The 57,048-nt window shown below is 70.9% G+C and carries 54 protein-coding genes (1 of these 54 only partly in view); 6 read left to right on the plus strand and 48 right to left on the minus strand.

The features are described 5' to 3' along the window. From rbfA to rimP, 5 genes are all read right to left on the minus strand, one after another. Positions 1 to 532: 30S ribosome-binding factor RbfA (gene rbfA / locus ACT3T5_RS00005; RefSeq protein ID WP_444593243.1), on the minus strand; the 532-nt coding region annotated here is incomplete at its 3' end. Positions 533 to 752: 220 nt separating this feature from the next. After that, a complete protein-coding gene (gene infB / locus ACT3T5_RS00010; protein WP_444576023.1) occupies positions 753 to 3,716 on the minus strand; it encodes a translation initiation factor IF-2 in 2,964 nt (987 codons plus the stop codon). Between the two features lie 95 nt (positions 3,717 to 3,811). Then, positions 3,812 to 4,117 carry a YlxR family protein gene (locus ACT3T5_RS00015; protein WP_444576024.1) on the minus strand — a complete coding sequence of 102 codons (306 nt, stop codon included), beginning with the start codon at positions 4,115 to 4,117 and terminating at the stop codon, positions 3,812 to 3,814. Between the two features lie 163 nt (positions 4,118 to 4,280). After that, a complete protein-coding gene (nusA, locus tag ACT3T5_RS00020; RefSeq protein ID WP_444593244.1) occupies positions 4,281 to 5,387 on the minus strand; it encodes a transcription termination factor NusA in 1,107 nt (368 codons plus the stop codon). A gap of 1 nt (position 5,388) precedes the next feature. Further along, entirely contained in the window at positions 5,389 to 5,976 is a 588-nt protein-coding gene (gene rimP, locus ACT3T5_RS00025; protein WP_444576027.1) for a ribosome maturation factor RimP, read from the minus strand. A gap of 132 nt (positions 5,977 to 6,108) precedes the next feature. Here rimP and ACT3T5_RS00030 point away from each other — a divergent pair, with 132 nt between their 5' ends. After that, positions 6,109 to 7,209: a DUF4439 domain-containing protein gene (locus ACT3T5_RS00030; RefSeq protein ID WP_444576029.1), complete on the plus strand. Its 1,101-nt coding sequence runs from the start codon at positions 6,109 to 6,111 to the stop codon at positions 7,207 to 7,209. A gap of 4 nt (positions 7,210 to 7,213) precedes the next feature. On the opposite strand, the gene ACT3T5_RS00035 is transcribed toward ACT3T5_RS00030, so the two are convergent. Continuing rightward, entirely contained in the window at positions 7,214 to 8,998 is a 1,785-nt protein-coding gene (locus tag ACT3T5_RS00035; protein WP_444576031.1) for a proline--tRNA ligase, read from the minus strand. A 99-nt stretch (positions 8,999 to 9,097) separates the two neighbouring features. Here ACT3T5_RS00035 and ACT3T5_RS00040 point away from each other — a divergent pair, with 99 nt between their 5' ends. Continuing rightward, positions 9,098 to 10,474, plus strand: coding sequence for a hypothetical protein (locus ACT3T5_RS00040; RefSeq protein WP_444576033.1), 1,377 nt, complete (start codon positions 9,098 to 9,100; stop codon positions 10,472 to 10,474). 29 nt (positions 10,475 to 10,503) lie between these two features. Here ACT3T5_RS00040 and ACT3T5_RS00045 read toward each other — a convergent pair whose 3' ends face one another. The 12 genes from ACT3T5_RS00045 to rpsB form a co-directional block, all read right to left on the minus strand. Further along, positions 10,504 to 11,346, minus strand: a complete 843-nt coding sequence (locus ACT3T5_RS00045; RefSeq protein ID WP_444593245.1) for a GNAT family N-acetyltransferase — start codon at positions 11,344 to 11,346, stop codon at positions 10,504 to 10,506. Between the two features lie 6 nt (positions 11,347 to 11,352). Continuing rightward, a complete protein-coding gene (ispG, locus tag ACT3T5_RS00050; RefSeq protein WP_444576036.1) occupies positions 11,353 to 12,516 on the minus strand; it encodes a flavodoxin-dependent (E)-4-hydroxy-3-methylbut-2-enyl-diphosphate synthase in 1,164 nt (387 codons plus the stop codon). A 117-nt stretch (positions 12,517 to 12,633) separates the two neighbouring features. After that, complete coding sequence (locus ACT3T5_RS00055) at positions 12,634 to 13,983, minus strand: M50 family metallopeptidase (protein ID WP_444576038.1); 1,350 nt, start codon at positions 13,981 to 13,983, stop codon at positions 12,634 to 12,636. Further along, a complete protein-coding gene (gene dxr, locus ACT3T5_RS00060) occupies positions 13,980 to 15,218 on the minus strand; it encodes a 1-deoxy-D-xylulose-5-phosphate reductoisomerase (protein WP_444576039.1) in 1,239 nt (412 codons plus the stop codon). The genes ACT3T5_RS00055 and dxr overlap by 4 nt, the downstream gene beginning before the upstream one ends. Continuing rightward, positions 15,215 to 15,763 (minus strand): DivIVA domain-containing protein, encoded by a 549-nt coding sequence (locus tag ACT3T5_RS00065; RefSeq protein ID WP_444576041.1) that lies wholly within the window; start codon positions 15,761 to 15,763, stop codon positions 15,215 to 15,217. Before ACT3T5_RS00065 ends, dxr begins: the two co-directional genes overlap by 4 nt. A 123-nt stretch (positions 15,764 to 15,886) precedes the next feature. Next, positions 15,887 to 16,270 (minus strand): DivIVA domain-containing protein, encoded by a 384-nt coding sequence (locus ACT3T5_RS00070; RefSeq protein ID WP_444593246.1) that lies wholly within the window; start codon positions 16,268 to 16,270, stop codon positions 15,887 to 15,889. A 10-nt stretch (positions 16,271 to 16,280) separates the two neighbouring features. Then, the gene (gene rlmN / locus ACT3T5_RS00075) at positions 16,281 to 17,561 is read right to left on the minus strand and encodes a 23S rRNA (adenine(2503)-C(2))-methyltransferase RlmN (protein ID WP_444593247.1); all 1,281 of its coding nucleotides are present in this window, start codon (positions 17,559 to 17,561) and stop codon (positions 16,281 to 16,283) included. Next, the gene (locus ACT3T5_RS00080; protein ID WP_444576046.1) at positions 17,558 to 18,307 is read right to left on the minus strand and encodes a phosphatidate cytidylyltransferase; all 750 of its coding nucleotides are present in this window, start codon (positions 18,305 to 18,307) and stop codon (positions 17,558 to 17,560) included. Before ACT3T5_RS00080 ends, rlmN begins: the two co-directional genes overlap by 4 nt. Before the next feature lie 132 nt (positions 18,308 to 18,439). After that, positions 18,440 to 19,006 (minus strand): ribosome recycling factor, encoded by a 567-nt coding sequence (frr, locus tag ACT3T5_RS00085; protein WP_444576048.1) that lies wholly within the window; start codon positions 19,004 to 19,006, stop codon positions 18,440 to 18,442. Between the two features lie 154 nt (positions 19,007 to 19,160). After that, the gene (gene pyrH, locus ACT3T5_RS00090; RefSeq protein ID WP_193116323.1) at positions 19,161 to 19,916 is read right to left on the minus strand and encodes a UMP kinase; all 756 of its coding nucleotides are present in this window, start codon (positions 19,914 to 19,916) and stop codon (positions 19,161 to 19,163) included. A 134-nt stretch (positions 19,917 to 20,050) separates the two neighbouring features. After that, positions 20,051 to 20,875 (minus strand): translation elongation factor Ts, encoded by an 825-nt coding sequence (gene tsf / locus ACT3T5_RS00095; protein WP_444576050.1) that lies wholly within the window; start codon positions 20,873 to 20,875, stop codon positions 20,051 to 20,053. A 105-nt stretch (positions 20,876 to 20,980) separates the two neighbouring features. Next, entirely contained in the window at positions 20,981 to 21,922 is a 942-nt protein-coding gene (gene rpsB, locus ACT3T5_RS00100; protein ID WP_444576052.1) for a 30S ribosomal protein S2, read from the minus strand. A 386-nt stretch (positions 21,923 to 22,308) separates the two neighbouring features. Here rpsB and ACT3T5_RS00105 point away from each other — a divergent pair, with 386 nt between their 5' ends. After that, entirely contained in the window at positions 22,309 to 23,019 is a 711-nt protein-coding gene (locus ACT3T5_RS00105; protein ID WP_444576054.1) for a murein hydrolase activator EnvC family protein, read from the plus strand. A gap of 4 nt (positions 23,020 to 23,023) precedes the next feature. On the opposite strand, the gene ACT3T5_RS00110 is transcribed toward ACT3T5_RS00105, so the two are convergent. The 24 genes from ACT3T5_RS00110 to ACT3T5_RS00225 form a co-directional block, all read right to left on the minus strand. Then, the gene (locus ACT3T5_RS00110; protein WP_444593248.1) at positions 23,024 to 24,106 is read right to left on the minus strand and encodes a tyrosine recombinase XerC; all 1,083 of its coding nucleotides are present in this window, start codon (positions 24,104 to 24,106) and stop codon (positions 23,024 to 23,026) included. Positions 24,107 to 24,143: 37 nt separating this feature from the next. After that, positions 24,144 to 25,349 carry a DNA-processing protein DprA gene (gene dprA, locus ACT3T5_RS00115; protein WP_444576057.1) on the minus strand — a complete coding sequence of 402 codons (1,206 nt, stop codon included), beginning with the start codon at positions 25,347 to 25,349 and terminating at the stop codon, positions 24,144 to 24,146. Then, the gene (locus ACT3T5_RS00120) at positions 25,346 to 26,890 is read right to left on the minus strand and encodes a YifB family Mg chelatase-like AAA ATPase (protein ID WP_444576059.1); all 1,545 of its coding nucleotides are present in this window, start codon (positions 26,888 to 26,890) and stop codon (positions 25,346 to 25,348) included. Before ACT3T5_RS00120 ends, dprA begins: the two co-directional genes overlap by 4 nt. A gap of 2 nt (positions 26,891 to 26,892) precedes the next feature. After that, on the minus strand, positions 26,893 to 27,243 hold the full coding sequence (locus ACT3T5_RS00125; RefSeq protein ID WP_444576060.1) for a YraN family protein: 351 nt from the start codon (positions 27,241 to 27,243) through the stop codon (positions 26,893 to 26,895). A gap of 472 nt (positions 27,244 to 27,715) precedes the next feature. After that, complete coding sequence (locus tag ACT3T5_RS00130) at positions 27,716 to 28,018, minus strand: DUF2469 domain-containing protein (RefSeq protein ID WP_076810501.1); 303 nt, start codon at positions 28,016 to 28,018, stop codon at positions 27,716 to 27,718. Beyond that, entirely contained in the window at positions 28,015 to 28,806 is a 792-nt protein-coding gene (locus ACT3T5_RS00135; RefSeq protein WP_444576062.1) for a ribonuclease HII, read from the minus strand. The genes ACT3T5_RS00130 and ACT3T5_RS00135 overlap by 4 nt, the downstream gene beginning before the upstream one ends. After that, positions 28,803 to 29,576: a signal peptidase I gene (lepB, locus tag ACT3T5_RS00140; protein ID WP_444576064.1), complete on the minus strand. Its 774-nt coding sequence runs from the start codon at positions 29,574 to 29,576 to the stop codon at positions 28,803 to 28,805. The genes ACT3T5_RS00135 and lepB (ACT3T5_RS00140) overlap by 4 nt, the downstream gene beginning before the upstream one ends. Positions 29,577 to 29,606: 30 nt before the next feature. After that, a complete protein-coding gene (gene lepB / locus ACT3T5_RS00145; protein ID WP_444576066.1) occupies positions 29,607 to 30,185 on the minus strand; it encodes a signal peptidase I in 579 nt (192 codons plus the stop codon). Positions 30,186 to 30,192: 7 nt separating this feature from the next. Beyond that, positions 30,193 to 30,543, minus strand: coding sequence for a 50S ribosomal protein L19 (gene rplS / locus ACT3T5_RS00150; protein WP_444576068.1), 351 nt, complete (start codon positions 30,541 to 30,543; stop codon positions 30,193 to 30,195). A gap of 315 nt (positions 30,544 to 30,858) precedes the next feature. Further along, on the minus strand, positions 30,859 to 31,608 hold the full coding sequence (gene trmD, locus ACT3T5_RS00155; RefSeq protein ID WP_444576070.1) for a tRNA (guanosine(37)-N1)-methyltransferase TrmD: 750 nt from the start codon (positions 31,606 to 31,608) through the stop codon (positions 30,859 to 30,861). Between the two features lie 7 nt (positions 31,609 to 31,615). After that, a complete protein-coding gene (gene rimM, locus ACT3T5_RS00160) occupies positions 31,616 to 32,221 on the minus strand; it encodes a ribosome maturation factor RimM (RefSeq protein ID WP_444576072.1) in 606 nt (201 codons plus the stop codon). Beyond that, entirely contained in the window at positions 32,218 to 33,129 is a 912-nt protein-coding gene (locus ACT3T5_RS00165) for a hypothetical protein (protein ID WP_444576074.1), read from the minus strand. Before ACT3T5_RS00165 ends, rimM begins: the two co-directional genes overlap by 4 nt. A gap of 82 nt (positions 33,130 to 33,211) precedes the next feature. Further along, positions 33,212 to 33,454: a KH domain-containing protein gene (locus tag ACT3T5_RS00170; RefSeq protein ID WP_193116336.1), complete on the minus strand. Its 243-nt coding sequence runs from the start codon at positions 33,452 to 33,454 to the stop codon at positions 33,212 to 33,214. Position 33,455: 1 nt separating this feature from the next. Further along, a complete protein-coding gene (gene rpsP, locus ACT3T5_RS00175; RefSeq protein WP_444576075.1) occupies positions 33,456 to 33,944 on the minus strand; it encodes a 30S ribosomal protein S16 in 489 nt (162 codons plus the stop codon). Positions 33,945 to 34,156: 212 nt separating this feature from the next. Next, positions 34,157 to 35,278 carry an amidohydrolase family protein gene (locus ACT3T5_RS00180; protein WP_444576077.1) on the minus strand — a complete coding sequence of 374 codons (1,122 nt, stop codon included), beginning with the start codon at positions 35,276 to 35,278 and terminating at the stop codon, positions 34,157 to 34,159. Positions 35,279 to 35,342: 64 nt separating this feature from the next. Continuing rightward, positions 35,343 to 36,944 carry a signal recognition particle protein gene (gene ffh, locus ACT3T5_RS00185; RefSeq protein WP_444576546.1) on the minus strand — a complete coding sequence of 534 codons (1,602 nt, stop codon included), beginning with the start codon at positions 36,942 to 36,944 and terminating at the stop codon, positions 35,343 to 35,345. A 172-nt stretch (positions 36,945 to 37,116) separates the two neighbouring features. Continuing rightward, a complete protein-coding gene (locus ACT3T5_RS00190) occupies positions 37,117 to 39,468 on the minus strand; it encodes an HD domain-containing protein (RefSeq protein ID WP_444593249.1) in 2,352 nt (783 codons plus the stop codon). After that, positions 39,452 to 39,790, minus strand: coding sequence for a P-II family nitrogen regulator (locus tag ACT3T5_RS00195; protein WP_444576080.1), 339 nt, complete (start codon positions 39,788 to 39,790; stop codon positions 39,452 to 39,454). The genes ACT3T5_RS00190 and ACT3T5_RS00195 overlap by 17 nt, the downstream gene beginning before the upstream one ends. Then, on the minus strand, positions 39,787 to 41,214 hold the full coding sequence (locus ACT3T5_RS00200) for an ammonium transporter (protein WP_444593250.1): 1,428 nt from the start codon (positions 41,212 to 41,214) through the stop codon (positions 39,787 to 39,789). The genes ACT3T5_RS00195 and ACT3T5_RS00200 overlap by 4 nt, the downstream gene beginning before the upstream one ends. A 277-nt stretch (positions 41,215 to 41,491) precedes the next feature. Next, the gene (ftsY, locus tag ACT3T5_RS00205; protein ID WP_444576547.1) at positions 41,492 to 42,853 is read right to left on the minus strand and encodes a signal recognition particle-docking protein FtsY; all 1,362 of its coding nucleotides are present in this window, start codon (positions 42,851 to 42,853) and stop codon (positions 41,492 to 41,494) included. 434 nt (positions 42,854 to 43,287) lie between these two features. Then, positions 43,288 to 43,449 (minus strand): hypothetical protein, encoded by a 162-nt coding sequence (locus ACT3T5_RS00210; RefSeq protein ID WP_444576083.1) that lies wholly within the window; start codon positions 43,447 to 43,449, stop codon positions 43,288 to 43,290. An 81-nt stretch (positions 43,450 to 43,530) separates the two neighbouring features. Further along, entirely contained in the window at positions 43,531 to 43,956 is a 426-nt protein-coding gene (ndk, locus tag ACT3T5_RS00215) for a nucleoside-diphosphate kinase (protein ID WP_444576084.1), read from the minus strand. Between the two features lie 35 nt (positions 43,957 to 43,991). Then, the gene (locus ACT3T5_RS00220) at positions 43,992 to 44,396 is read right to left on the minus strand and encodes a DUF4233 domain-containing protein (protein ID WP_444576086.1); all 405 of its coding nucleotides are present in this window, start codon (positions 44,394 to 44,396) and stop codon (positions 43,992 to 43,994) included. 2 nt (positions 44,397 to 44,398) lie between these two features. Beyond that, on the minus strand, positions 44,399 to 45,748 hold the full coding sequence (locus tag ACT3T5_RS00225) for a bifunctional folylpolyglutamate synthase/dihydrofolate synthase (protein ID WP_444576087.1): 1,350 nt from the start codon (positions 45,746 to 45,748) through the stop codon (positions 44,399 to 44,401). A 318-nt stretch (positions 45,749 to 46,066) separates the two neighbouring features. On the opposite strand from ACT3T5_RS00225, the gene ACT3T5_RS00230 reads away from it, so the two are divergent. Then, on the plus strand, positions 46,067 to 47,677 hold the full coding sequence (locus ACT3T5_RS00230; RefSeq protein ID WP_444593251.1) for a WXG100 family type VII secretion target: 1,611 nt from the start codon (positions 46,067 to 46,069) through the stop codon (positions 47,675 to 47,677). A 91-nt stretch (positions 47,678 to 47,768) separates the two neighbouring features. On the opposite strand, the gene ileS is transcribed toward ACT3T5_RS00230, so the two are convergent. Then, positions 47,769 to 51,065 carry an isoleucine--tRNA ligase gene (gene ileS / locus ACT3T5_RS00235; RefSeq protein ID WP_444593252.1) on the minus strand — a complete coding sequence of 1,099 codons (3,297 nt, stop codon included), beginning with the start codon at positions 51,063 to 51,065 and terminating at the stop codon, positions 47,769 to 47,771. 510 nt (positions 51,066 to 51,575) lie between these two features. Between ileS and ACT3T5_RS00240 the strand changes: the two genes are divergently transcribed. After that, entirely contained in the window at positions 51,576 to 51,920 is a 345-nt protein-coding gene (locus ACT3T5_RS00240) for a hypothetical protein (protein WP_444593253.1), read from the plus strand. Positions 51,921 to 52,038: 118 nt separating this feature from the next. Continuing rightward, on the plus strand, positions 52,039 to 52,311 hold the full coding sequence (locus ACT3T5_RS00245; RefSeq protein WP_444576094.1) for a 2Fe-2S iron-sulfur cluster-binding protein: 273 nt from the start codon (positions 52,039 to 52,041) through the stop codon (positions 52,309 to 52,311). A gap of 98 nt (positions 52,312 to 52,409) precedes the next feature. On the opposite strand, the gene ACT3T5_RS00250 is transcribed toward ACT3T5_RS00245, so the two are convergent. The 5 genes from ACT3T5_RS00250 to ACT3T5_RS00270 form a co-directional block, all read right to left on the minus strand. Further along, positions 52,410 to 52,646: a hypothetical protein gene (locus ACT3T5_RS00250; RefSeq protein ID WP_444593254.1), complete on the minus strand. Its 237-nt coding sequence runs from the start codon at positions 52,644 to 52,646 to the stop codon at positions 52,410 to 52,412. Between the two features lie 308 nt (positions 52,647 to 52,954). After that, the gene (locus tag ACT3T5_RS00255; RefSeq protein ID WP_444593255.1) at positions 52,955 to 54,868 is read right to left on the minus strand and encodes an ABC transporter ATP-binding protein; all 1,914 of its coding nucleotides are present in this window, start codon (positions 54,866 to 54,868) and stop codon (positions 52,955 to 52,957) included. Continuing rightward, positions 54,868 to 55,704 carry an SDR family oxidoreductase gene (locus tag ACT3T5_RS00260; protein WP_444593256.1) on the minus strand — a complete coding sequence of 279 codons (837 nt, stop codon included), beginning with the start codon at positions 55,702 to 55,704 and terminating at the stop codon, positions 54,868 to 54,870. The genes ACT3T5_RS00255 and ACT3T5_RS00260 overlap by 1 nt, the downstream gene beginning before the upstream one ends. Before the next feature lie 66 nt (positions 55,705 to 55,770). After that, entirely contained in the window at positions 55,771 to 56,682 is a 912-nt protein-coding gene (locus tag ACT3T5_RS00265) for a cation diffusion facilitator family transporter (protein ID WP_444593257.1), read from the minus strand. After that, positions 56,679 to 57,048, minus strand: the 3' portion of a protein-coding gene (locus tag ACT3T5_RS00270) for an ArsR/SmtB family transcription factor (protein WP_444576102.1). It continues 65 nt past the right edge of the window; only the last 370 of its 435 coding nucleotides appear in the window; its start codon lies off the right edge, out of view; it ends in the stop codon at positions 56,679 to 56,681. Before ACT3T5_RS00270 ends, ACT3T5_RS00265 begins: the two co-directional genes overlap by 4 nt.

Raw genomic sequence — 57,048 nt, forward strand, 5'->3', positions numbered from 1 at the left:
TGACGCCGGTCGACGGATCCTGCTCCGCTGCGCCGACGGCGTCGGCCCCGTCAGCGTCGTCGGAGTCGTCGGCGTCGGCGTCGGCGTCGTCGATGTCGTCGTCATCCTCGGCCTCACGGGGGACGCGGTAGGGATCGGCGTCGCCGGCATAGGCCGCGCCCTCCTTCGACTTCGCGAGCTCGGCGTCGCGCCCGCGGGCCTCGGACAGGAGGTCCTCGATGACACGGGCGTTCTCGGGGATCGCGTCGGCGATGAACTCGAGGGTCGGGGTCAGGCGCACGCCGGTCTGCCGGCCCACTTCACGACGCAGCATGCCGGTGGCGCTCGCGAGCGCGGCAGCGGTGCCTTCGCGCTCCTCGTCCGTGCCGAAGACGGTGTAGAAGAGCGTCGCGTGCTGGAGGTCTCCGCTGACACGCACATCGGTGATGGTCACGAAACCGAGGCGCGGGTCCTTGACCCGGGTGTCGAGCATGGTCGCCACGATCACCTTGATGCGGTCGGCGAGCTTGAGGGCGCGGGGGCTGTCGTTCATGATCGGTCATTCTCCTGATCGGGGTGAGGATCTGCGAGGGGTGAGGAGGGATGTCGGCAGCAGGATCGTCGCCGGGCAGGGTGTCTCTCGGCCCCGGAGGAGGCGTCCGTCCGGGAGCGCCCGGGAGGACAGGTGCAGGGGAGGAGAGTCGCGACGGACATGCGGCTCTCCTCCCCTGCGGATGCGGCGGGGCGCCGCGGGGCGCCCGGCCGGTATCGGATCAGCTGCGGGGCTTCTCCTGCATCTCGTACGTCGTGACGACGTCACCGATCTGCAGGTCGTTGAAGGATCCCAGGTTGATGCCGCATTCGTAGCCCTCGCGGACCTCGGTGACATCGTCCTTGTAGCGACGCAGCCCGGCGATCTCGAGGCTCTCCGTGATGACCACACCGTTACGCGTGATGCGCGCCTTGCCGCCTCGCTTGATGAGGCCGCCGCGGACGATCGAGCCGGCGATGTTGCCGAACTTGGAGGAGCGGAAGATCTCGCGGATCTCCGCCGAGCCCAGCTCGACCTCCTCGTACTCCGGCTTGAGCATGCCCTTGAGAGCCTGCTCGACCTCGTCGATGGCGTTGTAGATGACCGAGTAGTACTTGATCTCCACGCCCTCACGGTCGGCGTACTCCGCGTTGAGGCCCTCGGCCCGCACGTTGTAGCCGATGATGATGGCGTCCGACGCGACGGCGAGGTTGATGTTGTTCATCGTGATCGCACCGACACCGCGGTCGATGATCCGCAGATCGACGCCGTCCCCGACCTCGATCCCGAGCAGCGACTCCTCCAGCGCCTCGACGGCACCGGCGGCGTCACCCTTGAGGATGAGGTTGAGGGTCTCGACCTTGCCGTCGGCCATCGACTTGGTGATGTCCTCGAGGCTGATGCGCTTGCGGGCCTTGGACAGCGACGCGGCACGCTTGGCGGCCTCGCGCTTCTCGGCGATCTGGCGGGCGGTGCGCTCGTCCTGGGCGACCAGGAAGGAGTCACCGGCGCCGGGCACCGAGGTGAGACCGAGGACCTGCACCGGACGGGACGGACCCGCCTCGGTGACGTTGTCGCCGTTCTCGTCGAGCATGGCACGCACGCGGCCGTGGCCGGTGCCGCAGACGATCGCGTCGCCGACCCGCAGGGTTCCCTGCTGGACGAGGACCGTGGCGACCGGGCCGCGACCGCGGTCCAGGTTCGCCTCGATGGACACGCCACGGGCGTCCTTGTCGGCGTTCGCGGTCAGCTCGAGCGCGGCGTCCGCGGTGAGCAGGACGGCCTCGAGCAGCGCATCGATGTTCTGGTTCTCCCGAGCGGAGACGTCGACGAACATCGTCTCGCCGCCGTACTCCTCGGCCACCAGGTTGTACTCGGTGAGCTGCTGGCGGATCTTCTGCGGGTTCGAATCCGGCTTGTCGATCTTGTTGACCGCGACCACGATCGGCACGTTGGCCGCCTGGGCGTGGTTGAGCGCCTCGATGGTCTGCGGCATGACGCCGTCATCGGCGGCGACCACGAGGATCGCGATGTCGGTGACGTCGGCGCCACGGGCACGCATGGCGGTGAACGCCTCGTGGCCCGGGGTGTCGATGAAGGTCAGCGCGCGGTCGACGCCCTCGTGCTCCACCGGGACCTGGTAGGCACCGATGTGCTGGGTGATGCCGCCGGCCTCTCCTGCGCCGACGGTCGCCTTGCGGATCGTGTCGAGCAGGCGGGTCTTGCCGTGGTCGACGTGACCCATGACGGTGACGACGGGGGGACGCGGCACGCGGTCCTCGTCGTCCTCCTCGGCGAGCTCGGCATCGAGATCGATGTCGAACTGTCCGAGCAGCTCGCGCTCCTCGTCCTCCGGGGAGACGATCTCGATCTTGTAGCCCAGCTCCTCGCCGAGCAGATCGAAGGTGTCCTCGTTCAGCGACTGCGTGGCCGTAGCCATCTCACCCATCGCGAAGAGCACCGTGATCAGCGATGCGGGATTCACATCGATGCGGTCGGCGAAGTCGGAGAGCGATGCTCCCCGGCGAAGACGGATCGGGGTGTTGCCGTCGCCGCGCGGGATCGAGACGCCGCCCGGTGCGGGCGCCGACATCTGCTCGAATTCTGCGCGCTTCGCACGCTTCGACTTGCGCGAGCGAGCGGGCTTGCCGCCACGGCCGAAGGCACCCTGGGTGCTGCCACGACCACCGCGACCGCGGGGACCGCCGCCACCTGCGGGACCACCGGGGCCGCCGCCGGGACGAGCCCCGGGACCGCCGCCGGAACGTCCACCGCGACCACGGCTGTCGCCGCCGCCGGGACGGGCGTCGGCCAGACCACCGGAGGAGTGCTGACGCATGATCCCGGGAGTGGGCATCCCGGGACGGGGCGGACGGGGAGCCGCACCCTCACGGGCTGCGGGGCGACCGGCACCGGCCTGATCGCCGCTGCGACCCTGACCCTGGCCCTGGGGGCGGGAGCCGGGACGGGGCATGCCCTGCGAGCTCGCGAAGGGGTTGTTGCCGGGACGGGGGCCGCCCGGACGCGGGGCGCCCTCGCGCGGAGCGCCGTCACGCGCGGGACGGCCGCCGCCCTGGCCCGGCTTGCGGGAGCCGGGGCGGGGCATGCCCTGCGAGCTGGCGAAGGGGTTGTTGCCGGGACGAGCAGCGCCGGGACGGGGCGCGGGACGCTCTCCACCGGGCTTCGGGGCAGACGCCGGGCGTGCGGCACCGGGCTTCGGGGCGCTGCCCGTGGACGCGGCATCATCGCTGGCCGGCTTCGCGGCAGGCTCCGACGTCTCCGCGCTCGCGGACTGCGCGGAGGTCTCGGCAGCCGGCTCGGACTTCTCGGTGCTCTGGGACTTCTCCACCGGGGCGGAGGGGGCAGAGGCCGGTTCGGGGGTCGACGCCGCAGGCTGCTCCGGAGCGGCCGGGGCGGGCTTCGCACCGGGCTTGGGAGCGCTGCCGGGCTTGGGGGCGCCGGAGGGCTTGGATGCTGCACCGGGCTTGCGCTCTGCGCCACCTGCGGGGGCTGCGGAGCCGCTCTTCTCGGACGAGCTGTCCCCACCCTTGGCGGGGAGCTCCTCACGCAGCCGACGGGCGACGGGCGCCTCGATGGTCGAGGATGCGGAGCGAACGAATTCGCCCATGTCCTGCAGCTTCTGCAGAACGGCCTTGCTGGGATGTCCGAGCTCCTTGGCGAGCTCGTGGACGCGGACCTTAGCCACATTTCTCCTGTCTCGGTCCGGCCGACAAGAGGGCGCGGACCATTAATTCCTGAGGGTGCTCATTGGTGAGTACTCATCGGATATCCATGGTTCTTCTACCTGTTCCACGTTCGGGTGAAATCGGAGTTCTCGAGGTCCTGGGCGAGATGCCCGGTGTCGACGCCGCCCCGGAAGGACCGGGCGAAGCCGCCTCGCTTCACAGCGAGCTCGAGACATGATGCCTCGGGATGCAGCCACGCACCGCGACCCAGGGCCGATCCGGTGGGATCGACGCGGACTCGCGGGGTGGCGCCTCCGGGAGCGGACTCCCGGACCAGACGCACCAGTTGGTCGCGCGGGGCCACCTGATGGCAGCCGACGCACGTCCGTTCGGGACGATGGGGTGCAGAGTGGGCGACCACGCCTCCACCTCCGTTCCGAACGCTTCCGTCGACCCATGATCCAGACCGCGTGCAGTCTGCGTCATACCTCGACGAACAGCCTCCCCAGTGTAGCGGACCGGCCGGGGCGGGCGCTCACCCGGGAGGCGTGGACCACACCTCACTGCCTCAGCCCAGTCCCAGCTCAGTCCTCGGGAACTGCCTCTGCGGCAGCAGGTTCCCGATCCGCTTGGGCAGGCGCCTCATCCGTCGGGGCGGCGGTGTGGGCCACCGGGACGGATGCGCCCTCCTCCGATGCCTCCTCAGCGGCAGCGGGGTACGCGTTCGGATCGTCGTCCGGGCGGATGTCGATCTTCCACCCGGTGAGCTTGGCGGCCAGGCGCGCATTCTGCCCGTCCTTGCCGATGGCGAGCGAGAACTGCCCGGCGGGGACGACGGCGCGGACCGCACGGCCCACCTCGTCGATGACCGTGACGCTGGTGACCTTCGACGGCGAGAGCGCGTTGGCGACGAACGTGGCGGGGTCCTCGTGGAAGTCGACGATGTCGATCTTCTCGCCGGCCAGCTCGTTCATCACCGAGCGCACGCGTGCCCCCATGGGGCCGATGCAGGCGCCCTTGGCGTTGATCCCGGGCACGGTGGCGTGCACCGCCATCTTGGTGCGGTGACCGGCCTCGCGGGCGAGCCCGGTGATCTCGACGCTGCCGTCGGCCACCTCGGGGACCTCGAGCGCGAACAGCCGGCGCACCAGGTTCGGGTGGGAGCGCGACAGGGTGATCTGAGGACCCTTCGGTCCGCGTCGAGCCTCCGTGACATAGGCGCGCAGGCGCTTGCCATGGGAGTAGTCCTCCCCCGGCACCCGCTCGTGCGGGGGCAGCACGGCCTCGACCGTGCCGAGGTCCACCAGCACCATCCGCGGGTCGCGGCCCTGCTGGATGATCCCGGAGACGATGTCGTCGGCCCGTTCGGCGTACTCGCCGAGCACCGCTTCGTCCTCGAGGTCGCGGATGCGCTGGAAGATCACCTGTCGCGCCGTCGAGGCGGCGACCCGCCCGAAGTTCTCCGGGGTGTCGTCCCATTCCTCCAGGAGGGTCCCCTCCGAGTCGCGCTCGCGTGCCATCACGGCGACCTGGCCGGTGCGCTCGTCGATGATCACCTCGGAATCCCGCACCGGATGGTCGGTGTGCAGGTAGGCGGCGTGCAGAGCGGAACGGATCGCGTCCAGCAGGACGGGCAGGCGGATATCCCGCTCCCGTTCGAGGGCCCGCAGGGCACCCATGTCGATGTCCATCTCAGCTCTCCTTCGATGCGGTGGGGTCGGCGTCAGCGATCAGCTGCGCAAGATCAGCGGGCGGGTCGAACTCGACCTGCACCTGGGCGGAGGAGACGTCGGCGACGGGGAGCTCCAGCCGCTCGGAGGTTCCCTGGGGCATGCGGAGCGGGCGGCCGCGGTCGTCCCGGCCGGGCTCCTGACGCAGGATCAGGACGTCACCGGCGGTGACGGCGAGCAGCCGCGCCCGGTACAGCGTGCCGTCGGCGGTCAGGGAGAGGAGACGACCCCGCGAGCGTCGGAAGTGGCGCACCGCGGTGAGTTCACGGTCGACACCGGGGGTGGTGATCTCCAGGACCACCGGATCGGGGCCCAGCAGGGCGTCGTCGGCGTCGATCCGGTCGGAGAGCTCGCGAGAGGCCGTCGCGACGGTGTCCAGATCCGCGCTGCCCAGCTGGTCCTCGGGCAGATCCACGATCAGCCGCACCTCGGGCATCGAGCGTGGGCCCGTCACCACGATCTCCTCGAGCACGAGGTCATGGTTCTCCAGGACCTGGGATGCTGCCTCCCGCAGGGCGGTGTGGGCCGTCTGGCCGTCGAGGTCGCTCATCGCTCGCTCACCTCCTCCTGCATATAGGTACCTGTGCCCACCGGTGACGCATCACCCGGCGGGGTCGATCCCAGGATAGTGCGCGCGCGGCGCGGATGCCTCCCGGAAGGGCCTCGATGCGAGAATCCTCCTGTGCTCCTTCCCACCGACCCCCTTCCCGCAGCCCGACTCCCGTCGCGGCGCCGAGTGCTGGCGTCGGGCGCCCTGGGCGTCCTCGCCCTCGCCGGAGTGCCCGGATGCGGGCGGATCGCCCTGGGCGGCCCCGCGGACTACACACCTCCTCCGCCCGGGATCGATGATCTGTACCGGACCGATCTGCTCGCCGTCCTGGACCGCGCGATCGCCGGCACGCAGACCCTCGCGGACTCGGCCGACGGGTCGACGGGCACCGAGCTCGCCGACGTGCTGGCGATGCTCTCCGCCGCGCTGCCCGAGCAGCGCTCTGCCCTGCTGACCGGCGCCGAAGCCGAGCGGGAGGAGACCGCCGCATCCGATCCCGTCGCCTCCGACCCGGCCGCGTCCCCGATACCGACTCCCTCCGACACACCGACGGACGCCGCCGGGCTCGTCGCCGTCCTGGTCGAGCTGCGGGAGCTCACGGCCGACGCGGCCCGACAGGTCTCCGGATCCCTCGCCCGCCCCATCGCGGCGATCGCGGCGCATGCGGCATGGAGCGCGCGACGTCTCCACGACGCCGCCGCGGCGGGCGACGTGCCCGCGCTGCGCTCGTCCGAGGAGATCGTGCCCTCGCGCGAGGTGCCGGCGACGGACCCGCCGTCGGTGGGCGCCGAGGTGGACTATCACTCCACGATCGAGCAGGCGCAGCAGGAGGAGTGGTACGCCGGGTACCTCTACGAGGTGCTCGCGGCCCGGACCACGGACGACGGCGAACGCGACGCGGACCTCGCCCGCAGTGATCTCCATCGGGCACGAGCGGAGTCGCTGGCGGCGATCGCGGAGGAGGACGGCGCCCCGGTCGTGCCCCGCCAGGCCGTCTACGCACTGCCGGGCGGGACGCTCGATGACCGGATGGCCGCAGAGCTCCCGCGGATGCTCGCCGAGGGTCTGCTCGTCGATCATGTCGCGCTCGTCGGGGCCGCCCCGTTCGACCGCCGTCCGCTGTCGATCGTCGCCGCGATGCAGGAAGGGGAGCTGCTGGCTCCTCTCACGGTCGCGATGCAGCCCCTGCCGGGCCTCGAGATCGAGGATCCCGCGCCGAGCGACGGCGGCTGAGGACTCAGGCCCCGCGCACCGCCGAGACCAGGGCCTCGACGACCCCTTCGGGGGCGACCTCCTCGATGGACCCGCTCGCGCGGTCCCGGATCTCGACGACACCTGTCGCCAGGCCCTTGCCGACCACCACGGAGGTGGGAATGCCCAGCAGCTCGGCGTCCTTGAACTTCACGCCCGGGGAGACCTTGGGCCGATCGTCGTAGAGCACCTCGAGACCGCGGGCCTCGAGCTCGGTGCCGATCCGTTCGGCCTCCTCGAAGATCTCCGGGGTCTTGCCGGTGGCCATGATGTGCACGTCGGCCGGGGCGACCTGGCGGGGCCACACCAGGCCCTTGTCGTCGTGGTGGAGCTCGGCGATGGCGGCGACCGCGCGGGTCACGCCGATGCCGTAGGAGCCCATCGTCACCACGACCGCCTTGCCGTTGACGTCGAGCACCTTGAGGTCGAGCGCCTCGGCGTACTTGCGGCCCAGCTGGAAGATGTGTCCCATCTCCATGCCACGGGTCAGCCGCATCGGGCCCGAGCCGTCGGGCGCAGGATCCCCGTCCCGCACCTCGGCGGCCTCGATGGTGCCGTCGGCGGTGAAGTCGCGGCCGGCGACGAGGTCGTAGACGTGCTTGTCCTTCTCGCCGGCGCCGGCGACCCAGGAGGTGCCGGGTGCCACGCGGGGATCCACGAGGTAGCGGATCTCCGAGGCGGAATCCAGGCCCAGGCCCTCCGGGCCGATGTAGCCCTTCATGAGCACCGGGTGCGCGGCGAAGTCGGCATCGGTGAACGGTGCGGCGGTGGCGGGTGCGACCGCGGACTCGAGGCGCTTCTCGTCGACCTCGCGGTCGCCGGGCAACGCGATCACCAGCGGCTCGGTGCTGCCATCGGGGTAGGTGAGCAGGTAGACGAGGTGCTTGAGCATCTCGTAGCGGGTCCACTCCCCCGACTCCGCGACGGGGCCCTTGCCGGGGAAGGCCTCGTTGGAGAAGTCGGTGAGCGCGGCGATGGTGCTCGCGCCCGGGGTGTCCTCGACGTGCATCGCCGGCCGCGCGGCGATCGCGGCCTCGTCCAGCGCCGGCGGGGCGACGGTGGTGACCGCCTCGACGTTGGCCGCGTAGCCGCCGTCGGAGACCACGAAGGTGTCCTCGCCCACGGGCGTGGGGTGGAGGAACTCCTCGGAGCGGGAGCCGCCCATCGCGCCGGCGTCGGCGCGGCAGATCACCGTGGGCAGGCCGAGGCGATCGAAGGTGCGCTGGTAGGCGCCGCGCTGATTCTCGTAGCTGACGTCCAGGCCGGCATCGTCGATATCGAAGGAGTAGGCGTCCTTCATGATGAACTCGCGGGTGCGCAGCAGCCCCGCGCGGGGGCGCGCCTCGTCGCGGAACTTGGTCTGCACCTGGTAGAGCATCGCCGGGAGGTCCTTGTACGAGTTGTACAGGTCCTTCACCGTGAGGGTGAACATCTCCTCGTGGGTGGGCGCGAGCAGGTAGTCGTTCTCGCGGCGGTCCTTCAGGCGGAAGAGCTGGGGGCCGTACTCCTCCCAGCGTCCGGTGGCCTCGTACGGCTCGCGCGGCTGGAGCGCGGAGAACACGAGCTCCTGGCCGCCGATCGCGTCCTGCTCCTCGCGCACGATCGCCTCGACCTTGCGCAGCACCTTCAGCCCGAGCGGCAGCCAGGTGTAGACGCCCGGCGCGCTGCGGCGGATGTATCCGGCGCGCACGAGCAGCTTGTGGCTGGCGACCTCGGCGTCGGCCGGGTCCTCCCGCAGGGTGCGGACGAACGACGACGACAGACGGATCATGGGGCAGGCCTTTCACAGCAGGGACTGGGCGCTACCGCCACCGGCGGCGGACGCGGGGTCCATCGTACTGGCCGCGACGGGCCGACGTATCCTGGCAGGATGCACCCGCGAGCACGGGAGGACCCCGGATCCGCACCGACGTCGCGCCGGCAGGCCCTGCGCGCGGCCGGCACGGTCGGCGCCCTCGGCGTCCTGGGCGCCGGCGGGTACGTGGCCTCGCGATGGGCCGGTCCCGCCGCGGACCCGCGCACCGTCATCTCCCTGTACTCGCAGACCGTCGCCTATGACGCGGATCAGTCACGCGTGCTCGTGAGGACCCCCGAGTCCGTGTCCGAACTGCTCCCGGGAACCCGTCTGCACTCCGATCTCGCCGCGTCCTCCCCCGCTGTCCGGCGGGCGCACGAGTTCTGGGACGGGACCTCCTCGTGGAGATCACGGGTGGCCACGGCGCAGGAGGAGCACGAGGTGCACTCGGACCTCTCGGACCTCCCGGACCTCGCAGACCTCGCGGGATCCGCCCTCCGCGACCTGTGGGTGCTCGCGGACGACCTGCCCGCCCCGGTCGCCGGCTGGAGCACGAGCTGGCGGTACATCTGGCCGCGGGATGCCGCGTTCTGCGCGGTCGCCCTCGCCCGCGTAGGACACGTGGACCGCGCGATCGCCGTCCTGACCCACCTGCAGTCGATCCAGTCGGACGACGGCTGGTTCGAGGCACGCTACGCACCAGGGACCGACCGGGCACCGGACGACCGTGATCGCCAGTTCGATGGCACCGGCCTGGTGCTCTGGGCCCTTTCGGAGGTCGCGCAGACCGTGCCCGACGCTGATCGCCCCCAGCTGCTCGACGACCTCGCGCCGCTGATCGGCACCACTCGCGACGCGCTGCTGAGGGAGACCCATGACGGGGCCGAGATGCCGCCGGTCTCCCCCGACTACTGGGAGGTGCGCGAGCGCTCGGTGACGCTCGGCCTCATGACCAGCACCCTCGCAGGCCTGCGAGCGAGCGGTGAGCTGACCGGGGCGGACCGGGACCGGGCCGCCGCCCGCTCCTTCTCCTCGATGCTGACGGAGACCTTCGGCGCCCACGGCTTCCAGCGCTACCGGCGCCGCGGAGGATCGGACTCGGCACTCGCCGTCCTCGACGCGACTGGATGCCACGGTGTCGCGTCAGCGCAGCAGCTGCTGGCCCTGCGCCAGGAGCTCGCCCGTCCGGGCGGCGGCATCGCTCCGGGCGCGTCCTGGCGCGAGGACGGCGTGAGCTGGACCCCGTCGACCAGTCTGCTCGCCCTCGCCCTCGCCCGCGCCGGAGAGTCCGACGCCGCCCTCGAGATCCTCGGCTGGCTCGCCGCGCACCGCACCGACGCGGGCTCACTGCCCGAGAAGGTCCTCTTCGACGGCCGCCCGGCGGCGGTCGCCCCGCTCGCCTGGACCGCGGCGAACGTGCTGCTGACGCTCGATGCGCTGGCGTCGACCTGACCCCATCGGCGTCGGCGAGCGTGCTGCGCTCAGAACAGGATCGTGGTGAGCTCACCGATCTGGTGGAAGCCGGCGGCGGCGTAGGCGCGGCGAGCCGGCTCGTTGAAGTCGTTGACATACAGGGTGACCTGCGGGGCGTGGTCTCGGCGTACCTGTCGCACGAGGTCCGCCATGGCCGCACGGCCCACGCCGCGGCCGCGCTGATCCGGCCGCACCCACACGCCGTGGATCTGGGCGACCGGGCCGAACAGGGCCCCGACGTCGGCCTTGAACAGCACCTCGCCGTCCTCGATGATCACGTAGGTGCGGCGCAGATGGATCAGGTCCTGGATCCGGGTCCGGTACGAACGTCCGCCGTCGCCGAGCAGAGGATCGACACCGACCTCCTCGCGGAACATCGCCACGGCGGCCGGGAACACCGCTCGCTCCTCACCCGGCAGCGCGGCCCGCAGCCGGGAGTCACCAGGTGCGACCATCTCCTGGGCACTGAGCAGCGGCTGGCTCCACCGGTACTCGCGCACGTCAGGGCCCCAGCCCGGTGCGAGGTGCTGCCACATCGCCTCGACCGCGGCGCGATCACCGACCACAGAGCTGGCCCGACGGCTCCGAGCCGCGAGGAAGCGCCCGAACTCCCCCAGGGCGAGACCGGTCGCCGACATCGGAGACAGGTTCACGCCGTGCCACAGCAGGCCATCGGGCCGGGCCTCGTCCCCGGCCACCGAGAACTCCTGCCCCACGGAGGGGCTGCGTCCCACATCGCGCAGACGCGCACCCGCGAGGGCGTTGGTCGCCGGGTCCCTCAGGGCATGCGCGATCGCGACGTCCAGCCCAGCGGGGCGAACTGCTCGAACCCGCCCTCCGCGACGGAACACGCGCGATCAGCTCACAGAGACCGACGGGGCACCGGACGCTTCGGCGGCCTCGCCCTCCATCTCGGCGGCGATACGGTTCGCCTCGGCCAGCAGGGTCGGGACGATGTCCGACTCGGGCACGGTCTTGATGACCTTGCCCTTGACGAAGATCTGGCCCTTGCCGTTGCCGGAGGCGACACCGAGATCAGCCTCGCGGGCTTCGCCCGGACCGTTGACGACGCAACCCATGACGGCGACGCGCAGCGGCACCTCGAGGTGCTTGAGGCCCTCGGTGACCTCGTCGGCGAGCTTGTAGACGTCCACCTGGGCGCGACCGCACGAGGGGCACGAGACGATGTCGAGCTTGCGGTCCTTGAGGTTGAGCGACTGCAGGATCTGGATGCCGACCTTGACCTCCTCGACCGGCGGGGCCGACAGCGACACACGGATGGTGTCGCCGATCCCCTCGCCCAGCAGGATGCCGAAGGCGACGGAGGACTTGATGGTGCCCTGGAACGCCGGGCCCGCCTCGGTGACGCCGAGGTGCAGGGGCCAGTCGCCCTCCGCGGAGAGCTGGCGGTACGCCTCGACCATGATCACGGGATCGTTGTGCTTCACCGAGATGCCGAAGTCGTGGAAGTCGTGCTCCTCGAACAGCGACGCCTCCCACTTCGCGGACGCCACGAGAGCCTCCGGGGTGACCCGGTCGCCCTTCATCATCCGCTGGTCGATGCTGCCGGCGTTGACGCCGATGCGCAGCGCGGTGCCGTGGTCCTTGGCGGCCTTCGCGATGTCCTTGATCTGGTCGTCGAAGCGACGGATGTTGCCCGGGTTCACGCGGACCCCCGCACAGCCGGCCTCGATCGCCGCAAAGACGTACTTCGGCTGGAAGTGGATATCGGCGATCACCGGGATCGGTGACTTCGCCGCGATCGCCGCGAGGGCGTCGGCGTCCTCCTGCCGTGGACAGGCCACGCGGACGATGTCGCAGCCCGCGGCGGTCAGCTCCGCGATCTGCTGGAGGGTCGCGTTGATGTCGTGCGTCGGGGTGGTGGTCATCGACTGCACCGTGATGGGTGCGTCGCCGCCGACGTAGAGATCGCCGAGCTTGACCTTGCGGGTCGTCCGCCGCGGTGCGAGGACCGGTGGCGGCGTCTTGACGGAGGGGATGCCGAGGCTCACTGAAGTCACCCCTCCATTATGGACTCGTCCCGGGGCTCTGGAGGGTCAGGTGCGACACCTCCACCGCTCCTGCACGCCCGGCGTGGCGCGCCGCACATGATTGCGGGCCCCGGGTCCCTGTGGATGTCAGGGGAACAGAGTGATGGGTTTGACGATGTCGGCGTAGAGCAGGAGCACCGTCATGAGGATGAAGACGATCGCGACCGCGTTGGTCAGCGGCAGCAGCCGCGACATGTCCACCGGTCCGGGGTCGGGCCGTCCTCGCCAGCGGGCGATCTGCCGCCGGACGCCCTCGATCAGCGCCCCCAGCACGTGCCCGCCGTCCAGAGGCAGCAGCGGCACCAGGTTGAAGACGAACAGCGCCATGTTCAGCGACGCCAGCATCGAGACCAAGGTCGCGACCTTCTCCTTGAGCTCGAAGCCCGGCTGGTCCGCGGAGGCGACCTCTCCAGCCAGACGCGACACGCCGACGACGCCGAGCGGACCGTTGGGGTCCCGCTCCTCGCTGCCGAAGGCCGCCTGCGCCACGTCGTACAGCCGCAGCGGCAGCGTCACGATGATCCGCCCGGTCTGCGTGAACGCGGACCACGCCATCTCCGGCACGAGCGCCGGCGACTGCGGCACCAGGTCCGGGGTGCCCGAGACACCGAGGAAGCCGACCTGCTCGGTCTGCAGTTCGCCGCTGGAGTCGTAGACGGCCGCGCCATCCGCATCGAGCACGGGACGGGCGTCCACGATCGGAGTGGCCTCGAGCTCGAGGGTCTCGCCGTCCCGTTCGACGACGACGGGGACGGTGCGATCCCCGCTCGCCCGGATCGCCACCGTCACGTCGGACCAGGTGTCGATTTCGTGGCCGTCGATCTCCTGCAGCGTGTCCCCGGGGCGGATCCCCGCCGCGAGGGCAGGGGCCTCCTGCTCGCCCTCGCAGCCGGCGTCGGCGGGGGCCTCGGCCGGGAGGACGCACTTCGACACGGACTGCACCGTAGGAGTCACGGCAGGCAGTCCGATGCCGCTGACCATCACCGTCATCAGCACGATCGAGATCAGCAGATTCATGGTGGGCCCGCCCAGCATCACCACGAGCTTCTTCGGCACGGACAGCGCGACGAACGTCCGATGCGCGTCCTCCTGCCCGTACTGGGAGGACTCGAACTCCTTGGCGTCCTCGGACATCTGCGACATCTGCTGGAGGAACCCGGTGGAGTCCTCACGGATGGTGCCCGCCGGTTCCCCCTTGTGCGGCGGGAACATGCCGATCATGCGGATGTATCCGCCCAGCGGGATCGCCTTGAGCCCGTATTCGGTCTCGCCACGGGTGCGCGAGAGCACCGTCGGCCCGAAGCCGATCATGTACTGGGTGACACGGACGCCGAACAGCTTCGCCGGGAGGAGATGACCGACCTCGTGCAGGGCGATCGAGAGCGCGAGCCCGAGGCCGACGACGAGCACCCCGAGCACGAACAGCGCGATGCTCATCGCCCGGTCTCGGAGCTCATGGAGATCAGGGTGCGGGCGGTCTCCCGGGCCCAGGTCTCCACGGCGAGCACACCCTCGACGCCGTCGGTGAGCTCGGCACGGGGACGCCCCGGATGCTCGAGGACCGTGCGGATCATCTCGACGATGCCGAGGAAGCTGAGGTCGCCGGCGAAGAACGCCTCGACGGCCTCCTCGTTCGCGGCGTTGTACGCGGCCATCGCTCCCCCGCCTTCGCGGTGCGCCGCGCGGGCGATCGAGATCGCCGGGAAGGTCACCTCGTCGACCGGTTCGAAGGTCCAGGACTGGGCGGTGGAGAAGTCGAGCGCCGCGGCGAGACCGGGCAGCTTCTTGGGGTGGGCGAGCGCCCAGCCGATGGCATGGCGCATATCCGGCGGGCTCGCCTGCGCGATGGTGGAGCCGTCGACGAGGGTGGCCATGGAGTGCACGATCGACTGCGGATGGACGACCACGTCGACGCGGTCCTCGGGCAGATCGAACTGGAAGCAGGCCTCGATGACCTCGAGGGCCTTGTTGACCAGGGTCGCCGAGTTCGTGGTGATCACGCGGCCCATGGCCCAGGTGGGATGGGCGAGCGCCTGCTCCGGCGTGACGGCGCCGAGCTCGGCGCGGGCCAGGCCCCGGAAGGGCCCTCCGGAGGCGGTCACGACCAGGCGCTCGACCTGGTCCGGACGCACCCCGGCGAGGGCCTGGGCGATCGCGGTGTGCTCGGAATCGACCGGGAGGATCTGTCCCTGCGCGGCGGCGTCGGTGACCAGATGGCCGCCGACCACGAGGGACTCCTTGTTGGCCAGGGCCAGGCGGGCACCGCTGGCGAGAGCGGAGAGCGTGGGCAGCAGGCCGACGGATCCCGTGATCGCGTTGAGCACGACGTCCTGCTCCCCGAGGCTGCCGGCGAGATCGACGACCGCCTGCTGGCCGGCCTCGATCTGCGGTGCGGCGATGCCGGCCGCCCTGCAGGCGAGGGCCACGGCGCGCTCGACGGTCTCGGCACGCTCGGGATCGGCGACGACGAGGCGCTCGGGGTGATGCCGGGCCACCTGCTCGGCGACGATCTCCGGGCGCGATCCTCCCACGGCGAGGCCGTGCAGCCGGGCGACGTCCGGGTACCTGGCGAGGACCTCGAGGGTCTGGGCGCCGATCGAACCGGTCGCCCCCAACAGCACCAGCCGTCGCGCGGACGGGGCACCGGTCGTGATGCTCGGCGCCGTGATCACGGCACGGAGGCCATCACGTCCGCGACATGGTCGAGGTAGACGTCGACGACGGCCTCGCGGTAGCCCTCGGATCCCCGGCGACGACGGAAGGCGGCGCGACGCACGTCGTCGACGCTCATCGGCAGCCCGTCGGTGAAGTAGGAGACCAGCTGATCGCACAGGGCGTCGACGTCCGTCCGGTCGTAGGACGGCTCCCCCTGCTCGGCCGGGGCGAAGCGCTCGCCCGCAGGGCGCTCGAGACGCTCCTTGAGGGACTCCGCCCGCTCGGTGAGCTGGGCGACCCAGACGTCCTCGCCCTTCTCGGCGATGGAATCGTCACGGGACTGCAGGGCGAAGGCGTCGGAGAGGCGGTCCAGCGCCTCGTCGACGACGCGCATGTCATAGCCGCCGCGTTCGGTGCCGAAGCTCGCCGAGGTGATGTCGCCACCGCTGAACGCGGGGTCACGACCTTCATAGGCGGTGCGGGCGCGGGCGAGGAACTCGTCGACCTCCCGCATGTTGTATCCGACGCTGAAGCGAGAGACGCGCTCGAACGATGTGCTCACCAGTGGATCCTTCCTCGGTGCTGTCGGTGTCCCACTGTAGCGGCGTGGGAGGTGCGGTTCGGGGAGGTGCGGTTCGGGGAGGTGCGGTTCATGGGCCGCGGTTGCCCGGGTCGGGCAGGGCGCTCAGCGACCGCCGCCGAGCAGCCGGGCGAAGAACCCGCCTCGCTCGGCGGGGTGGCCCCCTCGGGGCCCGGACCGCGGTTCGGGATCCTGCTCGGTCTGCTGCGGCACTCCCCCACGGGACTGCCGGGAGTAGTCATGCTCCGGGTCGTACGCGATCCTGCCCTCGAGGAGCGGAATCGCCACCTCGTCGAGGAAATCGTCAACCTCCTCCATGTCATAACCGGCCTGGAACCGGACGGGCGCGAAGACGACCGCATGGACGTCCTCCGTGGGGACGGAGCCGTCGCCGCGCAGGATCGCCTGCTCCAGGCGGTCGATGAAGTCGTCGACGGCAGGCATCTCATAGGCCTCCGCGAACTTCCGAGAGGTGAAGCTGATCTTCATCGGTGGCCCCTCACTCGCCGGCGGCGACGGCCTCGACGCGCGCGATCCGCGCCTCGCGGTCCTCGCGGTGCGCGTCGGTCTCGATGACCTCGGCGGCGAGCTGCCCGCAGGCGCCATCGATGTCGCTGCCGCGCGTGTCGCGGATGGTCGCGGAGATGCCGTTGTCCCGCAGGGTCTGCACGAACTGCTTCTCCACGAACGGGTCCGAGGCGGTCCACTTCGAGCCCTTCACCGGGTTCAACGGGATCGGGTTGACGTGGATCCAGTGCGCACCGCCCTTGGCGATCAGCCGATCGGCGAGCAGCTGGGCGCGGTGCGCCTGGTCGTTGATGTCGCGGATCAGGGCGTATTCGATGCTCACCCGTCGGCCGGTGGTCTCGAAGTACTCGTAGGCTGCGTCGAGGATCTCATCGATGTCGAAGCGGGTGTTGATCGGGACCAGCTCGTTGCGCAGCTCGTCGTCTGGAGCGTGCAGCGACACCGCGAGGGTGAGCGGGATCTTCTCCTTGGTCAGCTTCCGCACCGCGGGGGCCAGGCCCACCGTGGAGACCGTGATGTGGCGCGCACCCATCCCGAAGCCCTCTGGCGTCGGGGTGTTCAGCCGGCGGCACACGGTCGCCACGGGACGGTAGTTCGCCAGCGGCTCCCCCATGCCCATGAAGACGATGTTCGAGACCCGCCCGGTGCCGCCGGGCAGTTCCCCGTCGGCCAGCATCTTGTTGGCGATGCGCACCTGCTCGAGGATCTCGGAGGTGGACAGGTTGCGGGTCAGACCCATCTGCCCGGTCGCGCAGAACGGGCAGTTCATGCCGCAGCCCGCCTCGGAGGAGATGCACAGGGTGACCCGGTCGCTGTAGCGCATCAGGACGGATTCGACCATCGAGCCGTCGAACAGCTTCCACAGGAACTTCTGGGTGGCGCCGTGATCGGCGGACTGCCGGGAGACCTCGGTCAGCAGCTGCGGGAAGAAGCGCTCGACGAGCGCATCCCGGCCGTCCTTGGGGAGATCCGTGAGGTCCTCGGGAGCGGTCGTGAAGTGCTCGAAGTAGTGCACGGAGAGCTGCTTCGCCCGGAAGCCCGGCAGGCCCATCTCCTTGACCGCCTCGATCCGCTCCTCCATCGTGAGGTCCGCGAGATGCGCCGGCGGCTTGCCCCGACGCGCGGGACGCAGCTGCAGCTGGCCCGGGGCGAGGGCGATCTTCTGTCCGGGGACCGCCTCTCGGGAGAGGTCGGGGAGGTCCGCGTTCTTGGTGGACGCGGCCTTGTCGTTTCGTTCGTCGGCGCTGTTCATGGCAGCAGGACCTCCAGCATGATGTAGGTGGTGGGGGCGGCGAGCAGGATGGAATCCACCCTGTCCAGCACGCCTCCGTGGCCAGGGAGCAGGTGCCCCATGTCCTTGATTCCGAGGTCGCGCTTCAGCAGCGACTCGGACAGATCCCCACAGGTGGAGACGACCACGAGCACGATGCCCAGGATCGCCGCCGCCCACCAGGGGACGTCGAGCGCGAGCACCCCGAAGGCGATCACCGAGGCGACACCCAGGATCAGCGAGCCGGCGAAGCCTTCCCAGCTCTTCTTGGGGCTGATGCCCGGCGCCATCGGATGAGACCCGAACAGCACCCCGGCCACGTAGCCGCCGATGTCGTTGCCCACCGGGCCGAGCACCGCCAGCATCACGAGCAGCGGGCCCTGCTCCATCCCGAAGAGGAGCAGGGTGAAACTGCCCAGGAATGCCACCCAGGACAGGGCGAACACTCCCCCGGCCACGTCGCGCAGTGCCGTGAGGCCCATCGATTCCGAGACCCGCCACAGGATGAGCACGCAGACCGCGACCGCGGTCGCGATCAGGAGTCCCAGCACGTCGAACACCACGGTCGAGACCGCCATCCCGATCACGCCGACGAGCAGCGGGACGGCCGGGATCCGCAGGCCGCCGTGCGCGAGCGCGCGGGTCAGCTCGAGCACGGCGAGCACGACGATGATCGCGACGAGCACCGGGAACGCCTGCGGGACCACGAACAGCGAGCAGAGCAGCACGCCGCCGAGCGCCGCACCGACGGCGATCGCGGCGGGCAGGTTCCGGCCCGGCCCCCGCCGTTTCGCGTGCTCGGGCGCGGGGCGAGATCCGAGTCTGTGTTCACTGAGGGGGCCGAGGTGTCGCGGGAGACCTCAGATGGTCTCGAGCTCGGTTTCCTTGAGGCCGAGGGCCTCGTCGATCTGGTCGATGAACGACTTCGTCAGGGTCTCGAGCTCCTTCTCGGCGCGCGAGCCGTCGTCCTCGCCGATCTCCTTGTCCTTGACCAGCTTCTCGATGGCCTTCTTCGCGTTGCCGCGAGAGCCGCGCACGGCCACTCGGCCGTCCTCCGCCTTGGTCTTGGCGAGCTTGACGTACTCCTTGCGGCGCTCCTCGGTGAGGGCGGGCAGCACGACGCGCAGGTTGTCGCCGTTGTTGGTCGGGTTCACGCCCAGATCCGACTCGCGCAGAGCCGTCTCCACACCGGTCGTCGCGGACTTGTCGTACGGGGTCACGATGACGGTGCGAGCCTCGGGGAACTGCAGCGACGCGAGCTGGTTCAGCGGGGTCGGTGCACCGTAGTACTCGACCGTGATGCCCTGGAACATCGCGGCATTGGCGCGGCCCGTACGGATGGCGGTGAACTCATCCTTGGTGACGTCGACGGTCTTGGACATCTTGGACTTCGCGTCCTTCAGGATGCTGGCGGTGTCGTCGCTCACGACTGCTCCTCGGTTCTCGGTGGGTGGTGATGGCGTCCATTGTCCCGCATCGTCGCGGCGGGATGGCAGATCAGGCGGGGTGCGGGCGCGCCGCACCGGTCCGGCACGACCGGAGGGGAGCTCTGCGATCCTCGATCTCCCCGCCGCGGTCGGCTCAGTCGTGGGTGACGACCGTGCCGATCCGGTCCCCGCGCATCGCGCGGGTGATGTTGCCCGGGGCGTCGAGCCCGAACACCATCATCTGCTGCGCATTGTCCATGCACAGGCTGAAGGCGGTCGAGTCGACGACCTTCAGGCCGCGCTGGAGCGCGTCGTTGTAGGTGATGTGCTCGAGCTTCACCGCGTCCGGGTTGGTGCGGGGATCGGAGTCGTACACGCCGTCCACGCCGTTCTTGGCCATGAGCACCTCTTCACAGCCGATCTCGAGCGCACGCTGCACGGCGACGGTATCGGTGGAGAAGTACGGCATGCCGGCGCCGGCGCCGAAGATGACGACGCGACCCTTCTCCAGGTGGCGCACGGCGCGCAGAGGGATGTAGGGCTCGGCGACCTGGCCCATCTCGATCGCGGTCTGCACGCGGGTGGAGACCCCACGCTGCTCCAGGAAGTCCTGCAGGGCGAGGCAGTTCATCACGGTGCCGAGCATCCCCATGTAGTCGGCGCGGCGGCGATCCATGCCGCGCTGGGACAGCTCGGCGCCGCGGAAGAAGTTGCCTCCGCCGACGACGATGGCGCACTCGACGCCCTGGGCAACTCCTTCGGCGATCTCTCCCGCGACGCGGGAGACCACATCGGGGTCGACGCCGACGGCGCCTCCGCCGAAAGCTTCACCGGAGAGCTTCAGGAGGACACGACGTCCGTCCTCTCTCTTCGGGAGAACAGGTATCGGTGACGTGAACGTCTGGGTCATGTCGGTCCTTCCGCGCTGGGTCCTCGGCGATGATACCGGTGCGGCCCCGCACCGATGGTGCGGGGCCGCAGGGCGGTGGCGACGCTCACGCGCCGCAGGTGGGATCGGGCCCGTGAGGTTCCGTTCCCGGCGTGTCAGCCGCCGACGCGGAAACGGACGAAGCCGGTGAGCTTGCCGCCGGCGTTCTCGACGATCTGACCGACGGTCTGCTTCGGGTCCTTGGCGAACGCCTGATCGAGCAGGACGTTCTCCTTGAAGTAGCCCTTGAGACGGCCCTCGACGATCTTGGTGATCGCCTTCTCGGGCTTGCCCTCGTTCTTGGCGGTCTCCTCGGCGATGCGGCGCTCGTTGGCGACGATCTCCTCGGGGACCTCCTCGCGGGTCAGGTAGGCCGGGGAGAACGCGGCGATGTGCATCGCGACGTCGCGCCCGACCTCGGCGCCTGCCTTGTCGGAGGCGACGAGGACGCCGACCTGCGGGGGCAGGTCCTTGTTGGTGCGGTGCATGTACGAGGAGACGACCTCGCCGGAGACACGACCGATGCGACGCACCAGGATCTTCTCACCCATGGTGGCGCCGGCGTTGGTCAGCGCCTCGCCGAACGACGTGTCGGCGAGATCCTCGGGCTCGTTCGCGCCGGACTCGACGGCCGCGGCCACGGCCTCGTCGCCCAGGGCGACGAACTTGTCGTTCTTGGCGACGAAGTCGGTCTCGGAGTTGAGCTCGACCAGGGTGCCGGTCTGGCCACCCTCGCCGTCGCGCACGTCGACGGCGATGAGGCCCTCGGAGGCGGTGCGGCCCTCGCGCTTGGCGATGCCCTTGAGACCCTTGACGCGGATCAGTTCGACGGCCTTCGCCTTGTCGCCGTCCGACTCGTCGAGAGCCTTCTTGACGTCGAGCATGCCCGCGCCGGTGGTCTCGCGGATCTCCTTGATGTCTGCTGCCGTGTAGTTGGCCATGTTCCTCTTCCTTCTACGAGCTGATGTCTGGAGGGAGGGGCGGCGGCGGGCGCCGTCCCGTGGAGGGGCCCGGGGACGCCGACGGCGTTCCCGGGCCCGCTATGGTCACTCGGCGGCGGGGGCCTCGGTGGACTCCGCAGCGGCGGACTCGGTGGACTCCGCAGCGGGGGTCTCCTCGGCCGGCTTCTCCTCGGCGGGGGTCTCCGCAGCAGCGGTCTCCTCGGCGGCGGCGACCGACTCCTCGGCCGGTGCGTCCTCCTGCTGGACCTCGGACTGCTTGAGGAGCTCCTGCTCCCACTCCGCCAGCGGCTCTGCGGCGACGGCGGAGACGTTCTTCTCGCCACCGGTCGACTTGGCGTGACGCTCCTGCAGACCAGCGGCCACCGCGTCGGCGATGACCCGGGTCAGCAGGGCGACGGAGCGGATCGCGTCGTCGTTGCCCGGGATCGGGTAGGTGACCTCGTCGGGATCGCAGTTGGTGTCCAGGATCGCGACGACGGGGATGCTGAGCTTCTGCGCCTCGTCGACGGCCAGGTGCTCCTTGTTGGTGTCCACGATCCACACGGCGGAGGGAGCCTTCGCCATGTCGCGGATGCCGCCCAGGGTCTTGGCCAGCTTGTCCTTCTCGCGACGCATCATCAGCAGCTCCTTCTTGGTGCGACCGGAAGCGGCCACATCCTCGAAGTCGATCTGCTCGAGCTCCTTAAGGCGGTTCACGCGCTGCGAGACCGTCTGCAGGTTGGTGAGCATGCCGCCCAGCCAACGCTGGTTCACGTAGGGCATGCCCACGCGGGTCGCCTGCTCCTGGATGGGCTCCTGAGCCTGCTTCTTGGTGCCGACGAAGAGAACGCTTCCACCGTGGGAAACGGTCTGCTTGACGAAGTCGTACGCCTTGTCGATGTACGTCAGCGTCTGCATGAGGTCGACGATGTAGATGCCGTTGCGCTCGGTGAAGATGAAGCGACGGACCTTCGGGTTCCAACGACGGGTCTGGTGACCGAAGTGGACGCCGCTCTCCAGGAGCTGGCGCATGGTGACGACTGCCATGATGGTGTCCTCTGTTCTCAGGCCTGGGCTCGCACGACTCGCTCGTAGGCGTCCGTGGTCATCGCGCAGGACCTGCATTCTCGGTTGTTCCCCGACACCGGACGGTGCGAGGCCTGGTGCCCGGGAGAGCCGATCGCCCCGACAGTGCTCCGCACCATGGTGCGGAGCGGCCGAGGACCGCTGATCGGCGGACCCTGATGGGCACGCGAAGTCATCCGGACGGACCGGATGCTCACAGAAGTCTATCCGACGTCCCACCACGGTCGAGCGCGGGATGCATCACCTTCGTGTCGTGCTGGTCCGGACCGTTCCTCCCCAGAGGGCCCTCATCCACCATCCCTCCGCAGGACGGGACACCGCACGGCGAGGCCGCGAGGATGCGGAGCATGACACCTCGTCCCATCCCCTCCCGACCGCCCGCCTGCCCGCGTCCAGTGCTGCGGCTGCTGCGTGTCCTCCTGGTGCTGCTGTGCCTTCTGGCCACTTTGTCCCTCGCTGGCCCGGCCCGTTCCGTGCCTGCGAGCCGCTGGCAGTGGCCCACCTCGGCGCCGCACGAGGTGGCCGCGCCGTTCGAGGCTCCCCCGCATCGCTACGGTCCGGGGCACCGCGGCATCGATGTCCGTGTGGCGGGGGACGGGGCCGAGATCCGGGCGGTGGACGCCGGGACCGTGCGGTTCTCCGGGATGGTGGCCGGTCGAGGGGTCGTCTCCGTGCAGCATGCCGACGGGCTGATCTCCACCTATGAGCCGGTCGCCGGCGCGGTCGAGGAGTCCCAGGCGGTCGAGGCCGGCGATGTGCTGGGCACCATCGCCGACCCAGAAGCCTCCCATTGCTCCTCGGAGGTATGCCTTCACCTGGGTGCCCGGCGCGGCCAGGACTACATCGACCCGCTCCTGCTGCTCGGGGGCAGAGGCCCCAGCGTGCTGCTCCCCTGGGGCGGTCAGGCGGATCCGAGTGGTGCGGTGGTCCCGGCCGGGGCTCGGACCGCCCGCGCGGCCCCGTCGATGCCGGGCGGTGCGTCGTCGGCCGGCGCCCGGGTGCATGGCCATGGTCCAGCCGACATCTCCGGGAGGTCACGCCCGATTCTGGCGGCCTGAACGGTCAGGCGCGGGGGTGGGCCTGGTCGACGGTCCGCCGCAGCCGGTCGGCGCTGACGTGGGTGTAGATCTGGGTGGTCGCCAACGAGGAGTGGCCCAGGAAGTCCTGGACGCTGCGCAGATCCGCTCCCCCTTCGACGAGATGCGTTGCCGCGCTGTGGCGCAGGGTGTGGGGTGAGATGTGCTTGGCGATGCCGGCCTGCGCCGCGTAGCGATCGATCATGGTCCGCACCGCTCTGTCCCCGAGGCGGCCTCCGCGCACTCCGAGGAACAGCGCCTGCTCCTCGTGGCTCTCCGGCCGGGCGTGCTGGACCAGGTGGGGCCGCCCGTCACGCTCCCATCTCGCCACCGCGTCCAGGGCTGGCCGCCCGACGGGGACGATCCGCTCCTTGCTGCCCTTGCCCAGGACCCGGACGGTGCCCTGGGCTTGGTCGACGCCTCGACGGTCCAGTCCGACCAGCTCGGAGACGCGCAGTCCCGAGGAGTAGAGGAGCTCGAGCACCGCGATGTCCCGCAGCAGGACGGCCTGCTGCAGCGGGTCCTCGACCGGCATCACCACGCCGTCGGCCCCGGCACTTTCAGCATCAGTTCCAGCACCGGTTCCAGCGTCCGTTTCAGCACCGGTTCCAGCGTCCGTTTCAGCACCGGTTCCAGCGCCAGCGCCGGCTGCGTCCCGGCCTGCGCCACCTTCCTCGGCGCCGTCGAGCAGGGTGGCGGCCTGCTGACCCGAGAGCACCGTGGGCAGGTGACGGCCGCGACGCGGTGCCCTCAGCCTGCCGCCGACGTCGTGCGGGATGCGTCCGGTGGCTGCGAGCCAGGTGGTGAAGGTGCGTGCGGCGGCGGCGGAGCGGGCCAGCGTGCTCGCTCCGGCGCCGGTCTCCGACCGCGCGGCCAGCCAGGACCGGAGCGCCGCGACGTCGAGCTCTGCGAGCTCGATCCGCTCGACGTCACGCAGATGCGCGAGGAGGTCGTCGGCCTCCCGTCGATAGGCACGGACGGTGTGCTCGGACCGGCCGCGCTCGAGCCGGAGGTGCTCGGCGAAAGTCTCCGCGAGCACGTCGTCGGGGCCCTCCTCGGCGCGTTTCATAGGTATCAGTGTCTCGCACGCCCGGGAGGGGCGGGGTTCAGCGCGGCGTGCGGGCGCGTCGTGTCCGCTCCCCCGTGGTCTCCACGAGCCCCAGCAGCGTCAGCCGGGCCAGCGCCGCCGTCACCTCGTCGGGCTCGAACCCGATCTCCTGAGCGATTCGGCTGATGGGGAGGCTCGAGCGCGGAGGGACCGCATCCAGCACCCGGCGGTCCGCCGGGCTGAGCAGATCCAGCTCGTCCTGAGCGGCGAAGCGGCCCTCGCCAGCCGCAGGACCGCCCGGCAGCAGATCCAGCACCTCCCCGGGTTCGGTGATCAGCACCGCCCCGCGCTCCCGGATCAGCCGATGGCACCCTGCACTGGCGGCCGAGGTGATCGGACCCGGAACGGCACCCACCGGTCGTGAGAGCTGATCGGCCAGGCGGGCCGTGGACAGCGCCCCGGACCGCCATGACGCCTCCACCACGACGACGGCCTGGGACAGCGCAGCGATCAGACGGTTCCTGGCGAGGAACCGCCAGCGCGTGGGCGCCGTCCCGGGCGGCGCCTCGCTCACCAGCAGGTGCTGCTCCCGGATGCGTTCGAGCAGCTGCGTGTTCCCACGCGGATACAGCCGATCCAGGCCACCGGCGAGGACAGCGATCGTCGCCCCGTCCGGAGCCGCGAGAGCTCCGCGATGAGCTGCGGCATCGATCCCGTACGCCCCGCCGGAGACGACCGTGCCGCCACGTGCCGCGAAGTCCGCTCCGAGGGTCCCCGCCGCATCCTCTCCGTAGGCCGTCGACGCACGCGAGCCCACGAGTGCCAGGGAGCGCCTGCCCACGAGATCGTCGAGACGACCTGGTCCGTGCAGCCACATGCAGTGCGGTGCGGTCTCGTGCAGGTCCTCGAGCAGATCGGGCCATTCCTGGTCCTCAGGGGTGATGATGCGAATGCCTCGACTCTGCGCGTCCTCGATGATCGCGTCGACGTCGACCATGGACAGCCGAGCCCGCCAGCGTGCCAGCGCTCGGTCTGCTCGCAGACGGTGCGTACCGCTCCCGGGTTCGGCGGCATCGCTCGGCAGCTCCCCGCCCAGCCTGCCCAGCAGATCCGCTGCGGTTCCCTGTCGGGCGAGGTCGAGAGCCTGCGCCGGCCCGCACCGGGTCCGGGCGAGCAGGGCGATCGCGTCGCTGGGCTCCGCGATCACCGACCAGGTGATACGGGCGATCCTGTCCTGCGTTCCGAGGTCGTGCGGGGGCATCATCGTGCTTCTCCTTCGCGCAGGGTGAGGGCGAGTCCGATCTGCTCGGCGCCGGGGCGATCCACACCGTCGAGATCGGCGAGGGTCCATGCCAGGCGCAGGACCCGGTCGTGGCCGCGGAGGGTGAGGCGACCTTGTCCCACGGCGTGGTCGAGGAGCCGACGTTCCGACGCCTCGGGGGCGAAATCTCGCCGCAGCCGGGGACCGGGGAGCTGAGAGTTCAGGGTCCAGGGAAGTCCGGCGAACCGGTGACGCTGTCGCTCCCGAGCTGCACGGACCCGACGTGCGATGGTCTCGCTGGACTCGTTCTCCAGCGCTCCCGCTCGGTGGACGTCGACCGGGCCGACGAGTATCTGCATGTCCACGCGGTCCAGCACCGGGCCTGAGAGGCGCGCCAGGTACCGGCGTCGTTGATACGGGGAGCAGGTGCAGCCGTCCCCCTTTCCGTAGGACTTGCCGCAGGGGCACGGATTGGCCGCCATGACGAGCTGGAACCGCGCCGGATATCGCGTCACGGCCCGAGCCCGATGCAGGGTGATGTCTCCGGTCTCGAGAGGCTCACGCAGCGCCTCGAGCACGCGCGCCGGGAACTCCGGAGCTTCGTCGAGGAAGAGCACTCCGGCATGGGCTCGGGAGATCGCCCCGGGCAGAGCGAGGCCCGCGCCACCGCCCACCACCGCAGCGGTCGTCGCGGTGTGATGAGGGTTCTCGAAGGGCACGGTGCGGCGCAGTCCCTCCTGCGCGTCGAACCGTCCTGCGAGGGAATGGATCGCCGAGACCGCGAGCGAGTCATCGATCTCCAGCTCCGGGAGAATGCCGGGAAGGCGTGAGGCGATCATCGTCTTCCCGGCGCCCGGTGGACCGATCAGGAGCAGATGGTGACCGCCCGCCGCGGCGACCTCTGCAGCGCGCCTGGCCTGGGCCTGGCCGACCACGTCGGCGAAGTCCCCGGGCGGGGCGGAGGGATGCTCTGCCGGGGCTGTCCCATCGCCACTCAGATCCAGCACCTGCCTCACCGGCGACGGCGGGACATCCGCGCCGAACCGATGCAGCAGGCTGGTCAGGTCGGCGGCGCCGTCCACCTCCAGACCCTCCACGAGCCGCGCCTCCAGGAGATTCTGCTCGGGCACGATCGCTCGGCTGATCCCCAGGGAACGGGCGGCAAGCAGCGCCGGGAGCACGCCCGGAATGGGGCGCAGCCGACCATCCAGGCCGAGCTCGCCCAGCAGCACGGTGTCGCCGGGGACATGGACGCCGAGGTCGCCCTGCGCGTCGACCACCGCCATGGCGATCGCGAGGTCGAACCCGGAGCCCTGCTTGCGCCGCCAGGCCGGAGTCATGTTCACCGTGATCCGCCGCGCCGCCAGTCGGACACCGCTGCGGGCGGCGGCGGCACGCACCCTCTCCCGCGCCTGGAGCATCGAGGAGTCCGGCAGCCCGACGAGGGAGAACGCCGGGAGCCCGGCGGAGACGTCGGCCTCGACCTCCACCAGGGTGCCGTCGAGCCCGACGAGGCTGATCGAGAGCGTGCGCGCCTGCCCCATGCTCAGACCGCCTCGAGGTGCTCGAGGGAGAAGGTGCCGTCGAGGTGGGCGTGGACGCCGACGACGTCGATGCGCACGTCCCGGTGCGGGGTCGAACGCTCCATGAGGTACTCCCCGGCGAGGCGCCGCAGCCGACGCAGCTTCGCCGCGGTCACGGCGGCCTGTGGGACCCCGGTGACGAAGGTGCGCCGGGTCTTCACCTCGACGAAGACCAACGTGGTGTGCGCGAGGGCGACGATGTCCAGCTCCCCCTGGCTCAGGCGCAGGTTGCGTTCGACGATCTGCCAGCCGCAGGCCATCAGGTGCTCGGCGACGAGGTCCTCCCCCGCTCGGCCGAGCTCCGCCGTGGACATCTCGGCGACTCTGCGCCGTCGGGGCGGCACCGACGGGCCGAGGACAGGGGGCTCCGCCGCGGGGCCGATGACGCGGGAGGTGCCGCCGCCCGGCCGAGCAGGGTCAGCGGCGGGCAGGTCACGCTCGGACTGGGGGTGTGAGCTCCGGGCACGAGGTGTCATCGGCCGCGGGAGGGGTGAGAGGCGTGTCATGCAGCTCAGCCTGGCGCGGCCCCGTCGGCCGCACGTGCGGGGCGAGGCTTTTGGGGACAGACACGCTCTGTGGAGGAAAGAACGCCTGCGCGCCGTGCCGCGCACCGAGAACGCCGCCGGCGTGGATCGTCCTGGGCTCGGAGCTCAACCGCTCATGGCGCGGGGCTCCCTGGCTCGCGAACGCTGTGGCCCCCGTGGCTACGGCCCCGTGCTTCGTGGCTCAGTGCCCCGCGCTTCGTGACTCTGTGCTCCGGCCCCGTGCTCCGGCTCCGGCTCCGGCTCAGGGAAGCGAGATGTCGGGCTTGTTGAGCTCTTCGATGTTGACGTCCTTGAACGTCACCACGCGCACGGACCGCACGAAGCGGTTGGAGCGATAGATGTCCCAGACCCACACGTCGGCCAGGCGGAGCTCGTAGAAGACCTCGCCGCCGCCCGAGCGGACCTGCAGATCGACCTGGTTGGCGAGATAGAAGCGTCGCTCCGTCTCGACCACGTAGGTGAACAGGCTGACCACGTCGCGGTACTCGCGGAACAGCTGGAGTTCGAGGTCGGACTCGTAATTCTCGAGGTCCTGCGCGCTCACCGACGCTCCTCCTTCTGCTGGTCCTGCTGGGGGTGCCACTGGTCGCTCCACAGTACGCCAGCGGGGCTGGGAACCGGAGCCGGTGCCGGGATCGCAGGCGACTCCACGGCCGGCACAGCGGCTGCGGCCGGGCGGGATCCCAACCGCCACGTGCGCCGGTGATGCTCATGGGTTCCGACCCGGTCGATCGCCTCGCGATGCACCGCCGCCCCGTAGCCCTTGTTCGACGCCCACCCGTACTCGGGGGCCGATGCGTCCAGCTCCACCATGACGGCGTCGCGGGCCACCTTCGCGACGATGCTCGCCGCCGAGACGCTCGCACAGTCCCTGTCGGCCGAGACTCGCAGCTCGACCAGCGGGGCCGGCCCGTCGGCGGTGGCCAGATGCGCCGAGAGGACATCGACGTTGCCGTCCAGGAGGATGGCGTCGGCCTCGAGCTGGAGGGCGTCGAGAGCTCGCAGAGCAGCCCTGGTGAGGGCTTCCATGATGCCGACCTCGTCGATCTCCGCTGCGCTCGCCCATCCCACCGCCGTGGCGTGGGCCGCTTCCTGGATGGGAGCGACGAGGGCTTCACGGCGTGCGGCGGAGAGCTTCTTGGAGTCCCGCACTCCGGCGGGCAGCTCGCGGATGCGGCCGTCGACGACCTCGATCGCGCAGGCACCGATCGCGACCGGACCGGCGAGAGCTCCTCTGCCCACTTCGTCCAGGCCGACGATCACACGACGCCCGGGGCCGCAGCGTGCCGCGAGGGCGTGCTCGACGTCGAGCGTGGGTACTGCGCCGGTCACGGCTGGGCGGGGACGTCGGAGAAGGCGTCGCGACCGTCGCCGAGGCCGTCCCAGCGACCGACGGGCCAGAAGATGACCTCGGCCTTGCCGGTGATGTCCGCCTCGGGCACGAAGGCGCTCTCGCCCTGGGACTGGTGCCAGGCGGAGTCCGCGGAGGCGTACCGGTTGTCGCCCATCACCCACACGTTGTCCTGGGGCACGGTCACATCGAAGGCGACCTGGCAGGCCGCGGTGTTCTGGTTGATGTAGGGCTCGTCGATCTCGACCCCGTTGACCTGGAGCGCCCCACCCTCCTCCGTGCACACGACATGGTCGCCGGGCATGCCGATCAGTCGCTTGACCAGGTGGTCCTGGGACGGGTCCGGGGCCAGGCCCACCATGCTGAGCACCTTCATGAGCTGCACCCGGGGAGTGGGATCCACGGTCGCGTCACCCTCGATCCAGTTGTCGGGGTCCTCGAAGACGATCACGTCCCCCCGGTGCAGATCGAACACTCCCGGGGTGAGCTTGGAGACCAGGATCTTGTCGTTCTCCACGAGAGTCGGGTTCATGGACGCCGACGGGATGTAGAACGGCTGGATGAGGAAGGTCTTGACCAGCACGGCGATCACGAGGGCGACGGCCATGGTGACGATGGTGTCCAGCCACAGCGGCATCCGCGCGCGGCGGTGGCTGCGTCCCTGTCCGGGCTGCTTGTCCGAGGGGTCCTCGCCGGGCGCGGCGTCCTCGGGCTCGGACACTGCACTGGGGGAATCTTCGGACGCGTTCATCGCCGTGATCCTATCCGGAGAACCTGGTTGTCACAGCGCACCGGCACGAGGCAGTGGCCACACGAGTCGGTCGACCTCCCCCACCACCCGGTCCACCGGGATCATCCCTCCGCCCGGCGCGCCGAGCAGATGTCGCGAATCCGTGGAGTCCGAGCGGTTGTCGCCGAGCACGAACATGCGCCCTTCCGGGACGACGAGGTCGAAGTCGATCTCGCTGGGTGCCACGCCGTCGGCCAGATAGGGCTCCGCGAGCGGGGCGCCGTTGACAGCGAGGCTGCCGTCGGTGCCGCAGCAGGAGACGTGGTCGCCGCCGACGGCGATGACCCGCTTGACCCAGTACCGGTCGCCGTCCTCCGCCGAGGGCGCGAAGTATCCGGTGCCGTCGAAGACCACGATGTCGCCACGGTCGGCCCGCCCTCGCTCGGAGCGGTCGGCCAGGAGCACGTCCCCCGGGAGCAGCGTGGGCTCCATGGAGGCCGAGGGGACCCGGAACGGCTGGACGACGAAGTACCGGACCACGCCGGCCGCGAGGAGCACCAGCACGACGCAGACGGCGGCGGCCACCACAGGGTGGGGCCGCCGCCGTCCGCGCACTCGAACTCGGGTCATCCCCGGATCAGGAGTGGTCGCGCTTCTCCTTGATGCGGGCCTTCTTGCCCGTGAGGTTGCGCAGGTAGTACAGCTTCGCGCGGCGCACGTCGCCGCGGGTGACGACCTCGATCTTGTCGACGGTCGGGGCGTGCACGGGGAACACGCGCTCCACGCCGACACCGAAGGAGATCTTGCGGACGCGGAAGGTCTCGCCCACGCCGTGGCCCTGGCGGCCGATGACGTAACCCTGGAAGATCTGGATACGGGAGCGGTTGCCCTCGATGACCTTCACGTGGACCTTGACGTTGTCTCCGGCGCGGAACGTGGGGACGTCCTCGCGCAGGTATGCCTTGTCGAGCTCGTCGAGCTTCTGCATGATGTTTCTCCAGCCTCCGCCTCAGGTCGGACAGCTTCGTTCGCGGGGTCCTCCGGCAGAACCGGGATGCCCTTCATGAACTGTCGATCCGGCGAGGAGCGGACTCCTCGTGCCGGTGTGCTGGGCCTCTGGCGGCGACTCCCATCGCCACGGAACTGCCCGACCGCTGATCGCATCCCTCCCCTGAGGCAGAGGAACGCGCGGTGCGCACAAGGGGACATTCTGCCAGGGCAGGATGGGCACGGCAAGCCCTGGGCTCAGCAACTGCGCCGGTCAGCGGGCGAACGGGATGTCGGATCCGTCACGCCATCGCGTTCAGGACGGCGATCCGGCCTCGTAGGACTCCCCAAGCAGGTCGGGTCGCCGCTGCCGGGTGCGCTGCACGGACTGCTCACGGCGCCACGCGGCGATCTTCCCGTGGTCCCCCGAGAGCAGGATCTGCGGTGCCTCGCGCAGCACTCCCGCCGGGTCTCTCCAGCTCGCAGGGCGTGTGTAGAGCGGGTACTCCAGCAGCCCGTCGGAATGCGATTCCTCGACCAGGGACTCGGCGTTGCCGACCACTCCCGGGACCAGCCGCACGACGGCCTCGGTGATGGCCAGGACGGCCACCTCTCCGCCGTTGAGCACGTAGTCGCCGAGGGAGGCGAGGGCAACTTCGTAGCCGGTATCGGCGAGGTGCTCGTAGACCCGCTCGTCGATGCCCTCGTAGCGCCCGCAGGCGAAGATGATCCACTCGCACTGGGACCACTCCTGGGCGGTCGCCTGCGCGAACGGTGCACCTGCCGGGTTGGGGAACACGATCAGGGGTTCGACGTCGGCCCCGAGGGTCTCCTGGCCGGCAGCGCGCACGGCGGCGAAGGCCTCCGCCCAGGGTTCGGGCTTCATCACCATCCCGGCACCGCCGCCGAGCGGGGTGTCGTCCACGGTGCGATGGCGATCATGGGTCCAGGTGCGCAGGTCATGGACCTGCAGATCGACGATCCCGTCACGTCGGGCTTTGCCGATCAGGGACAGCTCGAGCGGGGCGAGATAGTCGGGGAAGAGGGTGAGGACGTCGATGCGCATCCCCGCGTCAGCCCTTGGTGCGCTTCGACGACGCAGGGCTCTTCGCCGGAGCGGAGGTCTCGGGCTCGGGGCCCTGCTCGTCCTCCGGCAGCTCGTCGAAGAGACCTCCGGGCGGGTTCGCGGTGACGACCCCGGCCGCGACGTCGACCTCGGGCACCAGCTGCTCGACCAGCGGCAGCTGCACGCGGCGCTTGTCGAGGGTGCGCACGACCAGGAGATCCTGCGCCGGGTAATGATCCACCCCGAGGACGGTGCCCAGCTCATGACCGTCGACGTGCCGCACGGTGAGGCCCTTCAGCTGAGAGGGGTACCAGGCGTCGGGGTCCTCGTCGGCCTCCTCCTCGGAGTCGACCGCGGCGCTGAGCTCCACGCCCCGCAGCGATTCCGCATCGGTGCGGTCCGCGACCTCGTCGAACGTCGCGTACCAGCGGTCCTGCTGCCGTCGGGTGCCGAGCAGGGTGAGGGTGCGGGTGCCTGCCGCGGTGTCCACCTCGAAGGCGACGCCGGGCGCGAATCGTTCCTGGGGCTGGTCCGTGCGGAGGACCAGGGCGACCTCTCCGCGCAGGCCGTGGGCCTTGCCGATGGTGGCGACGATGACGTCCAGGGTGCTCATACCAATCCTTCGTCTTCTGTGGCGGGATCGCCGTGATCATTCTCCCCGGAGTCGGGCGAGGAGTACCCGACGGCGTCGCACGCCGAGCTGAGCTCTTCCAGGGGCTTCTGCAGGCCGTCGGAGGAGGTGTCGCCGTCCAGGGCGTCCTGGAACGGGGCTCGGACCTCGGTCAGGGCGTCGCGCACGTCGTCGTCGTCGACCGCGGCGATCTCGGCGGCGAGCAGCTCATCGGTGGCCTGCACGTCCTCCATCCGATCCGCCGGGACGGTCTGCGGGCTGCGGCCGACGAGCTTGAACATGTTCGAGGTCAGCACGTTCGCATTGGCGAACCGGGTCAGGGTGCCCGGGGTGTCGAACACGTCGGCGCAGACCAGCGTCGCCGGCTTCGTGCCGTCGTCTCCGGATTCGAGCGTCCAGGCCGCGGCGGCGGAGGTGTCGGCGCAGACGCCGGCAAAACCGTGCCAGACCTCCCCGAAGGAGTCGACATCGGCCGCCTCGCCCTTCTCGGGCTGGGTGCGGAACCAGTCGCTCAGCGCGGCGACGGCGTCCTGCGCATCCACGGGGGCCTGCTCGAAGGCCGCGTCGATGTCGTCGCCGGTGGTGGCATAGAAGAAGGGGTCCGACGGCCCCGCCTGCGGGGCGGTGGCCGCCCGGTCCAGGACGACGCGCGACAGCGGCGACCGGTAGTCGGGATCGCCCCAGAACTCTGCACAGGCGTCCGCCAGCGCGGGGTCGGCAGACGGCTGCTCCGCGACCGGGGGCTCCTCGGCCGGAGTGCTGGGCTCCGTGGTCGGACGCTCCGCGGTGCACCCCGCGAGCAGCAGGGTCGCCGCGACCAGGGCGAGGCTGCTGCGCGCCCGCACGCCCGGCGTCGCCCGCACGCCCGGCGTCGCCGTCGTGCCGGGCAACGCCCTGGAATGCCAGGAGCGGCACTGCGGGGACGTCTCCGTCCTACCAGCAGTGCCGCTCCGAGAGGTCGTTCGGGGCACCTCAGCGCCGGTCGACGTCGACGATGTCGACGCGCACATCATCATCCGAGAGGGCCGCGGTGACCGTGCGCAGGGCACGGGCGGTGCGGCCCGATCGGCCGATGACGCGACCGAGGTCGGCAGCGCCGACCCGGACCTCGAGCAGAGGACCGCGACGCGTGGACTTCTCCGTCACGTTCACGGCCTCAGGATCGTCGACGATGCCGCGGACGAGATGATCGAGGGCTTCCGCGCGGGTGCTCATCTCAGGCCTCGTCGGTCGATGCGGCCTCGGCGTCCGCAGGCTTCTCGCCCTCGGCAGGTGCCTCCTCGGAACCTGCCTCGACCTCGGCGGTCTCGGCAGACTCGGCGGCCTTGGCGTCCTTGGCCTTCTTCGCGCCGTCGCGGGACTCCGCAGCAGCCTTGTCGGCCTCGGCGATGAGCTCCTCGGCGGTCTTCTTGACCTCAGCGGTCTTCAGGGCGCCCTCGGCGGCGGTGCCGCCCTTGACGTTCTGCCAGTCACCGGTGATCTTGAGCAGAGCAGCGACCTGCTCGGTCGGCTGCGCACCGACGCTGAGCCAGTACTGCGCACGCTCGGACTGGACCTCGATGACCGAGGGGTGCTCGGTCGGGTGGTACTTGCCGATCTCCTCGATCACGGCGCCATCGCGCTTCTTGCGCGAATCGGCGACGACGATGCGGTAGTACGGTGCACGGATCTTGCCCATGCGCTTCAGTCGGATCTTGACAGCCACGTGGGTGGACTCTCCTTCAGGGATGTTCGGGTGAGTCCCGCCGCAGCCTGTGGGGTCATGCGGGCGCTGACGGTCCTCGGGGTGTCGTGCTCGGGCGGGTAGAGGGCCGACCCGAGCGCATACAGGGTCGATTATGCCAGGGATCCCCACCTTCGCACCACCCGGGCCCATGTGCACCGGGGCACATGCGGCCGCAGCGGGTCCCTGCGCACTCAGCGCCCGGCGACGATCTCGCCGGCGAGCACGACATGGCTGCGCTCCCGGAGTGCGCGGTGATCCGCCCGGGGGTCCGACGGGACGACGAGGAGGTCCGCCGGGGCACCGTCCTCGAGCCCGGCGACCCCGAGGAACGTCCGGGGAGCCCAGGCCGCCGCCTGCAGGATCTCGGTTCCGTCGAGACCTGCCCGTGAGAGCTCATCCAGCTCGTCGTGGATGATCCCGTGGCCGAGCACTCCCCCGGCATCGGTGCCCACCAGGAGTGGGATGCCCGCGTCATGAGCATCATGAGTGCGCTCGTAGCGCCCGGCGCGCAGACGCCGCATGTGGGCGGCATAGGCGGGGAACTTGGCTTCGCCCTGGGAGGCGTAGGCCTCGAACTCGTCGACGTTGACCAGTGTGCTGACCACCGGGACCCCTGCCGCGGCGGCGCGCTCGATCGTCTCGTTGGTCAGCCCGGTGGCGTGCTCGAGGCAGTCGAACCCGGCGTCGAGCGCGAGCGGGAGGGTTGCCTCGTCGAAGGTGTGCGTCGTGATCCGGGCACCGGCCGCATGGGCGGCGTCGGCCGCGGCGGCGAGATCCTCACCGCTCCAGCAGGGCGTCAGATCGCCGACCTCCCGGTCGATCCAGTCCCCCACCAGCTTCACCCACCCGTCCCCGCGCTCCGCCTCCTGGAGGATCGCGGCCGGGAGATCCTCCGGCTCCAGCTCGTGGGCGTATCCGCGCAGGTAGCGACGGGTGCGGGCGAGGTGGCGCCCGCAGCGGATCAGCCGCGGCAGATCAGCCTGCTGCTGCAGCGGGGAGTTGTCGATGATCGAGCCGGCGTCACGGATCAGGAGCACGCCGGTGTCGCGATCCGTGAGCGCCTGTTCCCGTGCGGCGGCGAGGCTGGTGCCGGCACCGTCATCCCCGATCCCGAGGTGGCAGTGCAGGTCGGCGAGACCGGGGACGACGAACCCGTCGAGCTCCCGGATCTCGGCGCCCGCGGGAAGCTCGGGCTTCTGGTGGTGGATCCTGCCTCCGACGACCCATGCCCCGCTGATCTCCTGCTCCGGGCCGACGAGGATCGGGCCGGTCAGGTGCAGGACGGTCGAGGACTCCGTGGCGATGGTGCTCATGCTCCGAGCCTACCGAGACTGTGCATCGGCGGCGGGACCGGGGCGTGCCCGGTCCCGCCCGCGGTCACTTGCCGCCGAGGAGCTTCTGCATCTCCGGGGGGAGCTGGCTGGGGTCGAAGGAGCTGAGGTCCGGTGCGGACTGCTCGGGGGCGCCGCCGAAGGCGGATCCGCCCGACCCCGCGCCCGCGCTCTCTCCGGCTGCGGCCTTCCTCGCCGCCTCGGCCTGCTCACGGGCGGCCTTGGCAGGGTTCTTCGAGGACTTCGACTTCTTGCCCTGCTTCGGCGACACCTGCTTGCCACGAGACTTCTTGCCCATGCCCATGCCGGGACCGCCCGGCATGGCCGGCGTGCCGCCACCGGCCATCCCGCGGCCCATGGACTTCATCATCGTCTGGGCCTGTTTGAACCGCTCGAGCAGCTGGTTGATCTGCTGCACGGTGGTGCCGGAGCCGCGGGCGATGCGGTTGCGGCGCGACCCGTTGATGACCTTGGGGTTGTTGCGCTCCTCCGGGGTCATCGAGCGGATGATCGCCTCGATGCGGCCGATCTCGCTCTCGTCGAAGTTCTCGAGCGCCTCCCGGTGCTGACCCATGCCGGGCAGCATCCCGAGCATCTTCTTGATGTTGCCCATGTTCTTGAGCTGCTGCATCTGGGACAGGAAGTCGTCGAGGGTGAAGTCCTCGCCGGAGGCGAGCTTCTTCGCCGCCTTCTCGGCCTCGTCCTGGTCGAACGACTTCTCGGCCTGCTCGATGAGGCTGAGCACGTCACCCATGTCGAGGATGCGGTTGGCCATGCGGTCCGGGTGGAACCGCTCGAAGTCGTCGAGGCTCTCGCCGGTGGAGGCGAACAGGATCGGACGTTCGGTCACGCCGGTGATCGACAGGGCGGCACCGCCGCGGGCATCGCCGTCGAGCTTGGAGAGCACGACGCCGGTGAAGCCGACGCCGTCGCGGAAGGACTCGGCGACGCGCGCCGCATCCTGGCCGATCATCGCGTCGACGACGAAGAGGGTCTCGTGAGGGTTGACGGCGTCGCGGATGTCCCGCGCCTGCTGCATCATCTCCTCGTCGATGCCGAGGCGGCCGGCGGTGTCGACGATGACCACGTCGTGCTGCTGGAACTGCGCGGTGGAGACACCGTTCATCGCGACCAGCACCGGGTCGCCGACGCCGTTGCCCGGCTCGGGCGCGAACACGGGCACGCCGGCCCGCTCGCCGACGATCTGCAGCTGGTTCACGGCGTTGGGGCGCTGGAGGTCGGAGGCGACGAGCAGCGGGGTGTGCCCCTCGGACTTCATCCACTTCGCGAGCTTGCCGGCCAGCGTCGTCTTGCCGGCGCCCTGGAGGCCGGCCAGCATGATCACGGTGGGCGGATTCTTCGCCCAGTGCAGCTCGCCGGTGGCGCCGCCGAGGACCTCGACGAGCTCGTCGTTGACGATCTTGACGACCTGCTGGGCGGGGTTGAGGGCCTTGGAGACCTCTTCGCCCAGGGCGCGCTCGCGCACGCGGCCGGTGAAGGTGCGCACCACCGAGACGGCGACGTCGGCGTCGAGCAGGGCTCGACGGATCTCGCGGATCGTCTTGTCGACGTCCGCTTCGGTCAGGCGGCCATGGCCGCGCAGACCCTTGAGCGACGCTGTGATGCGATCGGAGAGGTTGTTGAACACGAAGCGCTTCCCCTTGGTCGAATGGACCGCCTCAGTGTAGTGGCCACCTCCGGCTCGAGCACGCCCAGGCATAACCTCCGAGGCGAAGGGCACGCGCAGCGCCCGGGCCAGCTCTCCGGGCCAGCTCATCGGGTCGGCTCATCGGGTCGGCTCATCGGGTCGGCTCATCGGGTCAGGTCGCGGCGGCGTCCATGAGGGCGGTGACGACCCGTCCGACGGTCGGCGGATCCAGGGAGCGTCCGTGCTGATCGGTCAGGTACAGCACGTCGACGGCGCGCTGCCCGAGGGTCATGACATGGGCGCTGCGCACCTGCAGGCGGTGCACCGTGATCACCTGGGCGACGTCGGCCAGGAGGCTGGGACGGTTGCGGGCGTTGACCTGCACGACGGTGGCCTCGCGGGAGGCACCGGGAAGGAGGGTCACGACAGGGGCGTCCTCGGTGGTGCGCGGCGGCGGGGAGGGCGGCAGCTCGAGTACGCGCGCATCGGCCCGGTCGCGGCTCGCGAGCTCCCGGTCCACGGCGCTGCGCAGCACCGAGGGATGCGGGAGGTCCGACGGCGGCGCGGCGACCCACCAGGTGTTCACGGCCGTCCCGTCCTGGGTGGTGACGACAGCGCTGTGCACGTCCAGGCGCAGCCGCACGAGCACGCGGGCCATCGCCGCGAACACCCCGGCCCCGTCGGGCGCCCCGACGCAGATCTGGGAGATCGGCTCGTCCTCGGTGTGCGCCGGATAGAGCACCTGGGCGCTGCCGCTGCGCTGGACGGCCGCCATCACCGCCTCCTGCACGGAGCGCTGCGGGGCCAGCACCGCCCGGGGCGCGGGAGCGGTGCCGCTGAGGGCGTCTCGGGCGATGTCGGTGAGGTGGTCGACGAGGTCCGCGCGCCAGGTGGACCAGGCGGCGGGGCCGGCGGCGATGGCGTCGGCCTCCGTGAGCGCGCGCAGGAGCTCGAGCGTGCCGGCGTCGTGATCGACGGCGACCAACAGGTCCCGCAGGGTGGCGGGGTCCGCCAGGTCCCGTCCGGTGGCGAGACCGATCAGGGTGAGGTGCTCGCGCACGAGCAGGGCGATCGTGCGGCGGTCCGCGGCATCGAAGCCGAGGTGCCGGGCGGCCGCCTCCGCGAGCGGGGCGCCCTCGGTCGCGTGGTTCCGCTGGCCGGGGACCTTCCCGAGGTCGTGGAGCAGGGCGGCGACCAGGAGCAGGTCCGGCCTGCCCACGCGCGGCAGGAACCGCTGGGCCTCGATGACCGTCTCGATCAGGTGGCGGTCCACGGTGAAGCGATGCACGGCGGCGCGCTGGGGCCGGTTGCGCACGGCCGCCCAGCCCGGGATCCAGCGGGCGAAGATGCCCTTCACGTCGAGCGCCTCGTAGGCCTCCGCGAGGTGCTCCCCCGCGAGGGCGTCGACGAGCACGTCGCGCTGGGCGGGCAGCAGCGGCGCGGCGTCCGCCTGCGCCATGCGGGCCAGCGTGGCATCGGCCAGGGGGAGGCCGGAGACCGCCGCGTGGCGGACCGCCGCCATGTCGCGCAGCAGATCCCGGGAGCCGGGGTCGGTGGAGACCTCGTCGGAGTGCACGAGCACGCCGTGCGGGAGGCGCGTCAGGGCGGGCCGACGGTCGGTGCCCGCACCGCGGGACGCCGCTCCCCCACGGCTGCTCGCGGCCTCGGCGGCGCGGACGGTGCGGTGCAGCTCCCAGGTCACCGCGCGGGCGGCGTCGGCGAGCACCGCGTGGTGGTCGTCGGCCGTGGCATGGCCGGTCAGGGCGGCGACCGCGTCCTGGTCGCCGCGGCCCAGGCGCGTGCCGGAGGTGCCGGTGACGGCCTGCAACGCATCGCGGGCGTCGCCCAGGGTGCGCGCGGCGGCGTCGACGACCTCGTGGTCGTGGTCGGCCAGCCAGCTCTCGGCGATGGCGCGGATGACGGTCACGTCCCGCAGGCCGCCGCGGTCGGATTTGAGGTTCGGTTCGGTCGAGTGCGCGAGCGAGCCGTAGCGGTGGGCGCGGTCCGTCGCCAGCTCCACGAGCTCCCCGACCCGGCGGCGCGCCCCGCGCCGCCACTGGGCCCGGACCCGACGCGAGGTCTCCTCGACGATCTGCGGATCACCCGCGATCACCCGCAGGTCCAGCAGGGAGATCGCGGCACGGAGGTCCTCCTGGGCGATCTGCCCGCACTCATCGGGGCTGCGCACCGCATGGTCGAGCGAGGATCCCGAGTCCCAGATCGGGTACCACAGGGCGCTCGCGAGGCGCTCGGCGCCGGCGTCGTCCAGGACCCCGGGCTCCAGGAGGAGCACCAGGTCCAGATCGCTGCCCGGGCCGAGATCCCGCCGGCCGAGGGAGCCGATCGCGGCCAGCGCCGCGCCCGACGCGGGGCCGCCGGCCTCCGCCCACAGCTCGGCCAGCCAGCCGTCCACGAGGGCTGCCTGCTCGAGCCGGCGACGGGGACCGGCGGTGGGGTCCGCGAAGCCCTCGTGCAGCACCTGGGTGATGCGGCGCGAGGGCAGCGCCTCAGACGGCATCCGCATCCCGCTCCCCCGTGCGGACCCGCACGACGGTGCCGACGTCCGTGGTCCAGATCTTGCCGTCCCCGATGCGGCCGCTGCGGGAGGCCGCCAGGACGAGGTCGATGATCGCGCTCTCGTCGGCGTCCTCCGCGAGCACCTCGACCTTGATCTTGGGGATCGTGTCGATCGTGTACTCGGCGCCGCGGTAGACCTCGGTGTGCCCGCCCTGGCGGCCGTAGCCGGCGACCTCGGTGATCGTCAGCCCGCTGACCCCGTACTCGCGCAGGGAGTCGGTGACCGTCTGGAGGGCGTGCGGCTGGATGATCGCGGTGATGAGCTTCATCGGGGCTCTCCTGTGGTGACGGCTCGCGGGGTGACGGGGGCGGGGTCGGCCGGGGTCGCGGCGGACGGTGCGGGATTGCGCGGCCCCGGATCGGCCGCACCGTCCAGGACGGTGAAGGACTCGTCGGGAGCGACGTGGGCGGCGCGGGCCGGGCCGCCCAGGCGGTCCCGTCGTGCGACGAGAGCACCTGCCAGATCGTATCCGGCCTCCGCGTGGTGGGTGAGGTCGATGCCGGCGCGCTCGTCGGCCTCGGGGATCCGCCATCCGATCGTGTGCTTCAGCGCCAGCGCGATCACTGTGGTGAGGACGCCGGAGAAGACCATCGCGGCGACGGCGACGAGCACCTGGACGACCAGCAGGCTCGCGCCGCCGCCGAGCAGCAGGCCGCCGTCGGCCGCGAGGAAACCGATGCCGATGGTGCCCACGAGGCCACCGACCAGGTGCACGCCGACGACATCCAGCGAGTCGTCGATGCCGAAGCGGTGCTTCAGGCCGACGGCGAGGGCGCACGCCGCACCGGCGACGAGACCGAGCAGGATCGAGGTGAGCGGGCTGAGCGCCGCGGCCGCCGGGGTGATGGCGACGAGCCCCGCGACCACACCGGAGGCGGCACCGAGGGAGGTGACGTGGCGGTCACGGATCCGTTCGACCAGCGCCCAGCCGAGCATCGCGCCCGCGGTGGCGACCGTGGTGTTCACCCAGGCCAGGCCCGCGGTGGCGTCGGCCGTCCCGGCGGATCCGGCGTTGAACCCGAACCAGCCGAACCACAGAAGCGCCGCGCCGAGCATCACCAGCGGCAGGTTGTGGGGCTTCATCGGGTCCGACCCGAATCCCTTGCGGGCACCGACGACGATCGCCAGGACCAGGCCCGCGACGCCGGCGTTGATGTGCACGACGGTGCCGCCGGCGAAGTCGACCGGTTCGGCGATCGAGGCGAAGATGCCGTCGGCGCCGAGCAGTCCCCCGCCCCACACCATGTGGGCGAGCGGCGCGTAGACGAGGACCACCCAGATCGCGGCGAACACCATCCAGGTCCCGAGCTTGACGCGGTCGGCGATCGCGCCGGAGATCAGCGCCGTGGAGATGATCGCGAAGGTCATCTGGAAGCCGGCGGCGACCAGGAAGGGCACACCGCTGCCGGCGAGGATCGACTGCTGGTCCGTGCCCGCCAGGCCGATGTGCTCCAGGGGATCCCCGAACAGCCCGCCGACGTCGGTGCCGAAGGCGAGGGAGTACCCGATGAGCGTCCAGGCGATCGCGACGACAGCCATGGCGCTGAAGGACATCAGCATCATGTTCAGGACGGTGCGGGCACGCACCATCCCGCCGTAGAACAGCGACAGGCCCGGGGTCATCAGCAGCACGAGCGCAGCGCTGACGAGGATCCAGGCGGTCGCCCCGGTGTCGAGGGTGAAGGGCTCCATGACATCTCCGAACTGGAGTGGGGCCGGCCCGGGGTCGCTCACACGATCCTGGGTCCGCGCGGCCCGGCGGGTCGCGCTCACATCGTGCGGCGCTCGGGGCAAGACGCCTATGACAGAAGGCCGCCGTGATCATTCTGTGACCCGCGGTCCCGCCCGGTGGACACCTCGGGTTCCTGTCGGGCGGGGCCGCGCGACACCGACCACGACGAGCCGGGGCCCCGGATCACCCGATCAGGGGCCCCGGCTCGCAGGCGGGTCGGACGAGGAGTCGGCGCGCTCAGTCCTCGAGGAGCGCGTCGACGAAGCCGTAGGGATCGAACGGGGTGAGGTCGTCCATGCCCTCACCGAGCCCCACCATCTTCACCGGGACGCCGAGCGCACGCTGCACGTTGACGACGATGCCGCCCTTGGCGGTGCCGTCGAGCTTGGTCAGCACGATGCCGGTGATGTTCACGGCCTCGGAGAAGACCTTCGCCTGCTGCATGCCGTTCTGGCCCGTGGTGGCGTCGATGACCAGCAGGACCTCCGCGACGCTGTCCCCGTGCAGGCCCTTCTCGGCGACCCGGCGCACCTTGCCGAGCTCGTCCATCAGGCCCTTCTTGTTCTGCAGGCGCCCGGCGGTGTCGATGATGACCACGTCGACCTCCTGCTCGATGCCCTCCTTCACGGCGTCGAAGGCGACCGCTGCGGGATCGGCGCCGTCACGGTCGGCGCGCACCGTGTCGACGCCCACGCGGGAGCCCCAGGTCTGGAGCTGATCGGCGGCGGCGGCGCGGAAGGTGTCCGCCGCGCCGAGCACGACGGTGCGGTCGGCGGCGACCAGGACGCGGGCGAGCTTGCCGACCGTCGTCGTCTTCCCGGTGCCGTTGACCCCGACCATGAGGAGCACGGAGGGGACCTCGGTGCCATCGGGCGCGTCCCGACGGCTGGCGGCGAGCCGTCGGTCGAGGTCGGGATCGATGAGGCCGACGAGCTCCTCGCGCAGGACCTCGCGCACGCCCGCCGCATCATCGGTGCCGAGGACTTGGATGCGGCGACGCAGGTTCTCGAGCATCTCATCGGTGGCGTCGGGGCCGAGGTCGGCCAGGAGCAGGGTCTCCTCGATCTCGTCCCAGGTGTCCTCGTCCACCGCGCCGCCGCGGGTGAGCAGGCCGAGGATGCCCCGCCCGATCGCACCGGAGCGGGAGAGCCGATCGCGCAGACGGACCATGCGGTCCGCCGGGGGCTCGGGAGTGTCCAGCTCCGGTCGGCCGGCAGCAGTCTCCGGGGCGGAGACAGAGGCCGGGGTGGCGACAGGGGCCTCGGTCGCGGGGGCCTCGGTCACGGGGGCCTCGGTCACGGGGGCCTCGGTCGCAGGGGCAGCGGACACCGGGGCATCAGTCACCGGGACGTCGGTCGCTCCGACCTCTGCAGCACTCGCGGCCGGCTCGGGAGCATCGGCAGCAGTCTCGGGAGCACCTGCGGCGGTCTCCGGAGCTGCCGAGGTGCCGACGGCCGGATCGGCCGCGTGCTCGTCGACGCTCTGCGCGCCCTCGGGCGCGACGGTGCCTGCCGCGGCGGACGTCCCCGTCACCGGCTCCGAAGCCTGCGCGGAGTGCTCCGAGGCCTGCGCGGAGCCACGGCCCGCGGCATCGTCCACGGACGGGTCCGTCGCGGGGGCGGGCTCCCCTGCGGACGGCTTCCGCGTCGGCGCGGAGAGGGTGTCCGCCCAGCTGGGCGGGGCGGGGCGATCCTTGACAGCGGTCGAGGACCGCGTCGCCGTCCCGGCCGAGGTCTCCGCCGATGACCCGGTCGTGGTCCCGGTCGCGCCCTGGGATCCGGTCGGCGTCGTGTCGTCGTGGGAGGACTTCTTCTTGCCGCGACCGCGGACGATGGCCCAGGCCACCGCTCCGACGACGAGGACGCTGCCACCGCCACCAGCGAACAGGGCAAGGATGTCATTGGGATCCACGGGTCACCTCCGGGGTCGGGGAAGCCGGCGATGCGGCGAGGCCAACGGCCAGTGTAGGCCGCAGGCGGATCCCCCCGGCACTGCAGGACCCGGTGGGGACACCCGGTGGAGGAGCAGAGTCCTCAGCGACGTGTGCGGGAGGTGTGCCGCGGGTTCTCCACGGGCCGCCCGTCGTCGTCGTGATCGCGCTCACGCAGATGGGGTGCGGCGACGACGAACAGGATCGCGAGGGCCACCACGACGGCAGCAGCCAGGAAGACGAGGGTGACCACGGGCAGTTGCATGCTCTCAGTGTGCACGCCGCAGCCCGGATCCGCTGGGATCCGGGATGCGGCGCGCCTCACGTCTGCGGCTGCGGGCCGCGATCAGCCGAGCTCGGGGAACCAGATGCCGATCTCGCGGGCCGCGGACTCCTCGGAATCGGAGCCGTGCACGAGGTTCTGGATCACCGGGAGGTCCCATTCGCGGGCGAGGTCTCCGCGGATCGTGCCGGGAGCGGCCTCGGTCGGGTTCGTGGCACCGGCCAGGGACCGGAAGCCGGCGATCACGCTGTCGCCCTCGGCGACGATCGCGACGAGCGGGCCGGCGCCCATGTACTCGACGAGGCCGGGGTAGAAGGGCTTGCCCTCGTGCTCGGCGTAGTGAGCGGACAGCTCTTCGGCGGTGGCGGTGCGCTGGGCCAGAGCCACGATCTCGTAGCCCTTCACCTCGAGGCGACGGATGATCTCCCCGCGCAGGCCGCGCTGGACGGCGTCGGGCTTGAGCAGGACAAGGGTGCGCTGTGCAGTCATGTCACCAGGGTACCCACGGCGACGGCGCTCCGCGTTCAGTCCTGCGCGGACTCCTGCTGGGCCCATACCTTCTGGTCGACGGCGTCCTTCTCCCGATCCAGCTGCTTGCCCTTGAGCACGCCGTAGACGAAGAGCGCGGCGAAGCCGATGCCCACCACCCACATCGCGGTGACCTGGAGGCCCAGCAGGATCGTGGGGATCTGCAGGGCGATGCCGAGCCAGTAGGGCCAGGCACCGCGCTTGAGCAAGCCGGAGCAGGCCACGAGCGCGAGGGCGGTCACGATGCCCCAGATCCAGGTGGTCGCCCGGTCACCGGGCACCAGCTGATGCGCTGCGAGCACCGCGAAGAACACGACGAAGGCCTCGACGACCAGCGTCGTCGCGGAGAACATGCGCTGCGCACCATGCGGGCGCGGCGAAGGGGTCAGGTCCAGAGCCATGATCAATCCTCCTGCGGGACGCCCAGGAGGTCCCGCACCTCGGCCACGAGCGTGACCGAGCCCGCGACGACGACACCGCCGAACTGGTCGCCGTCGGTCTCCGAGAGGTCGACGGCTGCCTGGATCGCATCGGGCAGGCTCCCCTGCTCGAGCACACGCTCCTCGTCGTCGAACACGTCCCGCGCGATCTCTGCGAGCACGTCGGTGGGGATCGCGCGCGGGGACGAGGACTGGGTGATCACGACGTAGTCCAGGAGCGGTTCGAGCACGGCGAGGATCTCCTCGGCGTCCTTCTCCTGGAGGATCCCGACGAGCCCGATGGTGCGGGTGAGCCGGAAGTTCTCCCGGACCGTCTCGACGAGGGTCTGGGCACCGGCGGGGTTGTGCGCGGCATCCAGCACGATGGTGGGCGACTGGCGGACGACCTCCGCCCGACCGGGCGAGGTGACCGTGGACAGCGCGGCACCGAGCATCTCCCCGTCCAGCACCGTGGTGCCATCCCCGAGCAGGGCCTCGGCCGCCGCGACGGCCAGCAGCGCATTGCGGGCCTGGTGCTCGCCGAGCAGCGAGAGGAAGACCTCCTCGTAGCGGCCGGCGATCCCCTGCAGGGAGAGCATCTGGCCGCCGACGCCCGGCGTGTGGGCGAGCACGCCGATCTGCTGATCCTCGATCGCGGCCTCGGCGCCGAGCTCACCGATCCGCTCGCGCAGCACATCGGCGGCGTCCTCGTACGGCTGGTTGGCGATGATCGCCGTGGCCGTGGCCGTGAGGATGCCCGCCTTCTCCCCCGCGATCTCGGCGATCGTGTCTCCGAGGTACTCCTGGTGGTCCATCGAGATGGGCGTGATCACGGTGACATCGGGGTCGACGACGCCGGTGGCGTCCCAGGTCCCGCCCAGGCCGGTCTCGACCACGGCGACGTCGACGGGTGCCGACGCGAACGCCTGGAAGGCCATCGCCGTGAGGTATTCGAAGTAGGTCAGCCGCACACCCCCGGCGGCCTCCTGCTCGGCGTCGACGATCGCGGCGAAGGGCTCGACGTCCTGGTAGGCCTGGAGGAAGCCCTCCTCGTCGATGGGAGAGCCGTCGATGCCGATCCGCTCGACCGGCGAATGCAGGTGCGGGCTCGTGGTGCGGCCCGTGCGCAGCCCGGCCTCGCGCAGGATCCGCTCGAGGATCCGCGCGGTGGTGGTCTTGCCGTTGGTGCCGGCGATACGGATCGAGCGATAGGCCCGCTGAGGGTTGCCCATCAGGTCCATCACCCGGGTGATCCGTGACAGGTCCGGTTCGATCCGGTTCTCCGGCGCGCGGTCGAGCAGGGCGGCATAGACCTCTCGCAGCTCGGGCGACATGGCCGGACGAGACGTGCCCGGACGGGGAGAACTCGGCACAGGGGCTCCTGGGTTCGACGGGGTGGAAGGGGGCGCAGATCAGTGTACGAGCACCCCCTGGATGACCGTTCCTCCCGAGAGGCCTGTTGTCCACACCGGACGGGAACCTCACTGGGAGGGGATCGGGACGTTCCTAGGATCGGCATATCGATGTGGGAGGGGTCACCAGGACGCCTCGTGGCCGAGGAGCGGAACCATGGGTGCCTTGAGGATCGGCGTGGCCACGGGCCTCACCCCGCTGCGATGCGCCACCGCCGGCAACTCTCCCGGGCGTGCGCGGTGACCCTCTCCTGCGGCGCGGACACCGCGGCGCTGCGGGCGCAAGCGGTCCGCCTGCGTCGGGCATCGACCGTCCTCGACGCCCTGCGCCTCCGCCTCGATGCTGTCGTGGAGGAGGTCCCCTGGACCGGACCGGACGCCGACGCCTTCCGGAGCGGATGGGCCGGGCCGACAGCGTCCGGGCTGAGGGCTCTGCGCGCGGAGCTCCTCGCCCTCGGCGATCGCGGCCTGGAGGAGGCCCGGGAGCAGGACATCGCCTCGGAGCGCGACAGGGCCGGGACCGGGGCATCGGCCGGGGCGGGAACGCTCCCCGGGGAGAGCCGGACAAGCTCGATCCCGGAGGCGGTTCCTGCTCCCTCCGGCAACGGGTACCTCCACGACGACGCCACTGCGATACCGAACCTGCTCGAGGACCCGGCGGAGGCCCTACTCTCGTCCGCGGCACGGATCGCGTCGGACGGCATCGGCTGGGGCGCCGAGACAGGACTCGACGCTCTGGAGTCACGCCTCGATCTCGCAGGGATCCGGAGCGACGGCATCGGTCAGTTCCAGCGCGATGCCGACCATCTCGGAAGCATTCTCGAGGACTGGGCCACCGGCGAGCGCACCCCGACGTACGCGGAGCTGGGCGCCGCAGGACTGGTGGTGTCGGGCTCGGCCGGCGTCGGGGTGTACGAGGCCGCCACCGGGGAGGACACCCCCTTCCTCGATGACCGGCCGGGCGGCATCGTCGACAGGGTCGAGTCCCGGGAGAGCAGCTCTCGCGGGCCACAGGACCTGCAGGATCTGATCGCCCAGAACGATTCGCTTCGACTCCGACGCGGAGAGCAGGAGGCCCGCGACGCCGGGCAGATCGGGATTCTGGAGATCCGCGATGCCTCCGGTGCGGATCCCACCTACATCGTGCAGATCCCACCCACCGAAGGGGCACCCATCGCCTCGGTTCCCGACGCCTACGGGGGCCAGGGGAACTCCCGGGACTGGGGGTCGAACCTCCGGCTCATCGCGGGCCAGCATCCGGCGGCGATGGACGATGTGCGGGCCGCGATGGAAGCGGCGGGCATCCCGCCGGGCTCCAAGGTCCTGCTCGTCGGGCACAGCCAGGGCGGGATCGTCGCCACCCATCTCGCGGCGGATCCCCGCTTCAACAGCGGCTCGGGGCGCCCGGGGACCTACGACGTGACCCACACCTTCTCAGTCGGCTCCCCGGTGCAGACGGTCGTCCCGGCCCAGTCGTCCACGCAGTCGGTGAATGTCCACCACGAGTCGGGGATCGGCGTCACCGGGTTCCGCGGAGACCTGATCGCCGCGACCGATCTGGAAGGCGCCCAGCCCGGGGGGACCCGGCTCGGCGCCCCGGGGCTCCAAGAGGTGTCGCTCGACCCCTATCCGGTGACGGGCGTCGATCCGGTCCCGGTGCTCGCAGCGAACCACGACTCCATGGGGCCGGGCCACGATCCCGGGGGCGGCTACTCCGGGTCCCTCGCGCGTGGCACGGCCGGCGACCCCGTGCTGTCCGCGCTGCAGGAGGACCTCACCGGCCTGTACCTGGGAGAGGGCACCTCCGTGTCCCGCTCGCTCGTGGTCACGGTCGGCCGAGGAGCACCGTGACGCCCGGGAGCGCTCACCAGCGGGAGCGCTGCCAGGCCGTCACGGCGCCCGTCAGACCGTCGCGGCGCCTGTCAAGCCGTCACGGTGCCCGTCAGGCCTTCACGACGGAGACCCTCACGGTGCCTCCGGAGACCTTCTCGCTCGCCTCGTGCGCCCCGGCTGCCGGAGCTGCGGGCACGTCGAGCTCGACGGCCAGCACCTCCCCGGCGACCAGCTCGCGGTGCGCGGTGACCGCGGCGACGACCTGCTCGTCGCCGTCCACGGTCAGACGGATCCGATCGGAGACCTCGAGCCCGGCCTCGCGGCGGGCCGACTGGATCGCTCGGACGACGTCGCGGGCGGTGCCCTCGACCTCGAGCTCCGGGCTCACCCGGGTGTCGAGTGCGAGGAAGTCGCCGCCGCGCAGCACGCCCACGGAGCGCCCCTCCATCGCGGAGGACTCCCCCGCGACCAGATCCAGCGAGTACTCGCCCTCGACGAGCTCGATGCCGCCGGAGGTGACCACGCCGTTCTCGTCGGCCGACCAGTCGCCGCTCTTGGAGCCCTTGATGACCGTCTGCACCTGCTTGCCCAGGCGGGGTCCGGCGGCCCGGGCGTTGACGCTGAGCCGCTGCTCGACGCCCATGCCCTGGGCCTCGTCGCTCGCCACGTCCAACAGGCGCACGGCCTTGACGTTGAGCTCGTCGGCGATGATCGCGGCGAAGGCCTCCAGGGCGCTCGGGTCGTGGTGGACCACGGTGAGCTCGGCGAGCGGCAGCCGGGCCCGCAGCTGCTCCTTCTTGCGCAGGGAGTTGCCCACGCTCGCGACCTGGCGCACGGCGTCCATCCGGGCCACGAACGCGTCGTCGCGGGGGAAGAGGTCCGCGTCGGGCCAGTCCGTGAGGTGCACGGAACGGCCTCCGGTGAGCTGCTTCCAGATCTCCTCGGCGACCATGGGCAGCAGCGGGGCGACCACCTGGCACAGCGTCTCCAGGCAGGTGGACAGCACGTCGATCGCCTGCTCGTCGCCCTCCCAGAAGCGGTCGCGGGAGCGGCGCACATACCAGTTGGTGAGCATGTCCAGGTAGTCCTGGATCAGCTCGGCGGCATCGGCGATCGCGAGCGCGGTCAGCGAGTCCTTCACCTCGCGCACCAGATCACCGGTGCGGGCCAGCAGGTACTGGTCCATGACGTCGGTGGACTGGTAGCGGGTGCGTCCGCGGTAGCCCGTCGGCTTCCCGTCGGCGTCCTTCTCCCCGGCGGCGTTCGCGTACAGGCCCAGGAAGTACCAGACGTTCCACAGCGGCAGCACCACGTGGCGCGTGGCATCGCGGATCTTCGGTTCGTCGACCACCAGGTTGCCGCCGCGCAGGATCGGCGAGCTCATGAGGAACCAGCGCATCGCGTCGGCCCCGTACTTGTCGAACATCTCGCGCACGTCGGGGTAGTTGCGCAGAGACTTCGACATCTTCTGCCCGTCCTCGCCGAGCACGATGCCGTGGCAGATCACGGAGGTGAACGCGGGCCGGTCGAACAGCGCGGTCGAGAGCACGTGCATGACGTAGAACCAGCCGCGGGTCTGCCCGATGTACTCCACGATGAAGTCCGCCGGATTGTGGCTCTCGAACCAGTCGGTGTTCTCGAAGGGGTAGTGCACCTGGGCGTACGGCATCGAGCCCGAGTCGAACCAGACGTCGAAGACCTCCTCGACGCGGCGCATCGTGGAGCGCCCGGTCGGGTCGTCGGGGTTGGGCCGGGTGAGCTCGTCGATGTACGGACGGTGGAGGTTCACCTCGCCGTGCTCGTCGCGCGGGAGGGTGCCGAAGGCCTCCTCGAGCTCGGCGAGGGAGCCGTACACGTCCACGCGCGGGTGGTTCGGATCGTCGCTCTTCCACACCGGGATCGGGGATCCCCAGTAGCGGTTGCGGGAGATCGCCCAGTCGCGGGCGCCCTCGAGCCAGCGACCGAACTGGCCGTCCTTCACGTTGCCGGGCACCCAGTCGATCTGCTCGTTCAGCTCGAGCATGCGCTCGCGCTGGTCGGCGACCTTCACGTACCAGGAGCTCACAGCCTTGTAGATCAGAGGGTTCCGGCAGCGCCAGCAGTGCGGGTAGGAGTGCACGTAGCTGGCCTCGCGCAGGAGGCGCCCGGCGCGCTGGAGGTTGCGGATGATCGGGCGGTTCGCCTCGAACACCTGCACGCCGGCGATCTCGTCGAGCGCGGTCCCGGCGAAGTAGTCCAGGAACTGCGCGCCCTCATCGACGGAGACGATGACGGGGATGCCGTACTCGGCGTTGACCTGCTGGTCGATCTCGCCGTAGGCGGTGGCCTGGTGGACCACGCCGGTGCCGTCGTCGGTCGAGACGTAGTCGGCGACGGTGACGATCCAGGCGTTCTGGGTGCCCCACTTCTCCCGGTCCTCGGAGTAGATGGTCCACAACGGCTCGTAGGCGACGTGCTCGAGCTCGGAGCCGACGAACACGCGCTCCTCGCAGGCTGCGAGCGCATCCTCGGCGCTCTCGTAGCCGAGCTCCTTGGCGTAGGAGCCCAGCAGCGCGGTCGCCATCAGGTAGCGGCCCTCGCCGGCGGCGGTGCCGTCGGCGGCGCCGAGCGGACCGGCAGGGACCACGGAGTACTCGAGCTCCGGCCCCACGGCGAGGGAGAAGTTGGTGGGCAGGGTCCACGGCGTGGTGGTCCAGGCCAGCGCGCCGACGCCCTCGAGGCCGAGCTGCCGGGCCTTGTCCCCGGTGAAGGGGAAGGTGACGGTGACGGTCTGGTCCTGGCGCTCCTGGTAGACGTCGTCGTCCATGCGCAGCTCGTGGGCGGAGAGCGGCGTCTGGTCCTTCCAGCAGTAGGGCAGCACGTAGTAGCCCTCGTAGGCGCGGTCCTTGTCATAGAGCGTCTTGAACGCCCAGAGCACCGATTCCATGAAGGTGACGTCGAGGGTCTTGTAGTCGTTCTCGAAGTCGACCCAGCGGGCCTGGCGGGTGACGTAGTCCTCCCACTCCTTGGTGTACTTCAGCACCGAGTTCCGTGCGGAGTTGTTGAACGACTGGAGCCCCATCTCCTCGATCTCGGACTTCTCGGTCATGCCGAGCTCCCGCATCGCCTCGAGCTCGGCGGGCAGGCCGTGGGTGTCCCAGCCGAAACGGCGGTCCACCTTGTTGCCGCACATGGTGCGGAAGCGCGGGATGACGTCCTTGACGAAACCGGTCAGCAGGTGCCCGTAGTGGGGCAGGCCGTTGGCGAAGGGCGGACCGTCGTAGAAGACGAACTCCTCGGCGCCCTCGCGCTGGGCGATCGAGGCTCGGAAGGTGTCGTCCTGCCGCCAGAACTCCTGGATGGCGTTCTCGAGCGAGGGCAGGTTCGGCGAGGGGACGAGCGGGTCTCCGCTGACCGGGTAGACCATGGGGCGGACCTCCGAAGAAGGACAAGGGGCGGCGGCTGGGACATCACGATGCCCGAGGACGCTTCCGACCCGGAGGCCGAGGGCGCGGTACCACCTCGGTTGACGCCTGATCCCTGCCGGCGGACCGGCACGGGGCGTCCCCTTGTTCCTCAGCGATGACGGGCTGGTCCCGGCGGGTTCTACTGGGCCCTCCCCGCGAACGGGCGGTGGGTTGTTCTTCCCGCGGCTCTCCGGTGATGGCCGGGTCGATGCCGTTGCCGGTCAGTGTACGCGGCGCTCCCCCGGAGGTCACCCGTGCCCGGCGCGAAGAGACACGGCGAACACCGCGGGCGTGGGCGACGGGGCTGGCAGGGCGGGGCTGGCAGGGCGATGCGATGCGATGCGCTGCGCTTCGCTGCGGAGTCACGATGCCAGGGAATCTGCCCCGTGTGCACAGCACCGGTCCAGGTTGAGGACGTCTGATTGCTCCAGCGGCAGATCGCCGACAGGGTCCCCCGAGGAGGAACCGACATGGATGACGAACCACGGCGAGATCATCTGCCGTCGACGGTGCCCACCGCGTCGGATGCCCCTGCAGGTCGCACCGAGGTGACCGTCCACTTCCCGCAGTCCGACTCCTTGGTCCCGGCAGAGGCCTCGGCCCATCCTCCGCACGGCCTGCGCGACCGGGCGACCGTGGGAGCCGCGTCGCTGGGCGCCGCCGCCCTGCTGGTGCTGAGCTTCGGGCCGACCGCTCTCGCGCTGACCCCGTCGGGCGCCCCCTCGGTGCCGCCGCAAGGCAGGAGCTGGATCGCGCCGCTGGACGTCGAGGCCGCGACCACCGCACCGGAGCACCGGGACGGACAGGCGTCCTGAGGCAGGTCCCCTGACACCAGGTGAGGCAGGCCTCACCCCCGGTTCGGTGCGCGGCCGTGGGAAACTTGATGTTCCACGGTTCCGTCCGTTCAGGACGGTCGACGAAGAAGGAGCGAGGATGTCGCTGTTCGGAGAGCCCTTCACCGCCAAGTGCCTCAAGTCCGGGATCACGGTCGAGGTCGACGAGGGCCAGTCCCTCCTGCAAGCCCTGCTCGATGCCGACATCCCCATGGACTACTCCTGCGAGGGTGGCGTCTGCGGAACCTGCGTGGTGCCGCTGGTCTCCGGGCAGGTCGAGCACATGGACGAGTTCCTCATGGATGACGAGCACGACGATCAGATGATCACGTGCGTCTCCCGCGGCGAGGGTGAGATCGAGATCGACGTCTGAGTCGATCTGATCGGCGGCGACGTCATGGACGACGCGGTGTCATGGACGCGACGTCATGGACGGGACGTCATGGACGGGACGTCAAAGACGACGGGTCGTCATAGTCGGGGCCCGGCCACAGCCCAGGCGAGGCTCACCAGGCAGATCAGGGCGACCGCCGAGGCGACCGACAGCGGCAGGGCGAGGGTGGGGCCGGCGATGAGCAGGCCGAGCACGCCGACAGCGGCGATCGACAGCAGCAGCACGAACAGCGCCGGACGGCCCGCGCCAGGCTTGCGCCACGTGCCGTGGCGCGAAGAGTTCTCCGTGTACGTCGTCTCCGTGTACGTCGTCATGGTGACATCCTGTCCGCTGGGTGCTCCGGGCCTGATCCGCTGAGGCGGGATATCCGTCTCGGTGGTCCTGGTGCCGAGTGGTCCTGGTGCCGATCAATACCCCCATCCTGCTCGGCGGCACCGGTCGCGCACATCCCTCGGGAGGCGGACATCCGTCTCCGTCTTTGGTCGTAGTCCGACGATCCTGGACGCGCCACCGGCATCCGACCGCCGCGACCCCGACCGCAGTCACCGCGCTGCAGGACCCCGACCGCAGCAACCAGATCGCAGCAACCGGATCGCAGCAACCAGATCTCAGCGCCCCCATCTCAGCTCCCTGGAGGCCCCGGCGTCCCGGACGCCTCGAGCGGATCACCCGCGGAACCCTCCTGCTGCTGAGCGCCATCGCGCGCGGAGTCCTGGGCGACGAGGTCCGCGAACACTCCGCCACGACCCAGGAGCTCCTCGTAGGTGCCTCGTTCGACGATCCTCCCCGCCGCCATCACGATGATCTGGTCCGCCGCGCGGACCGTGGAGAGACGGTGCGCGATCGAGACGGTGGTGCGCCCGCGGGCCACGGCGTCCAGCGCGCCGGACATCGCGCGTTCGGTGACGACGTCGAGGGCGGAGGTGGCCTCGTCCAGCAGCAGCACGGGCGGGTCCCGGAGGATCGTCCGGGCGAGCGCCAGGCGCTGCTTCTCGCCGCCGGAGAACCGATATCCGCGCTCCCCCACCACGGTCGCGTAGCCGTCGCTCAGGCCGACGATGTGGTCGTGGATCTGGGCGATGCGGCAGGCCCGCACGAGGTCCTCGTCGCTCGCGTCGGGCCGGGCGAAGCGCAGGTTCTCGGCGATCGTGGCGTGCAGGAGATAGGTCTCCTGGGTGACCACGCCGAGGCTGTCCGCGAGCGAGCCCATCGTGATGTCCCGCAGGTCGTGCCCGTCCAGGGTGATCCGGCCCGTGGTCGGCTCGTAGAGGCGGGCCATGAGGTATCCGGTGCTGGTCTTCCCCGATCCGGTGGTCCCCACGAGCGCCGTGTGGCGGCCGGCCGGGATCACGAGGTCCAGGCCGTGCAGCGCCGGGGCGTCGGCCCCCGGATAGGTGAACGTGACGCCTTCGAAGCGGATCTCGCCGCGCACCTCGGTGGGATCCAGCGCGAGGGCGTCGGGCGCGTCGGCGATGGTGATCGGGGCGTCGAGGTACTCGAAGACTCGGGTGAACAGGGCCAGGGAGCTGTTGACCTGGGTGGCTACCCGCAGCAGGCCGTTGATCTGCGGGAACAGCCCGGACTGCAGGGCGATGAAGGCGACCAGGGTGCCGATGGTGACGCCGGTGCCGGAGAACAGCAGGTGCCCGCCCAGCAGGTACGTCAGCGCCGGGAACAGCGCCATCAGCGTGGTGAACACGGCCATGTGCCAGCGGCCGGCCATCTCCGAGCGCACCTCGAGGTCGGCCAGGCCCCGGGAGTCGACGGTGAAGGCGTCGGTCAGCGCCTGCGAGCGACCCATCGTCAGCCCCAGCAGGATCCCGGAGACCGACAGCGACTCCTGGATCCCGGCGGAGAGGTCCGCGGCCTTCTCCTGGCGGATGCGGACGATCTCCCGTCGGCGTCGGCCCACCCGGCGGTTCATCCACACCGCGAGCGGCAGGGCGATGAGGGAGAACAGAGTGAGCCGCCAGTCCAGGGCGAACATCGCCACCAGCGCCATGACCACGGCCGCCGCGGACGAGACGATCTGGGTCATCACGCTGGTCACCATGGCCTGCATCGACCCGATGTCGGAGAAGATGCGTGACTGGATCTCGCCGGTGCGGGTCCGGGTGAAGAACCCCAGCCCCATGCGCTGGAGGTGCGCGTACACCGAGACCCGCAGGTCGTGCATGACGGCCTGCCCCACTCGTGTGGACAGCATCGACTGGGTGACGCCGAGGGCGCTGGAGACGATGGTGACGGCGATCAGGCCGCCGACGCACCTGGCCAGGACGTCGGCCCGCTGGTCCGGGAGGGCGACATCGACGATCTCCCGGATCAGGAACGGCGAGACCACCCCGGTCGCGGCGCCGATCGCGATGAGCACCAGCACCGCGATGAGCGTCCCGCGGTAGGGGCGGAACAGGGCGAGCACACGGCGCAGGTCGGGCCGCTGTCCCGGTGCCAGCCTGCGCTCCTCCCCGCGGGCTCGGCCGCCACCCATGCCGCCGCCGGGGCCGCCCATGCCACCGCCCATACCGCCGTGGGCCATCAGACTCCCTGGTGCCGGGCGACGCGGTGGGCTGCGGCCTGGGCGAGCGGACGCACGGTGATCAGGTCGAGGTTCACGTGGTGCGGGGCACCCAGGGCGTAGGAGATGACGTCGGCGCAGTCCTGCGCGGTCAGCGGATTCTCGACGCCGTCGTAGACCTTGTCGGCCGCGTCCTGGTCGCCGAGCCGCACCAGGGAGAACTCCTCGGTGCGGACCATGCCCGGGGCGACCTCGATGACGCGGATCGGTTCGCCGTTGAGCTCGAGGCGCAGGGCGGCGGCGAGCATGTGCTCCCCGGCCTTCGCCGCGTTGTAGCCGGACCCGCCGGGATAGGCCTCCTGCGCCGCGACCGAGGTGACGAACAGCAGATCACCGCGTCCGCTCACCCGAACAGACGGGAGCAGCGCACGGGTGACCCGCACCGCACCGAGCACGTTGATGTCGTACATGCGCTGCCATTTCTCGAGGTCCGCCTCGGCGGCGGATTCGACGCCCAGCGCCCCGCCGGCCACGTGGACCACCGCGTTCAGGCTCCCACCGAACAGCTCGTCGACGCGCTCCACGAGAGCAGCGACGGAGTCGTCGGAGGTCACGTCCACGGCGAGCACCTCGCAGCCGGTCTCGGCCGCGAGCTCGTCCAGGCGTTCCTGGCGGCGGGCCACGGCGAGGACACGCCATCCCTCGGCCACGAGCCGCGCCGCGGTCGCACGGCCGATCCCGGAGGATGCTCCGGTGACGACGGCGGTGAGGTCGTCGGCCCCGGACGAGGGGACGGAGGCCGAGGTCGAGCTCGCGGTCGAGGTGCCGGACGGGGACGGGGCGGGAGAAGCGGTCATGAGCTCAGGATACGCAGGCCTCCCACCCCGTCGAGGGCCCCGTCGCGGGGCGCGGGCACGGGGCGGCTACCAGCCGATCTCGAGGCAGCCGTGGTGGTCCGTCGGCTCCGTCTGCACCGTGGCGTGGGCGATGCCGTGCCGGGACTCGAGCAGCTCCTGGGCGGCATCGAGCACGGGGTGGGGATCGAAGCCCGGCGCGACCACGAGGTGCACGGTCGCGACCTCCATCCCGGAGGTGAGGGTCCACAGGTGCAGGTCGTGGACGTCGGCGACCCCGTCGATCGCCTCGAGCTCGCTCTGCACCACGCCGGGGTCGATGCCCGCGGGAGCCGCCTGACCGAGGACACCCAGCACCTCCTTCGCCAGCAGCACGGCCCGCACGGCGATGAAGCCGCCCACGGCGAGCGCGACCGCGGTGTCGATCCAGCTCGCTCCGGTGAACCGGATGAGGATCGCCGCGACGATCACGCCGACGGACCCGACGGTGTCCGCGAGCACCTCGAGATAGGCGCCCTTGACGTTGAGGCTCTCGGCGGCGCCGCCCTGGAGCATCCGCAGCACGATCAGGTTCACGAGGAGACCGAGCACGCCGACGACGAGCATGGGCCCGGTGTCGATCTCGACCTCACGGCCGATGCGCCCGATCCCGCCGATCACCACGAAGACCGCGACGCCGAGCATGATCAGCACGGCGAGCAGCGAGGCGAAGACCTCCAGGCGGTAGTTGCCGAAGGTGCGTCGGCCGCTGCGATCGGGTCGGGCCGCGAGGATCGTGGCACTGAGCGCCGCGGCGAGGGTCACGACGTCGGCGGCCATGTGGCCGGCGTCCGAGATCAGGGCGAGGGATCCCGACAGCAGTCCCGCGATCAGCTCGACGACGAAGAAGACGCCGATGAGCACCACCGCGACCGCGAGTCGCCACCGGTGGGCCGCGCCGGCGTGCCCGGTGGCCGCACCGGGCCCATGACTGTGCGTCATGACGATGCTCCGTCCTGCTGCTCCCCCGGCTCGCGTTCGGGATGGTGCATGTCGCTGTGCGCGGCGTGGGAGATCGCGAGCTCCAGCAGCAGGCGCACATGCGGATCATCGAGTCGGTAGAACGCCCTCCTGCCCTCTCGGCGCACGGCGACGATGCGATGCGCCCGCAGCAGCTTGAGCGCGTGGGAGACCGAGGACTCGGAGTGCTCGGTGACCTGCGCCAGATCGCTCACGCACAGCTCCTCCTCGAGCAGCGCGATGAGCAGTCCCAGCCGCGAGGGGTCACCGAGCAGGGAGAAGACATCGGCGAGGTCGGCCATCGCCGCCTCCCCCGGGATCCTGCCGCGCACCTCCTCGAGATGCTCG

The sequence above is a fragment of the Brachybacterium sp. AOP3-A1-3 genome, from assembly GCF_052378285.1.
GTDB lineage: Bacteria > Actinomycetota > Actinomycetes > Actinomycetales > Dermabacteraceae > Brachybacterium.

Coding starts and splice junctions, on each gene's coding strand:
- pyrH (WP_193116323.1), bottom strand. CDS start 19,916: ATGACCCAGACGTTCACGTCACCGATACCTGTTCTCCCGAAGAGAGAG.
- ACT3T5_RS00040 (WP_444576033.1), top strand. CDS start 9,098: ATGCACCCGCGAGCACGGGAGGACCCCGGATCCGCACCGACGTCGCGC.
- ACT3T5_RS00260 (WP_444593256.1), bottom strand. CDS start 55,704: ATGACCGCTTCTCCCGCCCCGTCCCCGTCCGGCACCTCGACCGCGAGC.
- ACT3T5_RS00200 (WP_444593250.1), bottom strand. CDS start 41,214: ATGGAGCCCTTCACCCTCGACACCGGGGCGACCGCCTGGATCCTCGTC.
- lepB (WP_444576066.1), bottom strand. CDS start 30,185: ATGACCCGAGTTCGAGTGCGCGGACGGCGGCGGCCCCACCCTGTGGTG.
- ACT3T5_RS00120 (WP_444576059.1), bottom strand. CDS start 26,890: ATGGGGCAGGCGCGCACGCTCTCGATCAGCCTCGTCGGGCTCGACGGC.
- ACT3T5_RS00055 (WP_444576038.1), bottom strand. CDS start 13,983: ATGAGCATCGCGCTGTTCGTGCTCGGGGTGCTCGTCGTCGGCCTCGGG.
- ACT3T5_RS00220 (WP_444576086.1), bottom strand. CDS start 44,396: ATGGCTCTGGACCTGACCCCTTCGCCGCGCCCGCATGGTGCGCAGCGC.
- trmD (WP_444576070.1), bottom strand. CDS start 31,608: ATGCGCATCGACGTCCTCACCCTCTTCCCCGACTATCTCGCCCCGCTC.
- ACT3T5_RS00240 (WP_444593253.1), top strand. CDS start 51,576: ATGGATGACGAACCACGGCGAGATCATCTGCCGTCGACGGTGCCCACC.
- rlmN (WP_444593247.1), bottom strand. CDS start 17,561: ATGAACAGCGCCGACGAACGAAACGACAAGGCCGCGTCCACCAAGAAC.
- ACT3T5_RS00225 (WP_444576087.1), bottom strand. CDS start 45,748: ATGTCGCCCGAGCTGCGAGAGGTCTATGCCGCCCTGCTCGACCGCGCG.
- ACT3T5_RS00180 (WP_444576077.1), bottom strand. CDS start 35,278: ATGAGCACCATCGCCACGGAGTCCTCGACCGTCCTGCACCTGACCGGC.
- rpsB (WP_444576052.1), bottom strand. CDS start 21,922: ATGGCAGTCGTCACCATGCGCCAGCTCCTGGAGAGCGGCGTCCACTTC.
- ACT3T5_RS00035 (WP_444576031.1), bottom strand. CDS start 8,998: ATGATCCGTCTGTCGTCGTCGTTCGTCCGCACCCTGCGGGAGGACCCG.
- nusA (WP_444593244.1), bottom strand. CDS start 5,387: ATGGACATCGACATGGGTGCCCTGCGGGCCCTCGAACGGGAGCGGGAT.
- ACT3T5_RS00070 (WP_444593246.1), bottom strand. CDS start 16,270: ATGAAGATCAGCTTCACCTCTCGGAAGTTCGCGGAGGCCTATGAGATG.
- ndk (WP_444576084.1), bottom strand. CDS start 43,956: ATGACTGCACAGCGCACCCTTGTCCTGCTCAAGCCCGACGCCGTCCAG.
- ACT3T5_RS00105 (WP_444576054.1), top strand. CDS start 22,309: ATGACACCTCGTCCCATCCCCTCCCGACCGCCCGCCTGCCCGCGTCCA.
- tsf (WP_444576050.1), bottom strand. CDS start 20,875: ATGGCCAACTACACGGCAGCAGACATCAAGGAGATCCGCGAGACCACC.
- ACT3T5_RS00170 (WP_193116336.1), bottom strand. CDS start 33,454: ATGAGCACCCGCGCGGAAGCCCTCGATCATCTCGTCCGCGGCATCGTC.
- ACT3T5_RS00210 (WP_444576083.1), bottom strand. CDS start 43,449: ATGCAACTGCCCGTGGTCACCCTCGTCTTCCTGGCTGCTGCCGTCGTG.
- ACT3T5_RS00190 (WP_444593249.1), bottom strand. CDS start 39,468: ATGCGGATGCCGTCTGAGGCGCTGCCCTCGCGCCGCATCACCCAGGTG.
- ACT3T5_RS00195 (WP_444576080.1), bottom strand. CDS start 39,790: ATGAAGCTCATCACCGCGATCATCCAGCCGCACGCCCTCCAGACGGTC.
- dprA (WP_444576057.1), bottom strand. CDS start 25,349: ATGATGCCCCCGCACGACCTCGGAACGCAGGACAGGATCGCCCGTATC.
- rimP (WP_444576027.1), bottom strand. CDS start 5,976: ATGAGCGACCTCGACGGCCAGACGGCCCACACCGCCCTGCGGGAGGCA.
- ACT3T5_RS00250 (WP_444593254.1), bottom strand. CDS start 52,646: ATGACGACGTACACGGAGACGACGTACACGGAGAACTCTTCGCGCCAC.
- rplS (WP_444576068.1), bottom strand. CDS start 30,543: ATGCAGAAGCTCGACGAGCTCGACAAGGCATACCTGCGCGAGGACGTC.
- ACT3T5_RS00265 (WP_444593257.1), bottom strand. CDS start 56,682: ATGACGCACAGTCATGGGCCCGGTGCGGCCACCGGGCACGCCGGCGCG.
- ACT3T5_RS00255 (WP_444593255.1), bottom strand. CDS start 54,868: ATGGCCCACGGCGGTATGGGCGGTGGCATGGGCGGCCCCGGCGGCGGC.
- rimM (WP_444576072.1), bottom strand. CDS start 32,221: ATGAGCACCCTGGACGTCATCGTCGCCACCATCGGCAAGGCCCACGGC.
- ACT3T5_RS00245 (WP_444576094.1), top strand. CDS start 52,039: ATGTCGCTGTTCGGAGAGCCCTTCACCGCCAAGTGCCTCAAGTCCGGG.
- ileS (WP_444593252.1), bottom strand. CDS start 51,065: ATGGTCTACCCGGTCAGCGGAGACCCGCTCGTCCCCTCGCCGAACCTG.
- ACT3T5_RS00125 (WP_444576060.1), bottom strand. CDS start 27,243: ATGTCCACGGCGGAGCTCGGCCGAGCGGGGGAGGACCTCGTCGCCGAG.
- ACT3T5_RS00110 (WP_444593248.1), bottom strand. CDS start 24,106: ATGAAACGCGCCGAGGAGGGCCCCGACGACGTGCTCGCGGAGACTTTC.
- lepB (WP_444576064.1), bottom strand. CDS start 29,576: ATGAACGCGTCCGAAGATTCCCCCAGTGCAGTGTCCGAGCCCGAGGAC.